Here is a 55460-nt window from a genome sequence, read left to right as displayed (position 1 = left end):
ACATTCGGGCCGGGCGAGGAGAGCTCCGGCGTATCATTGGTGACGGCGCCGACGATGCCGATCTTCTGGCCGCCGACATCGAGCACCAGCGAGGGCTTGATGCGATCGCCGAGCTTTGAGACGGCACTCGCCTTGACGTTCGCGGTCACGACGGGAAATTGCACCTTGTCGAGGAAGGTCGCAAGCCCATCCTCGCTGTCGTCGAATTCATGATTGCCGACGGTCATGGCGTCGAACTTCATCAGATTCAAAAATTCGGCTTCGGCCGCGCCCTTGTAGGTGGTGTAAAAGAGCGAGCCCTGGAAATTGTCGCCGGCATTCAGGAGAAGGACATTCTTGCCCGACAGCGCCTGGCGGCGCTGGTCGATCGCAGTCTTCAGGCGGGCGGCGCCGCCGAAGCATTCCTTCTTCCCTTCCTCCTCGGCCGAGCAGGTGGAATCGAATTTGTTGATCGACTCGATGCGTGAATGGAAATCGTTGATGTGAAGAATATTGAGTTCGTAATCGGCAAAGGCGGCGCCCGCGCTCAGCGCCAGCATGGACGCGGTCAAAAGACCGAAGCTGAAAGACTTCGTCATCCCTGTTCTCCTGATTGAGGCGAAAGATCCCCCTGATCCACGCCAATCCCTTCCAAAGTCCGCCGGGTCGGTTTCCCGGCGAGCAGATGTTCCATCAGACGATTCACAACCGCAAGGGAAAGCTGGATCAGAAGGGATTCTTTCCAAGAGGACCGGCACAAAAAAGCGGCCTCTTAAGCGGGCGTCATCGCCTTCGACATGAGACCAGCATCAGCAGGACAAGGTGACCAGAAAGAGATTCGCACGGTAACCAGCACAAGACCGTCAGCGCATCCGCTCTTTTCAGCCGCGGCGGGAAAGTGTGAATTGTGCACCGGAATCCGAAGTGCAGTTGAGCTGGGTAGGATTGACGAGGGCGCAATTAACCTTGGACTGTGTCTTGCGCACCAGCGAGGTCATGTTGATCTCGACCAGTGTCGGCGAGGTATTGATATAGGTGCCGGAAGCAAGAAGCTGGTTGCTATCGGTCGTGCGGGTGGTGAAGGTACCGCCCTGGAACGTGGAGACGATGCCGTTCGGATCGCTCCAGCTGCCTTCAACGCCGTTGGCGGCGGGCGTGGCTGCAACCGGCAATGGCCGTGGCTCCGGCGAAACGCAGGAGGCAAGAGCGGCCGCTGCACCGACAAGAACGAGACCAGTTCTGATTTTCATAAGGCTTCTCCCGGCGAATCGGCGTGGCGGTCACCCGCCAAGTTCGGGCAAAACATGGCGTGCGTCTGCCATGATGGCAAGGCTTGGAGCAGTGGGGACGGCATTTATACAGCCAGCGTTACAAAAATGCCCGCCTCGCGGCGGGCATCTTCAAAGTTGCACCGACAATGTCAGCGAACGAGGATGTTCCTGAACTGCCAGGGATCCTTGGTGTCGATATCCTCAGGAAACAGACCGGGACGGCCGTCTAGTGGCGTCCAGTCGGTATAGTGGCCTTCGACCGGGCCGAGATAGGGCATCTGCACGTCGAGGCAGCGCTTGTAGTCAATCTCGTCGGCTTCGACGATGCCGGCCTTCGGGTTTTCCAGCGCCCAGACCATGCCGGCGAGAACGGCGGAGGTCACCTGTAGGCCGGTGGCGTTCTGGTAAGGCGCGATGCGGCGGGTTTCTTCCAGCGACAGGCGGGAACCATACCAGTAGGCATTCTTCTCATGACCGTAAAGCAGGACGCCGAGTTCGTCGATGCCGTCCTCGAGCTCCTCCTCGTCGAGAACGTGGTGGACCGGCTGCGGGGTGCCGCCGTTGCCGAACATCTCATGCAGCGAGAGCACGGCGTCGTTGGCGGGATGGTAGGCATAATGGCAGGTCGGACGGAAGGTGACTTCGCCGTCCTTGTCGCGGACCGTGAAGTAATCGGCGATCGAGATCGACTCGTTGTGGGTGACGAGGAAGCCGTATTGCGGGCCGGGGGTCGGGCACCAGGTGCGCACGCGGGTGTTGGCGCCCGGCTGCTCCAGGTAGATCGCCGCCTTGTTGCCCTTCTTGTGCTTCTTGGCATTCTTCGGCATCCACTGCTCGTGCGTGCCCCAGCCGAGTTCGGCCGGCTGCATACCTTCGGAGATGAAGCCTTCGACGGACCAGGTGTTCCAGAAGACGTTGAGCGGCTTCGGATGTTTTGTGCGCTGGGTGTCGCGCTCGGCGATGTGGACGCCCTTGACGCCGACTTTCTTCATCAGTTTGGCCCAGCCTTCGCGATCGTGCTGGTCCGGTTCCTCGAATTTAACACCGGTATCATTGGCGAGGTTGACGAGCGCCTGCTTGACGAACCAGGAGACCATGCCCGGATTGGCGCCGCAGGTGGAGACGGCGGTGGCGCCGCCGGGGTTTTTCGCCTTTTCCTTGCGCACCGTCTCGCGCAGCGCATAGTTGGTGCGGTCGGCATTGCTCATGCCCTTGTCGAAATAGAAGCCAAGCCAGGGCTCGACGACCGTATCGATATAAAGAACATCGAGCTTGCGGCACAGCTTGATGATGTCGAGCGAGGAGGTGTCGACCGAGAGGTTGACGCAGAAGCCCTGGCCTTCGCCTTTCGTCAGCAGGGGCTTCAGCAGCTCCTTGTAATTGTCCTTGGTAACATATTCCTTGATGTGGCGAACGCCATGTTTCTTCAGGATCTCCATGTCGGAGGGTTCTTCACGCGGGTCGATGACGACCATCCGGCTCTTGTCGAATTTGAAGTGGCGCTCGATCAGGGGCAGGGTGCCGCGGCCGATGGAGCCAAAGCCGATCATCACGATCGGACCGGTAATTTCGGCATATACCGGATAGTTCTGTTCCGTCATTCTTTTCTCCTGTGGAAGGGGACGAAGGCGCTCAGCCTGAAGAATTCTTGTGAGATTGCCGCAGAAATTGCGAAGTGACCGGCTCTAATCACAAAACGCCGTCACAATAAAGAGCGTTGACGGGGAAAGGCCAAATATCGGCGCGACAAGATGCCCTGACCGAAAATCACCGCTTCAGGATTTCCAATCCTTCGACCGTCGTCGTTATCGCAAGTTCGGTGATTTCGTATTCGGCGACCCCGTGGACGGTGAAGGGGTCGGCGGCGACATAGGCTTCGATTGTGGCACGGTCGCCGATGGCGAGGATCGCGCCGCCGGTACGCGGCACCTTACGGCCGGAGGCGAGGAACCAGCCCTTGGCGTAACCGTCCTTCACCCAGGCCATGTGCGGCTCCATGTGCCTGTCGGCTTCGTCGCTGGATTTAACGTAGGTGAGGGAGAGAATGAACATGGTCAATTCCTCAGGAGGTTTGCGCGGATCAGGCCGCGCAGCGAGTTGCCGACATAGAGCGTGCCGGCATCGAGATCAGCGAGGCTCAAGCGGCCGACGCGGGCCTTGCGCGCGCAGATGAGTTCGGTGCGCAGCACGCCGGCGAGCAGGCCGCAGGAGATCGGCGGAGTGCGTAAAATGCCGCTTCCGTCGTCGAGAAAGATGGAGGTGATGGTTCCCTCGCAGACCTCGTCGCGTTCGTTCAAGAGGATGACTTCGTCGGCTTCCGCCTGAGCATATTCGGAGCGCGCGGTTTCGTAGACGGCGCGTCGCGTGGTTTTGACCCGCAGCAGCCGGTCGGCGGAATCGAGGCGCGTTGCGGCGAGGCGGGTGGTCCAGACGGTATCAGGCGCCAACGGGACGAAGGCCGCGCTCTTCACCTCGATGCGGCCTTGTGCGTCGAAGGTCATGCGGATGCGCAGCGGGCCCTTTGCCTCACTGACGACTTTATCGAGCTTCGCCGCTGCGCCGAGCGGTTGCGGAAAGCCGAGGCGGCGGGCGGAGCGGGAAAGCCGGGCGAGATGCAGGCGCAGGCGGATGAAGCCTTCCCCAGGCTGCCAGCGCAGTGTCTCGATCAGCGAGAAATCGGTCATCGCGCGATCCACTGGTCGCCGACGGCGAAGCGCGCCTTGAGCAGGCATTCCTCATATTCCGCCTCGGCGGTGGAATCGAAGACGATGCCGCCGCCGACATTGAAGACCGCCCTGCCGCCGCCAAAAAGCGTGACGGTGCGGATGGCGACGGCAAAACGCATGGCGCCGGTCGGCGAGATCATGCCGATCGCACCGCAATAGGCGTCGCGGGGATCATCCTCGAGTGCGTGCAGGATCTCCATCGCCCGTATCTTGGGCGCGCCGGTGATCGAGCCGCAGGGAAAGAGGGCGGCAAAGATATCGCGGATCGAAAGGCCGGGGCGAAGTCTTGCCTGCACATGGCTGACCATCTGGTGGACGGTCGGATAGGTCTCGATCTCGAAGAGCTTCGGAACGGTGAGCGTGCCGACCTCGGTGATGCGGGAGATATCGTTGCGCAGCAGATCGACGATCATGCGGTTTTCGGCCTGGGTCTTGATATCTGCCCGCATGGCCGCGATGATTTCGGCATCTTCGGCGGCGGTAGCGCCGCGTTTTGCCGTGCCTTTCATCGGATGAGTTTCGATCCAACCTTGCTCATCGGTGCGGAAGAAAAGTTCGGGTGAACGCGACAGGATGATCGGGCCGCCGAGATCGATCAGTGCACCGTATTTCACAGGCTGGCGTTCGATCAGCGACCAGAAGGCGGCACGAGGATCGCCGCTCCAGCGGGCTTTGACCGGCATGGTGAGGTTTGCCTGATAGGCGTCGCCGAGCCTCAGGTGCTGGTGAAGGCGGTTGAAATGCTCTTTATAGATAGGGAAATCCCAGGCGGCCTTCGGTGCGGTGAGGAATTCCTCGTTTTCGAGACGCTGTTTCGGCTGGGCGAGCGGGTGTGTGTCCGGCTGCGGAGCATCGAATACGCCAAAACAGAGGAGCGGCGTTTCGCGACCTTCTCCGGCGAAGGCAGCGAGTTTTTCTTCGAAGAGATATCCGGCCTCGTAGGCCATGTAGCCCGCAAGCCATTTGCCCTCGGCCTTGGCCTCTTCCATGCGGACAAGGCCGGCGAAGAATTCGCTGCGCGTCCGAGCGACGATGATCTCAGCCGGCTTGGCGAAAAGCATCACCTCGTCGGTCGTGTCGTCGCGAAAAAGGATATAGGGTTGGTCGGCCACGCGACACTTTCAATTTGTTCTGCTCTCCATTGCTCGAGGTGAGATGGGGAGGGTGAGATACTTCCCTCTTCTCCCCATGGGGAGAAGATACCCGAAGGGCAGATGAGGGGGCGGAGCGACGTCCTGAGCAGATGCGAAGGACAGCTTCTGCTATGTCGCCCCCTCATCCGCCTGCCGGCACCTTCTCCCCCGAGGGGAGAAGAGACTCATTGCTGCCTCTCCGCTCCTGGCGACGAGAATTCACCCCTTGTCTAACGCTTCCAACTCATCAATCAGCCCTTCGATCATCGACAGGCCCTGGCTCCAGAACGACGGATCGGTGGCGTCGAGGCCGAAAGGCTTCAAGAGTTCGGAATGATGCTTGGTGCCGCCGGCCTTGAGCAGTTCGAAATACTTCTCCTGGAAGCCCTTCTCCGCCTTCTGGTAGACGGCGTAGAGCGAATTGACCAGGCAATCGCCGAAGGCATAGGCGTAGACATAGAAGGGCGAGTGGATGAAGTGGGGGATATAGGCCCAATAGGTCTCGTAGCCCTCTGAAATATTGATCGCCGGCCCGAGGCTTTCCGACTGGACGGAGAGCCAGAGTTCGCCGATGTCGTCGGCGGTGAGTTCGCCTGCCTTGCGGGCGGTGTGCAGCTTGCGCTCGAATTCGTAGAAGGCGATCTGGCGCACGACCGTGTTGATCATGTCCTCGACCTTCTGGGCAAGCATCGCCTTGCGCTCGCGCCTGTCGGTCGTCTTTTCCAGGAGCGCGCGGAAGGTCAGCATCTCGCCGAAGACCGACGCGGTTTCGGCCAGCGTCAACGGCGTCTGGCACATCAACGCGCCTTGCGCGCTGGCGAGAACCTGATGGACACCGTGGCCGAGTTCATGGGCAAGCGTCATGACGTCGCGTGGCTTGCCCATATAATTGACGAGCACGTAAGGGTGTGCCGAGGGAACCGTCGGATGAGCGAAGGCGCCAGGCGCCTTGCCGGGGCGAACCGGGGCATCGATCCATTGCTCGTCGAAGAAACGCCTGGCGATATCGGCCATCTCGGGGGCGAAATTGCCGTAAGCCGATAGCACCGTGTCCTTCGCGTCGGACCAGGAGATCACGGCGCTCGACGTTTCCGGAAGGGGCGCGTTGCGGTCCCAGAAATTCATCTGCTCCATGCCGAGCCATTTCGCCTTCATTCTATAATAGCGGTGCGAAAGGCGGGGATAGGCTTCGCGGACGGCTGCGGCCAAGGCGTCGACAACCTCTCGCTCGACGCGGTTTGCCAAATGCCTGGAGTCGGCGATATCCTCGAAGCCGCGCCAGCGGTCGGAGATATCCTTGTCCTTGGCAAGCGTATTGGTGATCAGCGTGAAGATGCGGATATTCGCCTTGAAGGTTTCGGCGAGCGCCATGGCCGCTTTGCGGCGCACTTCCGGATCCTTCTCCTGCAGCATGTTCAGCGCCACCTCGAGCGGCACTTTCTCGCCATCGATCTCATAGCGAAGCTCCGCCATGGTTTCATCGAAGAGGCGATTGAAGGCGGAGGCCGATGTCATCGACTTCTCAAGGAAGAGCTGCTCCAGCCTGTCATCGAGCTGATAGGGCTTATCTTTGCGCAGGTCGATCAGCCAGGGGCGATAATGGCCGGCATCGGGGTCATTGGCCATGCAGGCGTCGATCACGGCGTCATCGATCCGGTTCAGCTCGAGCGCGAAGAACAGGAGATGGCCCGAGAATTCGGTGATTTTGGCCTGGACGTCGCCGTAGAGCTTGCCGTTTGCCGGATTGGTGGTGTCGGAAAAATAAGTGAGGGCGGCAAAGGAGCCGAGGCGGCCCATGATGTCGTCAAGCGCCTCATATTCCTTCAGCGCCGCGCCGATGCCTTCGGTGCCAGTCTTCGCCGCTGCTTCGGCGAGTTTGCCCTTCCACTTTTCTTCGAAAGCGATCGCGGCCTTGCCGGCCTTTTCCATGTCGGCGACGAAGGCGGTGGACGTGACGGAGGGATAAAGATCCTGCAACTTCCAAACCGGCAGGTCGCCGAGCGCCGGATCGGCCGCCGCCCCGGCTGGCGTTGCTGGCGAGAAAAAAAACCCGGCGTGCAGGGGCTCGATTTTCATGGGCGCAATTCCTCTCCACTTTATGACAGGTCTGCTTGAATAAGCGCGAGAAGGCCCCGCATCAAGGGTCTTTCGGCGCATAAAAGGCCTCGCTTCGGCACGAAATCGGGTCTTCGCAATCGTTAAAATGCAATTATTTCTCAAAACTGGATGTTCAAGCCTTTCTGCCAGAGTGCGCTTCATGGTTTCGCATGAAGTGGAGCGACAATGACCGGTTACAATGAGCTCAAGGGAGCAGGGCAAATCCTCGTGGTCGAGGACGACCCGGTGCAACGCCGTCTGCTCAAGAACGCAATCGAGCGTCACGGCCATGTCGTGCACCAGGCCGAAAACGGCCGCATCGGCCTGGAAATGGTCAAACGCGACAGCGGCCTTTTCAATGTCATCGTGCTCGATCTGATGATGCCCGAGATGACCGGCCTCGAGTTTCTCGATGCGCTTCACGAATTCGGCACGCAGATCCCGGTCATCGTCCAGACGGGCCAAGGCGGCATCGAGACCGTGGTGCAGGCGATGCGTGCCGGCGCCTTCGATTTCGTCGTCAAGCCGGTGTCGCCCGAACGCATCGCCACCTCGATCTCCAACGCGATGAAGCTAGACCAGCGCGAGGTGAAGGCGCGGGCCGGACGCCGGTCCCGCTCGGGCTCCGTCGGCTTCGACGACATTGTTTCGGCCAGCCCGGCGATGATCCGCGTCATCGATCTGGCCCAGCGGGCGGCGCAATCGAACATCCCGGTCGTGCTCGAAGGCGAATCCGGCGTCGGCAAGGAGTTGGTGGCCCGCGCTATCCAGTCCGGCGGCGACCGCTCGAACAAGCCTTTCGTCACCGTCAATTGCGGCGCGATCCCGCACAACCTCGTCGAAAGCATCCTCTTCGGCCACGAGAAGGGCGCGTTTACCGGCGCGACCGAACGTCACATCGGCAAATTCATGGAAGCCGATGGCGGCACCATCTTCCTCGACGAGATCGGCGACCTGCCGCTCGAGGTGCAGGTGAAACTCCTGCGGGCCGTGCAGCAGGGCGAGATCGAGACGGTCGGCGCGCGCACCGCGCACAAGGTCAATGTCCGGCTGATCTCCGCGACCAACAAGGATCTGATCGAAGAGGTCAAGAGCGGGCATTTCCGCGAGGACCTCTATTATCGCCTCAACGTCTTCCCGATTACCATTCCGGCTCTGCGCAAGCGCAAGGAAGACATCCCGCATCTGGTGCGCGTCTTTACCGACCGCTTCTCCAGCGAGCAGAAGAGCGGCCGCCGCATGACCGTGAATTCAGGCGCGTTGGCACTGCTGACCGCCTATGATTGGCCGGGCAACATCCGCCAGCTCGAAAATGCGATCTTCCGTGCGGTCGTTCTCGCCGAAGGGCCGGAGCTGACGGAGGCGGATTTCCCGCAAATCGCCGCCCAGCTTCCAGAATATGAAGTGGTGGACCACCTGGCGCTCGTTGCCGACAATACCGGCCTCGACCCTGATGAAGCCTATGGCGAGGAATACCAGGCGCCGATGCCAAGTGAGGTGCATCACCGACTGTCGGAGACTTCTGAAAACGCCATTGCCAGTGTCAATCCCTCCGGAGATGTGCGCAAACTTGCCGACGTTGAGGAGGAGCTCATCCGATTCGCGCTCAAATTCTATCGTGGGCAGATGAGTCAAGTGGCGCGCAAACTTGGCATCGGCCGGTCCACACTTTATCGCAAGCTAAAAGATTACGGCATAGATCCCGATAATCCCCAGAAAGATGCGGCTTAGGCCTTATTTATTAAGACTCGGGCAACCACGATTTGTTACTGATCATAAACCACTTGTTAGTGGCTCGTTCACTATGTAAAGAAAAGGTTGATCATGTGTGGCATTTTTGCCATCGTGTGACCGCATTTGACAGTCATCTGGGACAGTACGGGACATTGTCTGTCTGACGGGGATCGAGTTGCCGAATCTGAATGGGAATTCCAAGCCTTCGCGCTTGAGCTGGCGTTCTTTGTGCGCCGACATTTGCGGAAAGGCAGTGAGGACGGCGGCGGCCGCCCTTCTTGCGCTTGCGGTTTCCTCGCCGGTATTGGTCGGTACGCCTTCCCAAGCAGCGGGCGAAACCCGCAGCCTCAAGCTCTATTTCATCCATACCGGCGAAAAGGCCGTCATCACCTACAAGCGTAACGGCAAGTTCGACCCGAAGGGTCTGGAGCAGCTGAACCGGTTCCTGCGCGACTGGCGCAAGAACCAGCCGACCAAGATGGATCCGCGCCTGTTCGACCTGATCTGGGAAGTCTACCGCCAGAGCGGTTCGCGGGACTACATCAACGTCGTCTGCGGTTTCCGTTCGCCGGCAACCAACGAGATGCTGCGCGGCCGCTCGCGCAATTCCGGCGTCGCCGAAAAAAGCCAACACATGCTCGGCAAGGCGATGGACTTCTTCATTCCCGACGTCAAGCTTGCGACGCTCAGGGCCATCGGCATGAAGATGCAGATCGGCGGCGTCGGCTTTTATCCGAAATCCGGTTCGCCCTTCGTGCACATGGATGTCGGCGGCGTTCGCGCCTGGCCGCGTATGAGCCGCGACGAGCTTGTCCGGCTTTTTCCGAACGGCAACACCATTCATATCCCGGCTGACGGCAAGCCGCTGCCCGGTTATCAGCAAGCGATGGCCGACTACAAGCGCCGCGTCAGCGGCACGCAGATCGAGATCGCCAGTGCTTCTGAATCGGCGCCGAAGCATAAGACGCTGTTTGAGGCGCTGTTTGGCGGCGGGGCTGACGAACAGGAAGATGATTCCGACGATTCGGCTCCCGTTGCTGTCGCCAAGGCGACGCCGCCGAAGGCGGAGCCTGCTCCTGCCGAGCCGCAGCAGGCCGAAGTCGCAGCCCTGAATGCGCCGGTGCCGCAGGTTCGCCCGGCTTTCAGCAACCAGCCGGCCGGCAGTGAAATGGCCAGCGCACTGGTGGCGCCCTCTTCGGGTAACGCCGCGCAGCAGGCCCTCGTCGCGGCGCTTCCGGCCGATCAGGCCCAGCCACAGCAATTCGCCGATCTCAGCGCCTACAGCATTCCCGTTCCCTCGCTTCTCGGTCAGCGCCGCGCGCCGGGTGACGCCGAAGTCGCGTCGATCGATCCGAACATGCAGAACGGAATGCCAGTTCCCACTCCGGTCGAGCGCCCTGCCGTTGCTGAAAATCTGCTTGCTGCGGCGGATGCCGATCCCGAAGCGGAGGCAGACGAGGCCGATCAGGATGGCGGCCTGTCTCCTGCCATCGCCGCCGCGCTCGAGCAGCAGAACAAGGATACGCAAAGCCAGGTCGCCTCGCATGAGCCTCAAATGAGCGTGGAGCAGGCAATCGCCGCCGCGATGCCACAAAAGGCGCCCGCCGAAAAGCCGTCATTGCAGCTCGCTGCCTTGGCGCCGGCGACGAAGTCGGCAAGCTTCGGCGATGCTTTCGACGCCCCGGCTGCCGAGAGCCCCGCGCCGCAGCCCCTCCCGGTCAAGGGCGGCCGTCCGACGCAGAAGGAAGCCGCCGCAGCCGATGCCAGCCGCGCGACGGTGCGTACCGAGCCGAAGCTGACGCAGAAGATGATCTCGCAGTGGGCGCTGACCAATGCCCGTCTCGAAATGGCGTCCAAACAGGTCAAGGCGCCGCGCTTCGTCAGCCAGACGATGCGCGCCCAACCGACCGCTGTCTATGCCGAGGGCTTCAACGTCAAGACCGCCTCAGTCGACCCGGCCCGTTTCAGCGGCAACGCCGTCAACTTCATGGAAGTGCGTAAGTTCAATACGAACTGAGCTTGCTGATCGCGTCAGACCGAAAACCGCCGGAGCGATCCGGCGGTTTTCTTCTGACTATTCGATCGGCTGGACAGTTGGAGTGCCAGCAAGATCCGGCGCAAAAGAAAAGCCGCCGGAAGGTCCGACGGCTTTTATCGAAGCAGCGACGTCGGCGAATCAGCCTTCCGGCGGCGCTTCGATCATGCCGAGCGCGTGCAGATAGGTGTCGAGGATGGCTTCCTCCTCCATGCGCTCCTGCTCGTCCTTCTTGCGCAGCGCCACGACCTTCTTCAGGATCTTGGTATCGAAGCCCATTCCCTTGGCTTCGCCATAGACGTCCTTGATGTCGTCGGCGATTGTCTTCTTTTCTTCTTCCAGCCGTTCAATGCGCTCGATGAAAGCGCGAAGCTGATCGCGGGCGACGCCATGAGCATCAGACATCGTGTTCTCCTGATTTTTCGGTGATCAATTCGGGATGCACGTGACTGCCGCGAAGCGGCGTCACGGTCAAGCCTGTTAAAGGCCAAGCGGACTATTTGTGTGGCTTGTTCAGGTCAAATGCCGCCTTTTGCACAGGCGAGGCCTCCTTCTGATGGAGGTTCTTCCAATCCTCGTAGGGCATGCCGTAGATCATCTCACGCGATTCGTCGCGGGTGACCGGAACACCTTCGGCCTCGGCGGCCTCGCGGTACCAGTTCGAAAGGCAGTTGCGGCAGAAACCGGCCAGGTTCATCAGATCGATGTTCTGGACGTCGCTGCGGTCACGAAGATGCGCGACCAGACGGCGGAAGGCGGCGGCTTCGAATTCGGTCTGTTGTTCCTTGCTGAGCGTAGTCATCTCGCTCTCCTTTCATTCCGTGGGCCTCAATAGGGGCCGGTGCGCGACGGATGGACGTCGTATTCGTGCAGGGCCGGATCCGCATTCATCGCTGCAAAAATCGGCGCCAGGCGCTCGGCCCATGCCGATATGCCGGCTTCATCCGCGATCAAATCCTGACGCACTTCGAGCAGGGCATGTGGGATTCCTGTCACCATACAATGGCGGTACATGGTATCGCCCTTCAAAGCGCCGTCATAGGGTTCGTTGTCGCCGACGACGAGATCGGGATCGGCGCGCAGCTTGTCGAGCAGCGGGCCGACGGCGCGCCGGTCGCTGTCCCAAAGAACGGCGGCGTGCCAAGGTCGGGGAATGCTCTTCCATGCCGGCGTGAAAGAATGCAGCGATAGCACCAGCGGTGCCTTGCCTGTGCTATTCGCCACCGCGTCGATCATGCCTGCCACGGCCTCGTGGTAGGGGCGATGAAAGGCTTCGATCCGGTAAATCCACTCCTGCGGCGTGATCGGGTGATTGCCTGGGATGACGGCGCCGTCCGAGATCTTCATGATCAGCGTCGGATCGTCTTCTCCGCGGTTCGGGTCGATCAGCAGCCGCGAGAAGCCGCCGAGCACGGCTGGTATGCCGAGCCTCGCTGAAAGCTGTCGCGTCAGGCCTTCGATGCCGATGTCATAGGCGATGTGGCGGGCGAAGGCAGACTCCGGCAGGCCGAGCCTTTCATACCGGGCGGGAAGGCGGTTCATTGCGTGATCGGCGAGGATCACCATGCCTTTGTCATGTTTTCCGGGTAGAATTTCGAAGGATTGGAAGTCGTCCATGAAGGAATTGCCGTTGCTCATTGCCCAGTCGCGCCCAGTGATTGCATGAGCCCGCGACCGGTTCAAGCGCGACGGGCGGCGACAGCGGATATGAACCTTTGCGGACCGTTATGAAAGGGAATATAATCGATTAGCATTGCGTTGACTTTCGGATGGCGGCGGCGCAAGAAGGCACGGATATGAATAACCGTGGAGCTATTTGGGAGCCGTGTTGATTCAAGCCGCGCCAAGTTTCCTCACGCGGTCCGGACCGCTGGTCCGACTCGCCCTGTTTGCTCTTGCAGCCGCCATGCCCTTCTTCATCGCAGATGCCGCACGCGCCGATTTTCGCGTGTGCAACGGAACGCAAAATCTGGTTGGGGTAGCGATCGGATACAGAGCCAAAGACGGCTGGATCACGGAGGGCTGGTGGCAGGTGCCGGCAACGACTTGCGCCACGCTGATCGAGGGAGAATTGCAGTCGCGTTATTATTACCTCTACGCAGAGGACGCCGCCCGGGGAGGACGGTGGACGGGGGACGTGCAGATGTGCGTGGCGGAAAACGAATTCAAGATCTCGGGCGTGCAGGATTGTTATGCCCGGGGCTACCAGAAGATGGGATTCAAGGAATATGACACGGGCCGCCAGGGCAGCTGGATGGTTCAACTCTCCGACACCCCAGGGACGCAAGAAAGTCAGAATTGATGAAGCGCAATCGCAAAATTAAAATCCTCGCCACCCTCGGGCCCGCCTCCGCCGAGGAATCGATGATCGAGAAGCTGCACCAGGCCGGTGCCGATGTCTTCCGCATCAATATGAGCCATGCGAGCCACGACCTGATGCGAACGCTCATCCAGCGCATCCGCTCGGTCGAGGCGCGTTCAGGCCGGCCGATCGGCATTCTCGCCGACCTGCAGGGACCGAAGCTGCGCGTCGGTAAGTTTGTCGACAGCAAGGTCGATCTGAAACCCGGCCAGACCTTCACGCTCGACAACAATGAAGCGCTCGGCGATGCCACACGCGTCTACCTGCCGCATCCCGAGATCCTGGAATCGGTGCAGCCTGGCCACCGTCTGCTGATCGATGACGGCAAGCTCTGCCTGCGCGCCGACAAGTGCGACGGGAAGAGCATCGTCACGACGGTGATCTCCGGCACGCGCATTTCCGACCGCAAGGGTGTCAGCCTTCCCGACACGTTGCTCGGCGTCGGTGCGCTGACAGACAAGGACCGGTCCGATCTCGACGCCGTGCTCGCCACCGACGATGTCGACTGGGTGGCGCTTTCCTTCGTCCAGCGTCCAGACGACCTTGCCGAAGTGCGCAAGATCGCCCGCGGCCGCGTCGGCCTGATGTCGAAGATCGAAAAACCGCAGGCTCTCGAGCGCATCGAGGAGATCATCGAGCTTTCCGACGCTCTGATGGTCGCCCGCGGCGATCTCGGCGTCGAAATGCCGCTCGAATCGGTTCCAGGCATTCAGAAGCAGCTGATCCGTGCCTGCCGCCGTTCGGGCAAGCCGGTTGTCGTCGCCACGCAGATGCTGGAATCGATGATTTCAGCGCCGGTGCCGACACGCGCCGAAGTATCAGACGTCGCGACCGCCGTCTTCGAAGGCGCCGATGCCGTCATGCTCTCGGCCGAATCGGCCTCGGGCGACTATCCGGTCGAAGCCGTTTCGACCATGGCCTCGATTGCCACGGCCATTGAGCGCGAGCCGCATTATCCCGGCATCATCTATGCTCAGCGCGCCCAGCCGGAAGCAACCGGCGCCGATGCGATCTCGCTTGCCGCCCGTCAAATCGCCGAAACGCTGAAGCTGTCGGCGATCGTCTGCTACACCTCGTCGGGCACGACGGGTCTCCGCGCCTCGCGCGAGCGCCCGCAGGTGCCGATCCTGGCATTGTCGCCGATCATCAAGACGGCGCGCCGGCTTGCCATCGTCTGGGGCCTTCATTGCGTCGTCACCCATGACGCGACCGATCTCGACGACATGGTCAACCGCGCCTGCCGCATTGTCGCCGATGAAGGTTTCGGCAAGCCGGGCGACCGCATCATCATCTCGGCCGGCGTGCCGCTCGGCACGCCGGGCGCCACCAACATGCTGCGCATCGCCTATATCGGTTCGGACGGCCAGAGCGGCGTCTGATCCGATCGCATCTGTGATTAAGCCTGCTGCATAAAAGGGCGGCAGGCTTTTTTTTCGTTCATGTGACCAGGCATTGCCAAGGGATGCGGCGCATGCAAGTCTCGATCCTCGGGTTTGGAGGGATCATCATGGATATCGTCACTCTTTTGGCTTTCGCGGCCGTTTCCTTCGTCGGTATCGCCACACCAGGACCGACAGTGCTGCTGGCGTTGACAAATGGTTCTCGGCATGGGCTGCGCCGCGCGGTCGCCGGCATGGTTGGCGCGGTTCTTTCGGATTTCGTCCTGATCGGCGCCGTGGCTGTCGGACTCGGCACGCTGCTTGCGGCATCGGAATTCTGGTTCTCGATGCTGAAATGGGCGGGTGCCGTCTATCTCACCTTTCTCGGCATCATGCTCTTGCGCTCGAAGGGCACGATCGACGCGGCGCTGAAACCCGATGAGGCGGCCGCGAGATCGACCTTTTCGATCGGGCTCAAGAGTTTCATGGTCGCGGCGACGAACCCGAAGGGATATCTCTTCTTCTCCGCCTTTCTGCCGCAGTTCATCGAGCCCACCCAGCCGCAGACGGCGCAGTATTTGCTGCTCGCCCTTGTCTTCGCTGTGCTCGATTTCATGATCATGTTCGGTTACGCTTTCTTCGGCTCGCAGGCGGTCCGTTTCCTGAAAACGTCAGGCGCCTTATGGCTGGAACGCGCATGCGGCGGCGCGCTGCTCGCCCTTGCGGGATCGCTTGCCTTTTACCGTCGGGCCACCGCCTAAACTCATCGGGCCAAGGACATATGGCCGACGCGGTAGGTTTGTGCGTCATCTCCGATCTCGGGAGGCTCCCGCCACAAGCTGAAGCGTATGCGGGTCCATGTCGTCGGTTCGAAGCCGGAGACGGAGGCGAGTGCGCCTGCCGCCAGATCGGCTTCGGCCTCTGCGATTTCGGCCCGCCGGAGATCGGCAAGCGGTGCATGGGCTTCAGTCTGCAGAATATTGCGGGTTGCGAAGGCGGCAGCGGCGATATCGGGCGAGATTTGCGCCTCCCATACGATCCAGGTCTTCACCTGCGGCCAGCCGAAGGCACTGGTGAGCGCCTGGAAACCCGTGCCGCAGAGGAAGTCGCCTGCCCGTTCCGGCCTCCGCCAGAGGTAGAAGGGCGCATACAGGTTGTCGCGGCTGCCGAATTCGCCGATGCGGGCGCTGAGATAGGCTTTGAAGCCGAGATTGGGGAAGCCGTCGAGCAACGGCCCCTTGTCGCGGATGCGGCGGTCGATGATCGACATGTCGTAATCGGCCGGCAGGGTAAAGCTGTATTGCATAGCGATCATGGCCGTGCCTCCACTGGATCCAGCCATTCGACAAAGCTGCCATTTTCCGCCGGCTGGATGCTGATATAGGTGAACGGGCTGTCAGCGGCGGCGCCATGCCAGTGGCGTTCGCCGGGCGCAAACCAGACCGCATCGCCGGCACGCAATTCCTCAACCGAGCCGCCCTCGTTCTGTGCCAGGCCCTGTCCCGCAAGGACATAGAGCAACTGCCCCTTGGGATGGGTGTGCCAGCGGGTGATGGTGCCCGGATCGAGCGTGGCACGCATCGCGGTATTTTCGCCGTCGGTGCCTTCGAGCAGCATCTCAACCCAGAAGGGCGCGGTTGCCACGCCTTCGGGCGAGCGGGTCACCTTACCAGGTCGCCTGACGGTCATCGATTTCGGGTTCGAAGCGCTCATTGCCGGCCTCCGGCTATCTGCAGCCGCCAGTCCGGATCGGTCATTTGGGCGATTCCGTTGCCGAAGGACCAGTCCTCGGGCGCGCTGGTGCTGACGACGATCATCAGATCTTGCGGCCGAAGGCCCGGCGATTGGGTCAGCAGCTCGGCGACCCGCCGATACAGCGCTGCTTTCATCTCACCCGTTCGCGGCCGGCCGATCGTGACCGAGATATAGACGAAATCGTCCGAGCGAGGGCCGGCAAGATAGCTGCGGTCGAAGATCAGTTCATTCTCATCATGCTGATGGATGGCCTGGAAGCGGTCGTTTTCGGGCACGTCGAAGGTCTCGACCAGTGCGCGCTGGACGTTGTCGGCAAGCGCTGCGAGATATTCCTGTGACTTGCCTTTGCGAAGAGAAATGCGAACGAAGGGCATTGGGATCTCCATGGTTCGGGCCGTCCGGCGGCCTTGACAACAGCATCATCGCAGCACAGTATGATGCTGAAAATCAGAATTTTATGGATCAAATATCCCAAAATTTGGAACAATACGATGCGGCGGACGATCTTCGATCTCGATGTGCTGCGGACCTTTTCGACCGGCATGGAGCTCGGCAATTTCGCCAAGGCGGCGGAAAAGCTTGGGCGTTCGACGTCAGCGGTCAGCGCGCAGCTGAAGAAGCTGGAGGAACAGGCGGGCACCCCAATCTTCCGCAAGGCGGGCCGGGGGCTGGCGCTGACCGATGCCGGCGAAACAATGCTCGGTTACGCCAGACGGCTGCTGGAGCTCAACGATGAGGCGGCGGCGGCCGTGCACAGCGTCGAGCTGGAAGGCTGGGTGCGGCTCGGCCTTCAAGAGGATTTCGGCGAGACCCTGTTGCCCGAGGTGCTCGGCCGTTTCGCTCGCGCCCATCCAAAGGTACGCATCGAGGCTCGAGTGGTGCGCAATGCCGAACTGCTCGATCGGGTCACCTCAGGCAAGCTCGACCTGGCGTTGGCCTGGAGCGATGGGACGTTGACGGCACATTGTGAGGCGATCGGCGAGGTGCCGATGTGTTGGATCGGGCCTGCAGAAGGGCAGCCCGTCTGGCATGCTGCGAGTGGCGAGCCAATGCCGCTTGCCTCGCTGGAGGCGCCGTGCCTGTTGCGCAATGCGGCGACCCGGGCGCTTGACGAGGCTGACATTTCCTGGCGGCTCGCCTTTGTCAGCCCCAGTCTTGGCGGCCTCTGGGCCGCGACGGCGGCGGGCCTCGGTTTTACCATCCGTACCCCGGTCGGCCTGCCGGCAAAGGTCCGGACGCTTCAGCCGGAGGCCGTCGGCCTGCCTAGTTTGCCGAAGCTCGGGCTGGTCCTGCATCGGGCCGAGGCCGAACTACAACCGGCCGCGGCCCGGCTTGCCGAGCTCGTGCAACAGTCGGTGCGGGGCGCCCTGCCAGCGAGTAATGGCCTGATATCTCATTGACCCGTGCGAAGGGCGCTTCATGGCGCAGCCCGGCCTTGCACGTTCTGAGCCTCTTCGGCTCGAACAGGAGGACGGCGTCTATTCGCCGGTCGAGACCGCGATCCGCCGGCCGCTTCACCTGTCGTAGCGAGAAGGGGCACCGGTGGTCGCCGGCTGGGTACTCACATCTGCCGTTCCAGCTGGGCGTTGCGACGGATCGCCTGCGGCGGCTGACCGAAGGCGCGCAAAAAGGCGCGGCGCATGCGTTCGCGATCGGCAAAGCCAGTTTCGTCGGCAACCACGTCGATCGAATGGCGGCTTTGCTCCATCATCAGCCTGGCGGCTTCGAGCCTCAAGTTCTCGACGGCCTTGGCCGGCGATTGGCCCGTTTCCGCGCGGAAGGCGCGGCTGAACTGGCGGGGGCTGAGATGAGCGGCTTCCGCCAGTTCTTCCACCGAAAGCTGAGATTTCAAATTGCTGCGTGCAAAGTCCAGCGCCTTCTGAATGCGGTCCGATTTCGGTTCCAGCTCCAGTAGCGCGGAAAATTGCGACTGACCGCCGGCGCGGCGGTGATAGACGACGAGCATCCGCGCAATAGCGCGGGCGACTTCGATGCCGTGGTCCTTCTCAACCATCGCCAGCGCAAGGTCGATCCCGGCGGTCATGCCGGCGGATGTCCAGACCGAACCGTCGATGATGAAGATGCGATCCTCTTCCACCCTGATCTTCGGATAACGCGCCTTCATCTCGCGGGCGAGGCACCAATGCGTCGTCGCGCGGCGACCGTCGAGAATACCGGCTTCGGCGAGGAAGAAGGCGCCGGTGCAGATCGAAGCGACGCGGCGGGAGGCACCTAGTGCGGCGCGAATGAAGGCGCTTTCGCCAGGCTTCGGCAAGATGAGGTCAGGTGCGCCGACGACGACCAGCGTGTCGAAGACCGGATCGCCGAAAGGCTCGGTCTCGACCGACATGCCGAGCGAGGTGCGCAATGTTCCGCCCGCTTCGGAGATGTAGGTGATGTCATAAGCCTTCCGGCCGAGTTCGAGATTGGTGAACTCGAAGACTGAGACAGCGGCCAGGCTCATGATCTGAAAGCCGGGATAGAGCAGGAAAGCGACGTGCTGAATGGCTGAACCTCCTGTGTCTTAAAAGGTGGTGTATATGACATTCAGGACTTTGGCAATTCGACGTATCGTTCTCTTCAAGCGCGGGGCAAGGGCCAGCGCAACAAAGGAGATGGAGCATGTCACAGGAACATAAGGGTACGGCGCTCGTTACCGGCGCATCCTCGGGCATCGGCGCGATTTATGCGCATCGGCTGGCGCAGCAGGGTTACGATCTGATCATCGTCGCCCGCAATGGGGAGCGGCTGAAGGCGCTGGCAAGCCGGCTAACGACGGAGACCGGCAGGACTGTGGAGATCCTCGTCGCCGATCTGGGAAGCAAGGTGGACTTAGCGCGCGTCGAGGGCGTGCTGAAGCAAGACCGGAGCATCACCCTTCTCGTCAACAATGCCGGCTTTGGGGGAACAGCGCCGCTGCTTTCTGCCGATGTAGACAAAATGCAGGAAATGATCGAACTCAATGTGACAGCGCTGATGCGGCTAACGTATGCCGCCGTTCCCGGTTTCGTCTCGCGCGGCGGCGGCACGATCATTAACATCGCTTCGATCGTCGCAATCGCGCCGGAACTGTTGAACGGCGTCTATGGCGGCACGAAAGCCTTCGTGCTTGCCTTCAGCCAATCGCTGAAACATGAGCTGGCGGAGAAGAACGTCCGTATCCAGGTCGTGCTGCCCGGCGCCACCGCGACCGAATTCTGGGGCATCGCCGGCACGCCCGTCGAGCACCTGCCCAATGAGATCGTGATGTCGGCGGAAGATATGGTCGATGCCTCGCTCGCGGGCCTCAAGCAAGAGGAGTTCGCAACCATTCCCGCGCTTGAGGACGCCGGCCTGCTGGCCGCCTACGAACAGGCGCGCCAGGCATTGATGCCGAACCTTTCGCGTACCGCGCCGGCCCAACGTTACACGGCGGCTTGATCAAGCCGCCGGTCTGTCTCAGCCGAAGCGTTCCAACGCCATAGCGATGATATTGGCATCGACATTGCCGCCGGAGGTGACGGCAACGACGGTATCGCTTTCCAGCGCCTCGCCGTGGAAGAGGGCAGCAGCCAGCGCCACGGCACCGCCCGGCTCGACGACAATCTTCAATCTGACGAAGGCCAGCACCATGGCGCGCAGCGCCTCGTCGTCGGTGACGACGATGCCGGCGCCGGCGAGGCGCTTCAAGATCGGGAAGGTGATCTTGCCCGGCTCCGGTGTGATGATCGCATCGCAGATCGAACCCGACATGGAGGCGTTGCGTTCGATCCTGCCGGAGGCGAGCGAGCGGGTGGTATCGTCGAAGTCCCTGGGCTCGCAGGGACGGACGCGAAAGCCGGGGGCGCTGGCTTCGAGGGCGAGCGCGATGCCTGACGTCAGTCCGCCGCCGCCGCAGGGAACGAGCACCTCGGCTTCCGTTATACCTTCTTCTGCCGCCTGTTCGGAGATTTCGAGACCAGTCGTGCCCTGACCGGCGATGACAAGCGGTTCGTCGAAAGGTTTGATCAGCGTCAGGCCGCGCTCGGCGGAGAGCCGGGCGCCGATTTCGTCGCGATCCTCGTTGGCGCGGTCGTAGAGTACGACTTCGGCGCCAAAGGCGCGGGTATTGGCGATCTTCAGCTTCGGCGCATCGCTCGGCATGATGATGACCGCGGGCACGCCGTGCAGCTTGGCGGCAAGCGCGACACCCTGCGCATGATTGCCCGAGGAGAAGGCAATGACGCCGCGCGCGCGTACCGCCGGGTCGAGCCCGGAGACGGCAGACCAGCCGCCGCGAAACTTGAAGGAACCCGAATGCTGCAGACATTCCGCCTTCACGAACAGGCGCCGGCCGGCGATCTCGTCCAGGAAGGGGGAGGAGAGAAGCGGCGTGCGGCGCGCGCGACCGCGCAGTCGAGCGCGGGCGGCAACAATCATTTCAATGCTGACCATTCGAGAATCGTCCTGCTTGCGGCGTCGCTCATGCATAGGACGGGGCAAACGGTTTGTGAACGGTGACTTTGTCACCGTGACATGAATGACCATTGCGCCTATGCTTGGTGGCTTGCCGACCGTCAATAGCCGCCCGCCGAGCCTTCTGTCGCGCGGGCGTCCATGGCGCCGTTGTAACGAGCGCCGCCGCCCTTTTCGATTGCGGCAAGGCTTTTGCCGCCGACGAGGATGCCAGCGGCCTGGCCCCAGAGCGGCGCGCCGTTGCCGCCGTCGAAGCTATAGCCCATTGCCGCAAGCGTCTTTTCCGTATCCGGCGAGAGCGCATAGGGCTCGAGATAGACCTTGTCGGGCTGCCATTGGTGATGAAACCGCGGTGCGTTGACCGCCTGGCTGATATCCATGCCGAAATCGACGACATTCAAAATCGCCTCCAGCGTGATTGTTATGATGCGCGAACCGCCGGGGCTGCCGATCACCATGAAGGGCTTGCCGTCGCGGGTGACGATCGTCGGGCTCATCGAGGAGAGCGGCGTCTTCTTCGGAGCGATGGCGTTGGCTTCGCCCTGAACGAGGCCATAAAGGTTCGGCACACCCGGCTTGGAGGTGAAATCGTCCATCTCGTTGTTGAGCAGAATACCGGTGCCGGGTGCCACGACCGCTGCGCCGAAGGAGCCGTTCAGTGTATAGGTGACGGCAACCGCATTGCCCTCGTCGTCAATGATCGAATAGTGGGTCGTCTCGTTGCTTTCCTTGCCGCCGAGCGGTTCCAGGTTGGCCGAAGTCCCGGCCTTGTAGGGATCGATCTTTGCTGCGATCTCCTTGGCGTAGCTCTTGTCGAGCAGCTTTTCGACCGGATTGTCGACGAAATCGGGATCGCCGAGGGCCGCGTTGCGGTCGACATAGGCGTAGCGCATCGCCTCGACCATCACATGCACGGTTTCAGCCGAGGCGTAGCCGAGATAGGAGAGCGGATAACCTTCGAGGACGTTGAGGATCTCGCATATGATCACGCCGCCGGAAGACGGTGGCGGCGAGGAGATGATGTCATAGCCGCGGTAATTGCACTCGATCGGCTTCAGCTCGCGCACGGCATATTGCTCGAAGTCCCCCTTGGCGAGGATGCCGCCCTTGGCCTGGCTCGCTTTTACGATCGCCTCGGCGGGGGCAGCCTTATAGAAGGCGTCCGGTCCTTTTTCCGAAATGGCCGCCAGGACTGCAGCGAGATCCGGCTGCGCAAGCTTTTCGCCGGAGCCATAGGGCTTGCCGTCCGGTTTCAGGAAAATCTTCGCCGCCGTCTCGTCCTTGGCAAGACGCTTGGCGCTGCCGGCAAGGATCGCCGCGTCACCCTGTTCCAGCGTGTAGCCCTCCTTGGCGAAGCGGAGCGCCGGCCCGATAAGATCCTGGCGTGAGCGGGTGCCGTATTTCTCGCGAGCCGTCTCGAAACCCATGACGGAGCCCGGAACGCCGACGGCGAGATAGCCATCAAGGCTGGCCCGCGGCACGATATCGCCCTTAGTATCGAGATACATTGTCTTTGTCGCGGCGAGCGGCGCGCGCTCGCGGAAATCGAGGAAAGCCTTGGTGCCGTCTTTCAGGCGGATGGTCATGAAGCCGCCGCCGCCGAGATTGCCGGCCGAGGGATAGACGACCGCCAGTGCATAACCCACGGCGACCGCTGCATCGACGGCGTTGCCGCCGCTCTTCAGCACCTCGACGCCGACATCGGTCGCCAGATGCTGGGCGGTGACGACCATCCCGTGTTCGGCCTCGACCGGTGCGGGCGAGGCCGCGAAGGCCGTCGTCATAGTGAGCGACAATGCCGATATGACGGAGATCGTCCCGATATGCAGGCGGCCCATGATTTCCCCTCCTATGGACAACAACGGAAAGACATATGGGGCTGCTGCGGCCCGCGGCAATGCGAGGGGCAGGCTTTATCCCGGATCCTGATCCAGCAGTTTGGCGAGTTTGCTGTTGGTATCGTTGTCATCGAGCGGCGTGTAGACGATGAGCTTCATCTCGGGCCGGTTCGTCAGCGCCAGGCCGGTGTGTTCGAAGGACATGCGGCCCATGACCGGATGATCGATGCGCTTGATGCCGGATAGCGCGCTGATCACCTCGTGGCGCTGCCACCAACTGCGGAACTCGTCACTTGCCTGCATGAGCAGTGCAATCAGCCGCTCGAAATCCGGATCACCGGCATAACGAGCGCTGTCGGCCCGGAACATCGCGAGGGAGACGCGGGCAACCGATTCCCAATCAACGAGCAGCCGGCGATGTGCAGGGTCGACGAAGAGACGATGCATGATGTTGCGCTCGTCGCGCTCAAGCGTGTCATAGCCACCGAAGAGCACATCGGTGGCGCGGTTCCAGGCGAGCACATCCCATCGGCGGCCGAGCACATAGGCCGGTTGATGGGTCAGATTGGCGAGCACGCGCTGCAGCGGCTCGTCGACGTGTTCGGGTGTTGTCGACATCGCCTGTACCGCCTGGCGATTATTGAGGGTGAAGAGGTGCCGGCGCTCGGCGTCATCGAGGCGGAGGGCATCGGCAAGGGCGTTTAGCACCTGTGGGGAGGGGCGGACGTTGCGGGCCTGCTCCAGCCATGTGTACCAGGTGGTGCCGACGCCTGCGAGCATGGCGAGTTCCTCGCGCCTCAGGCCTGGAGTGCGTCGGCGGATGCCTTCCGGTAAGCCGACGTCAGATGGCGCCAGCCGCTCGCGGCGTGAACGCAGGAAGGCCGCGAATTCGCGGCGGCGGGCTTCGAAGACGTCGGTTTTCTGATCCATGGGTCCGATCATATCAGTATCGATACCAGGATAAAATTGGAACTGTTTGCCGTTTTCATTGGGCGCATGGTGCCAAAGTCGCAGGTGATCCCCGCCTGCGGATCAATGAGTTCAAGGAGCATCATCATGACTTTGCAGCATGTGGTCATCATCGGCGGTTCATCCGGCATCGGCCTTGCCACAGCAAACTTACTTTTGAAACAGGGATACGCGGTCACCATCGCAGGCCGCGACGGCGAAAAACTCGCGGCCGCACAAGCTTCGCTAGTCGGCGATCTGCGCACCGTCGTACTCGATGCGACGGAGTCTTCAAGCCTAGCAAGAGTTTTTGCCGGCATTGGCGCCTTCGGCCATCTCGTGCTGGCGATGGGCAGCGGCCATGGCGCAGGTCCCTTCGCAACGCTCGATATGGCGGATCTGCTCGCCGGATTTCAGACCAAACTCATTCCGCATGCGGCTGCGGCACAGGCGGCACTACCCTTCCTGCAACCGGGCGGCAGCATCACCTTCGTCTCTGCGGTCAGCGCCCAAGCGGCGATGCCCGGCACGGCAGGGCTTGCCGCCATCAATGCCGGAATTGAGGCGATGGTACCGGTACTAGCCGTCGAGCTGAAGCCGCTGCGCGTCAACGGAGTCTCACCCGGGGTCGTCGATACGCCCTGGTGGCATTTCCTGCCATTCGAGCAGCGCAGCAGCGTCTTCGCGGATTTCGCCGGCCGCACGCCGGTCGGCCGTGTCGGCAGGCCGGAGGATATCGCGCAGGCGATCGCATTCCTGATCGAAAGCGGCTTCATGAGCGGTCATGTCGTCACCTGCGACGGCGGTGTGCGGCTCGGCGCCTGAGGGAGGTTGCGAGCGCCCCGCCGAACATCTTGCCAGCGGGACGTTCGAGTCCCGAGATGTCGCGCACCATGCCGGGCGCCTGATCAGAGACCACGGAGTTTCCGCCGCTCGGTCGCGTGATGGGGCGGCGAGCCTCTCTTCGGCTCTGCGGGCGGCCGACTGGAGGTCGCGCGGCTCGCCGGCGATCTTTTCCATGGCGGCTATGGCGACGTCGGTGGCGAGATAATCCGGCTTATGACCGACGCCGCGGACCGTGACGAGTTCGGAGCCTGCTATATCGCGGGCAAGGCCACGCGAATGCAGGTGTTCCCAGACGATCTCGTCGCGGTCGCCTGTGATGATGACGGTCGGCGCGGTGATCTGCGAATAGAGCGGCGACTGCTCCTTCACATAGGCGAGCAGTCTTTTGAAATCGGCCGCATTGTTGTGGAAGGTGCGCGGCCGCAGCACGAGCGACGGGCCGGTTTTTTCGATGTAGTCGGCAGGGCGTGGATTGGGACGGAAGACATTCAGCGTGCCGCGCTCCAGCCGGCTCAGTCCAAGCGGAACGACGACGGCGTGGTTGAAGAGCCAACCGATGACCGGCACGGTCGCCACATGATAATACCAGTCGATGCCGCCGGGCCACGGATGGGTGGCCGGCGCGAGGAAGAGCAGGCCGGCGGTCTTATCCGGGTGGCGCAGGCCGAAGGCGGCGGTGATCGCGCCGCCGAAGGAATGGCCGACGATGATCGCCTTCTCGATGCCGCGCTTTTCCATCAGTCGGGCGATTGCATCGGCCTGGCCCGAGGGTAGGGCGTTCTCAGGGCCGCCGCGCTCCGAATAGCCGTGACCGGGACGATCGACGAACAGCATTTCCGCCCGGCCTTCGAGCAGTGCGCGAAAAGCGACGATCTGATCGAGCAGATTGCCGCTGGCGCCGTGAATGAAGACGAGCGCCGGAAGGTCCGCATTTTCGGGACGCTCGACATGGACGGCGTTCATGCGGTAGCCGCCGACATCCGTTAACTCGCCTATATTCGGATAGGTCTGTTCGAATTGCCGCGCCTTGTAAGAGGAGTAGCCGATGGCGGCGGCGAGCGGGGCGAGAAAAGCGGAAACTTCGGCAAGCATGATCTTAACGGCGACGATCGATGGATTTTGCGGGGGACGATCGTGTCAAACTCCCTCGACAGTTCTAAAATTGCGCGCTCTGGGCGCAGGTCAAGCTCGGCGAGCCTGCTTCAGGTTCGATTGCCGGCCAGTTTTTCCGCAAGCATGTTGACCTGCTCCTGCGCGGTGCGATCGGCGGGATAGATATCGAGGAACCGTTCCCAGGCCTTCAGGGTCAATTGATCATTGCCGGAATTGTTGAGGATCGCGGCCATGCCGGAGAGCGCGCCGAAATGGCGCGGCTCGATATCCAGCACATGCTCGATGTCGGACATCGACTTGCGGTAATTGCCCATGACGAAATTCAGCGTGGCGCGGCGATTCCAGCTCTCGGCGTAATCGGGCTTGAGGGCAATCGCCTCGTCGAGGAAATCGAGAGCGGCGGGATTGCGTTTTTCCTCGATCGCCTTGTCGGCCCAGTGCATCAGCAGGTTCACGGTCGCACTGCCGGAATCATTCCACTCCAGACGAATTTCATTGGCGATGCTGCTGGCCTTATCAGGATCACGCTCGCGCTTCAGCTGACTGAAGAGCTGATCAAGACGCTGCTTCGGCGAACTAGTGGCATCCCTCCGCTCGACGATGACGTTCTTTTCCGCCGCGGCGACCGGAAACGGGGAGGTGGAGAGGATGAAGGCGAGCGGCAGCACCGCTGACGTCAAAGCAAAAAAGCGCATGGCGGACATATTAGTCCGCCAGCGCCGAAGATCAAACAAATTAGCCGTGATCACCGCAGCGACCCTCGGATGTCCGTTGCCGCACTCTGAGCGGCGCACGATCCGGATTCGCGCAATCAGCCCTGACGAGCCTTGTAGCGCGGGTTCAGCTTGTTGATGATGTAAATGCGGCCCTTGCGACGAACCAGACGGTTGTCACGGTGGCGTGCCTTGAGCGACTTGAGCGAATTCTTGATCTTCATTTTTCTGATCCGCGATCTCTATGGGGGAATTCACATTCGCCCGTAACTTTAACAATCAAAAGCGCGCCGTCGGGGCGCGCTCTTTAGGTGGGGGTGCAGATACCTCGTCACCTCCAGCGTGTCAACCACGTGACGGTGTTTTTCCCAAGCCGCACGGCCGTTTTCTCATCCCGAAACCGGCAATTTCGGCGCCAATGTCGTGACATGACCCATCTTGCGGCCGGGGCGCCACTCGCTCTTGCCATAGAGGTGAACCAGCGTGTCGGGACGCTGCAGCCAGTCGCGGACGGCAAGGATATCGTCACCGACCAAATTCTGCATGACGCAGTCGGAGTGCCGCTCGCCATTGCCGAGCGGCAGGCCGGCGACAGCGCGGATATGCTGCTCGAACTGGCTGACGACGCAGGCGGCTTCCGTCCAATGACCGGAATTGTGGACGCGCGGCGCCATCTCGTTGGCGACCAAGCCGCCATCGGCGAGCACGAAGAATTCGATGCCGATCACGCCGACATAGTTCAACGCGGCGAGAATCTTTTCGGCCGATTGACGAGCGGTCTCCGCAGTCGTCGCCGAGATTGCGGCCGGAACGGTCGAGGTGTGGAGGATGCCGTTGCGGTGGACATTCTCGGCGGGATCGAAGCAGACGACCGTCCCATCCGCGGCACGCGCGGCGATGATCGAGACCTCTCGCTCGAAGGCGACGAAGCTTTCGAGGATGAGCGGCACGGCCCCGAGCGCGGCATAGGCGCCGTCAGGATTGTCGGCGGGCGAGCGGAAAACCTTCTGCCCCTTGCCGTCATAACCGAGACGGCGGGTCTTCAGCACGCCTTGGCCGCCGAAATCTTTCAGTGCGGTTTCGAGATCGGCCTGGCTGTCGACTGCATGAAAGCGAGCGGTTGATATGCCGCAGCCGTTGAGGAAGCGTTTTTCGACGAGCCGATCCTGGGCGGCCTCGAGCGCCTTGGCAGGCGGATAGACGGCGATGCTTGCCGAGAGCGCTTCGGCGGCTGCGACGGGCACATTCTCGAATTCGTAGGTGACGACGTCGCAGGCGTCTGCCAGTTCGGCCAGCGCCGCGGGATCGTCATAGGCGGCGACGATGTGCCGGTTCGCCAGTTGGGCGGCGGGGCAGTCGAGCTGCGGCTCGAGGATGACAGTGCGGAAATTCAATCTGGCGGCGGCGATGGCCAGCATGCGGCCGAGCTGGCCGCCGCCGACAATGCCGATCGTTCCTATGGTCATTGGTCGTCCATTGGATATTCGGCGACGGCAGCACTCTGGCGCTCGCGCCATTCGTCGAGCCTGTCGGCAATCTCTTCGTCGGAAAGGGCCAGCACGGCAGCGGCGAGAAGAGCGGCGTTGACCGCACCCGCCTTGCCGATGGCTAGGGTCCCAACCGGAATGCCGGCCGGCATCTGCACGATGGAAAGAAGGCTGTCCTGGCCGGACATGGTCTTCGACTGAACCGGGACGCCGAAGACCGGCAGCGGCGTCATCGATGCGGTCATGCCCGGCAGATGCGCCGCACCGCCGGCGCCCGCGATGATGACCTTGAAACCTTCCGCACGTGCGCCCTTGGCGAAATTCATCATTCGCTCGGGCGTACGGTGCGCTGAGATGATGCGCGCATCATAAGCGATTTCCAGCGCTTCCAGCGTGTCGGCCGCGTTCTTCATGGTCTCCCAATCGGATTGGCTGCCCATGATGATGGCGACGAGTGGTCTATCTGTCATCCTGCGACCGTTCCTTTCAGGCAATGATATCGGGAACGATCTGGTCTTCCAGCTTGGAGAGCTTGTCCTTGATGACGAGCTTCTTCTTCTTCATGCGCTGGATTCGCAGAGCGTCGCATCCGGTCTCGATCATGGCGTTGATCGCAGCGTCGAAATCCTCGTGCTCCTGGCGCAGACGCGCCACCATGAGCCTGATTTCCGCCTGTTCCTGATCGGCCATATGCATTCCCCGTTATCGTCCTCGGACCTTGTCCGATCTGCCGATGATTTCCGCAAGCTCCTATCACCAAATACGGGTAACGGCTAGTTAGTCTTGATCATGAATTTGCCATCTCTTCTTCATCTTTTGGCCTTCGACAAGCCGTCAAAAATATGTCACAGTCCGCCCCGTTGACACCTTGATCCCCGACGATGATGGTCGGGGAGGGTAAGAGGAAGGAAGGGTCAAATGACAGTTGAAGCTCATCTTGAATCACTCCAGAAAAAGCACGTAGCACTCGAGGAGGAGTTGCACGCGCTCAGAACAGCTCCCTCTATCTCCGATACCGAAATTGCCGAATGCAAGCGCCGCAAGCTGCGCATCAAGGACGAGATTCAGCGTCTCAAGTCATCCGTCCATTAATCCTCCCAGGAGATCGCCGGTCGATCATCTTGCGTTAGAAGAGGTAAATCCATCCATTCCGCCTAAAATCAGCAAGATCCGGTGATCTCATACCAGATTTGCGCCAGTCCGATGCTTGAGGCATTGCGGCTGGCGCTTTCACGAGGGCATATTCGAGTAGTTTCATGTGATCGCAGCGTGTCCCACGGCGGGGTCGGCATCAGGCCCAGAACTGATCCAGCCATAAATTGAGCTTGTCGAAGCCTCGGTTGTTGACCGTGTAAATGCGCTTCGTGCCTTCCGAGGTCACCGAGACCAGATTGCTGTCGAGCAGCGCCTTTAGGTGTTGCGAGACCGCCGGGCGGCTGATCGGCAGCCCTTCGGCGAGCTCGTTGACCGTCCTTGGAGCGCGACGCAATTCCTCCAGCAGAAACCGCCGGTTCGGATCAGCAATCGCAGAGAAAGGGTCCGTGTTCGACATGCTGGAAAAGCTACGTCAAACCGGCCCTTCCGGCAAGGAAATTGTGCATTGCAGCGTAGCGTGGCCCTTGTCAGCCGCTAAGGCCCTCGCGTGCGATCAGAAAGGCGGCGATCAGGGCCATGGCATACATGAAAGGATAGAAGATCTCCGGCTTCATGCGCCGCACGCACCAGGCGCCGGCAAGGGTAGCGAGTGGCGCGAAGGGCAGCAGCGTCGCCGAAGTCGCAAGATTCTGCGTGTCGAGCTGGCCGAGCGCGAAATAGGGGACCAGCTTGATGGCGTTGAGGATCGCGAAGAAACGCACGCTGGTGCCGGTATATTCGCGTGGCTGAAGTTTGAGCGGCAAAGCATAGATCTGGAAGGGGGCGCCGCCTGCATGGGCGACGAAGCTGCCGTAGCCGGAGAAGGCGCCCCAGAGGCCGGCGGCCACCGGCCGCTGGCCGCGCGGCGGAACCACCTTGCCGGCACCCGGGCCGAAATTGTTCCAGAAATAACGCAGGCAGAAGAGGATGGTCACCGCGCCGATGACGATGCGAAGGACGTTGCCGGGAACGAGCGCCGAGGTCGCCCAGCCGAGGGCAATGCCGAAAATTGCGCCCGGCAGCATGATCCTCAGCGTCGCCCAATCGCCATGCCTGCGCCAGATGACGAGCGAGATCATGTCCATGAAGACCAGGATCGGCAGCAGGATCGCCGCGGCTTCGAGCGGCGAGACGACCAGGGCGAGAAATGGCAGGCCGATCAGCGACAAAGCGTCGCCCATGCCGCCTTTTGCTAGGCCGACAAGCAGAACCGCGGGCACGGCGGCGTAGTAGAATGACAAGTCTTGCGGCATGCTTTCGACGTCCTCCTCTTGCAAGCCTCCTCTAACGGAACTACTCACACAAAACGAGTGCGGATCCGTCCTTTCGAGAAGGAATTCGCAGGAAACGGAAAGACCTCATGACCGAAGCCGAAAACCGCTGCCGCCTGGTGCTCATCGTCCCCGATATCGCCAACGCCGATGAACAGGCAAAGATCGTCGCCGATGCGCTGAAGGGCGGCGATGTCGCCTCCGTCATCGTGCCGCAATACGGGCTCGACGACGGCGCCTTCCAGAAACATGCCGAAAAGCTGGTGCCGGTGATCCAGGATGCGGGGGCCGCCGCGCTGATTGCAGGCGACAGCCGCGTGGCGGGACGGGCGAAGGCGGATGGCCTGCATATTACCGACAACCCCCAGGCACTGTCGGAGGCGATCGACAAACACGCTCCGAAGCTGATCGTCGGCGGCGGCAATGCCAGCGACCGGCACAATGCGCTGGAGATCGGCGAAGTCAGGCCGGATTATATCTTCTTCGGCAAGCTCGACGGGGATATCAAGCCGGAGGCGCATCCCAAGAACCTTGCGCTCGGCGAATGGTGGGCCTCAATGATCGAAATCCCCTGCATCGTCATGGGCGGCACCGATCCGGCGTCGGCTCTTGCCGTCGCTGAGACCGGAGCAGAGTTCGTGGCGCTGCGGCTGGCGGTATTCGGGGAGCCCGGCCGAGCGCCGTCCATCGTTGCCGAGATCAATGCTCTGCTCGACGAAAAAGCGCCACGGTTTGAGGATTGAAATCCCGCTCATGCCGATCCTGCCCGCCCGCCCTTTGAAATATCTGCTTGCCAGCATGGTCGCCCTCACTGCGGGCGGGTCTGATATCGCCGTGGCGCAGGCACCGGACAGCGTCATCAGCCAGCCAGGCACCGCGCCGGCGTCAAGCTTTCGCACCGACCGGCTCCCCAACGGGGATGTGAAGCCCTCGGATGGCGTCGGCGTTTTCGACCGCATGGGCGCGAAGTTGCCCGACCTTCCGCCGGAGAAGGACTACAAAGGGCCGATTGACGAGGCGTACGGCGCCTTTCAGCGCGGTTACTATCTGACCGCGATGGACAAGGCGCTGCCGCGCGCCCAACTCGGCGATCCGGCGGCGCAGACGCTGATTGGCGAAATCCTCTCGCAGGGTCTCGGCGTCAAGAAGGACGTGAAGAACGCCGCCTTCTGGTATGGCAAGGCGGCCGAAGGCGGCGATCCTGCGGCGATGTTCAAATATGCCCTGATGCTGATGGAAGGCCAGGGTGTGCCGCGCGACAAGGCCAAAGCCGACGACTATATGCGCAAGGCCGCCGAAGCCGGCAATCCTTCAGCCGAATTCAACTGGGCGCAGATCCTCGTCGCCGACAATCCCGGCGAAAAGGGGCTGAAGCTCGCGCTGCCGTTCTACGAGAAATCAGCCGAGCAGGGCATTGCCGATTCGCAATATGCCGTGGCGCAGATCTATGGAACGCTGAAGGACCTGCCGCAGGAAAAGAAGCAGCTCGCCCGCGAGTGGATGGCGCGCGCAGCGCGAGCCGGCTTCGACACGGCCCAGCTCGATCTCGGCATCTGGCTCGTCAACGGCGTCGGTGGCCCGAAGGATTACGTCAAGGGTTTCGAATGGCTGAAACTTGCCGCCAATGGCGGCAATGTCGTTGCGCAGAACAAGCTCGCCCATCTCTACATCAACGCCATCGGCACGCCGCCGAACCCGATCGAGGCGGCGAAATGGTATGTGCTGTCGCGACGTGCGGGGCTTGCCGATCCGGCGCTGGAGGATTTTTATCTCGGCATCGAGGACGATCAGCAGAAGGCGGCTATAGATGCCGCCAACAAATTCCGGCGGCGATAGCCGCCGCGGTTTTATGCTCTAGAAAAGCGCGTCGGCGAAAAGATCCTCGTCGTTTTCGGCTTTAGCGGTCTCGGCAAGCGCTGAAATACTCTCCTCGCTTGCCGGGATGATGTCGCGATGAATGTTGCGCTCCTGGACCATCGTATAGAGCTTGAAAATCTTGCGGTCGAGCGGTGCGATGACCTCCGCGAGATCGGAGATATCGGCGACATCGGGGCCGGCGACACCTTCGAGCGCATCGGCGCAGCGGGCAAGGACATCGCCGAGTTCGTGCTGGAAGTCGAGCTTGCCGATCAGCAGGCCGATCTTGGCGGCGACCTCGCGGCCGTTCTCGGCGAGCACCTTCAGCTCGTTTTCCATGACATTGGCCGCGGAACGGATGTTGCCAACGGCCGAGGTCAGGCTCTCGCCCAGTCCGCCGGCGGTGGCCGTGGTGGGAGCCACGCGCCCGGCGGCGGCTTCGAGCGCCGGCAGGCCGTTGACGATGGCGTCGGCGGATTCATCGAGTTTGCCGGCGAAGATGCGCAGCTCGGCGGTGACGACGTTGATCGATTTGCCTTCCTCGCCAAGCCGGCTGCAGCGCAGATTGGTGTTCAAGGCCATGTAATGGATGTCGGTCCTGACGACGCGAATGTTGACGATGGCTTCGGAAAGCTTGGCGGCCGTGCCGATTGTCGTATGGCTTACCTGGTCAGCCTGCCGGCTTGCCGTGTCGACCTGCTTGACGATCTCGTGGGCGGCAGAAACGCTGGATTCCAGTGAGCGCATGAAATTGCCGCCGGCTTCGCCGCTTTCGGTGCCCATTTGATCGCGCAGCTTGAGGATTTCCCGCATGTCGTGGTCGAAACTCGCAATCGTCTTGACGACGTTCTCCGAATCCCGCTGGAAATTGACGCACATGTCGCTCATCTGCGCCGCTGTCAGATGGTGAACGACATTCTGGAGACGCTGGCGCGCACCGGCGTCGAGCCCGGCGCCATCTTCGCCGGCGAGGAAATCTTCAAGCAGCGAAAAGGTTGCCTGTACATGTTCGATACGCTGACGTGTGATATCGCCGATTTGCAGGGCTGATAGAGTCGAGCTGACCTTGCTCTGGACGCCGCGTGCGATCGCGCCGACCTCGCGGGCGAGGATGCCGAGATTTTTCCGGTGTTCGGCGATCTTGGCGGCATCGTCGCGCAGGGCTCCGGCGACGGCCGGAACGGTATCGGCGTAGCTCCTGGAGACGTTAGCCCCGAAGGAGGCGGCGAGTTTGACCTCTTTTTCGAGGCTGTCGAGATGGGCGGCGAAGCGATTCACCTCATCGGTGCCCGAATAGATACGTTCCAAAATCTCCTGCGCAAAGCCGGCGAATTCGGCAAGGCCGGCGCCGGTGATCTTTACAGTCACGGCAAAGGTTCTGAGATAACGCATCGTCTCCTGCATATCGGCGACGTGCTTGCGCAGTTCCCTGCCGGTTTGCGCCAGCGAGATGAGCGCCTGCTGGCGATTTTCTTCGGTGACCGGCAATGCAGTCAGGCTTTCCACCGTGGCGCGGAGATCGGCGCTGGTATCGCTCGCCTCCTTGTCATCGAGTGCCTTTGCGACACTTTCGAGCGAATTCAGCAGGCGGTTGAGGACATCCATCACCGACAGCAGCACCGACCCGCCCTCGAGAAAACGCTCCTCGACTTGGCTGCGGGCGGATTCCAGGATCCGACTGATCTCCCGCCCCGATGTGTAGGCTGCAGCGTTGGATGTTACCAGAGCGTGTGCCACATTTATACCTTTTCTTAAAAGCAGGCCATTTTGACTCTATTTCTACGGGCAGGATGGAAATGTCCGGTAAACGCGCCAGACTCGCCTGCGTTGTGATTAATGAAAGGTGTGAGACAAGGCTTTCGGTGCGACGCATGCCAAGTGAGATCATTTAAGGTTTTGTTCTCATTCTATTATTTCTAAGCTTAGAGAGAAGGATACAACTTATTCTCGATAAGAATTAGGAGTCGCGGAATGCGCTTCGCGTCGGTTTTCTACAACCTCTGTTTACGCTGCATTAACGCTGTCGTGAGAGTCCTCTTAGGGTCGAAAGTATTTCTCGGGCCCAGGAGGCTGCATTGGATACTCAGAGTCAATATTGTGAATCTATAACTTTGCCAGATGTGCTAAACATTCGGCACGCGGCTGAATTACACACCAAGATCAATGACGCATTTCGTAGTAAAGATACCATCCTCTTTAGCATTCCTGCTGATGCTGAAGCTGATCTGAGTTTCATCCAACTTATGGAAGCGGCCCGCCGTCAAGCAAAAGCCGCCGGAAAGACGCTCAACCTTTCTTCTCCCGCCAGTGGCTCCGTGTTGAACGTACTTGAGCGTTCCGGTTTCATCGAATCCTTCGATCATGAAGACTTAAAGTTTTGGTTGCATAAAGAGGTGACATTATGAGTGCCAACATCCTGACGGTAGACGATTCCGCCAGCATCCGCCTGACCACAAAGGTCACGCTGACCAATGCCGGCTACAGCGTCACCGAAGCGGTCAACGGGGCGGAAGGCCTCATTGCGGCCAAGGGCAGCAGCTTCGATCTGATCGTGACGGATCTCAACATGCCTGTCATGGACGGGCTGACGATGATCGAGGAACTGCGCAAGCTGCCGGCGCAGGCCGGTGTTCCGATTATCTTTCTAACGACGGAATCTGACGCCGACCTCAAGGCACGTGCCAAGGCTGCCGGCGCGACCGGCTGGCTGACCAAGCCGTTCGATCCGGAAAATCTCGTTAAGATCGTGAAGAAGGTTCTCGGAAGATGAGTACGCTCGACCCCGTCGCCGTATTCCGCACGGAGGCTGCCGAATGCCTCGAAGCGATCGAGACCGGCCTTCTCGACCTCACGCACCAACTCGACAATAGGGATCTCGTCGACGCGGTATTCCGCGGGCTTCACACGCTCAAGGGATCGGGCGCGATGTTCGGTTTCGAGGCGCTGGCCGCCTTCACCCATCATTGCGAAACGGCCTTCGACCGCGTTCGAAAGGGCGAAGTCGCGGCCACCAGCGAACTCGTCGCCGCCGTTCTCGCCGCCCAGGACCATATGCGTGCCCTCGTCGATCAGCCCGACGCCGATCATGGCGACACCGGGCACAAGCTTCTGGCACAGCTGCAGGCCGCCGTCGGCGCAAAGGCTGCGGCGCCAGCGACCGTCGCAGCGCCCGTGCGGGAGGCGTCGACGAAAAAGACAAGGAACAGCTGGCGCATCCGCTTCAGCCTGCCGGCCAATTCGATGGCCAACGGCACCAATCCGCTCGGCCTGCTGGACGAACTGCGCGATCTCGGCGAATGCACCGTGCGCGCCGACACTTCGGCCATTCCGCCCCTCGATGGGCTCACGCCGACGGAACTCTATATTTCCTGGGATGTGACGCTGATGAGCGAGCAGGACCGTTCAGCGATCGACGACGTCTTCATCTTCGTGCTCGACGACATGGAACTCAGCGTCGAGGAGATCGACGGCACGGTAGCGGCAACGGCCGCTCCGGCTGAAACAATGCCGGTGCCTGCCGCTGCCGCCTCAGCACCACCACCGCCTGTCCCGGCGGCCGCCGTGCCGGAATTTCGTCCCGTCGAAGCGGTTCCCGTCAAGCGTGAGGCACCCGCCGCCAGCCAGGCGAAGGCTGCCGAGAACGTGCGCGTTCCGGCAGAGCGCCTGGACGAACTGATGGACCGCGTCGGTGAGCTCGTGATCGCGCAATCGCGCCTCAGCCAGCTCGCGAGCGCCAGCACCGATATCGCACTGCGCTCCGTCTCGGAAGAAATCGAACGTCTGTCCGGCGAATTGCGCGACACGATGATGGTGCTGCGCATGGTGCCGGTTGCGACTCTCTTTTCCCGTTTTCGCCGCCTCGTCCACGATCTTGCCCGCGAGACCGGCAAGGTGATCGAGTTGGTGACGGAAGGCGAGAGCACCGAGGTCGATAAAACGGTGATCGAACGGCTGGCCGATCCGCTGGTGCACCTGGTGCGCAACTCGATCGATCACGGCCTCGAAGTGCCCGCCGACCGCCTTGCCGCCGGCAAGGCCAAGGCCGGCACGGTAACACTTTCGGCCCGTCAGGCCGGTGGCGAGGTGATTATCTCGATCAAGGACGACGGCCGCGGCATCAACCGTGAACGGGTCCGCGCCAAGGCGGAATCCTCCGGCCTCATCCATCCGGGCCAGCCGCTTTCTGACCCCGAGCTCTTGCAACTGATCTTTGCTCCCGGGTTTTCGACGGCGGCGGCGATCACCAATCTGTCCGGCCGCGGCGTCGGCATGGACGTGGTCAAGAAGACGGTCGAAGAGCTTCGCGGCGCGATCGATATCGTCAGTGTGCCCGGACAGGGTTCGGAAGTGTCACTGCGCATTCCGCTGACGCTTGCCATTATCGACGGTCTGTTGGTGCGTGTCGGTACCGGCCGTTACGTCATCCCGCTTTCGGCCGTCGAGGAATGCCTCGAGCTGTCGCTCGAGGAGGATCTGCGCTCGCGCGGCCGCAGCTTCATCTCGCTACGCGACAGCTTGGTGCCGTTCCTGCGCCTGCGGGATCTTTTCCGCACCGGCACGAAGCCCGACGTGCACCAGAAGGTCGTCGTCATCTCGACCGGCACTGAGCGCGTGGGCCTCGTCGTCGACCAGATCATCGGCGACCATCAGACTGTCATCAAGTCGATGTCGAAACTGCACAACGACGTGGCGACCTTTTCCGGCGCCACCATTCTAGGCGACGGCAGCGTCGCCCTCATTCTCGACGTCGGGCACCTGGTTGCCGCGGGTCAGCAACAGGAGGCGCAATTGCGGGTGGCAGGATGAGTGCAGCAGCAACAGCCGAACGTTTCGACAATCATTGGAGCTATGCCGAGGAAGTCGAGGTCCTGACCTTCGATCTCAACGGCGAGACTTTTGCGCTGGAGGCGGTCATCGTCCAGGAAATCCTGGATCTGCTTCCGGAGACGGCGGTGCCGGGCAGCCAGCCCTTCGTCGCCAGCGTCATCAACTTCCGCGGCAAGGTCATTCCGCTCGCCGACCTGCGTCTCGCTTTCGGGATGGAGGCGACGGAGGCGACGATCGACAGCCGCTTCATCGTCATTGAGATCGATCTGCAGGGCGAGCCGACGCTCGTCGGCCTCAGAACCGATAAGGTGAACGAGGTGACGACGCTCGCAAAGACCGCGGGCGAGGCGCCACCGAGCGTCGGCATGCGCTGGCGGGCCGACTACATCAACTGCCTGGTGAAGAGGGGTGGAGAGTTCATCATTCTCCCCAATCTGCAGGCGATTTTTTCATCGCGACATGACGCAGTTGGGGCCGTCAGTTGACGGCACGTAATCCAAGAGGGGTTGGGACGATGAGACTGACAATCAAGACGAAACTGGTGACGGCGTTCACCTTTATTATTCTCATGTTATTGGGCACTGCCGCTTATGGCATTTTCAGCCTTGGATCACTGAACGATACCATCGGCAATCTTCTTGCCGGCCCGGCAGCCCGCCTCGACCTTGCGCAGCAGATCAACATCGCGCAACTCGAAGCCATCCGCCAACAGAAGAACCTGCTCACCGCCCGTACTTCCGAAGAAAGTGCCCGTGCGACCGACAAGGGCAACGCGGCTCGTAAGGATTTCAGCGATGCCTTCAACCAGGTTCTGGCGCTTGCCACGGAAGAAGGCAAGGCGCGTTGGGCGCGTATTGCCGAGCTTTCCAAGGCCTTCAACGCAGCCGACGACCAGATCCGCGACTATCTGAAGGCCGGCAATGCGGACGGTGCCAACACTATCTCCATCACGACGGCGCGTGCCGCCGCCAACGATATTGACTCGACACTCGCGGAAATTCTTGCGCTTGAGAAGCAGCGCATGAAGACCGCCGACGCCGATGCCGACGCGCAGTATGCGACCACACGCATGACGATGATTGCCGTCGCTGCCTTTGCACTGCTGGTTGCCGCGATCACGGCCTTCTGGATCGCCAGCACGATCAGCAAAGGCCTCGGCCGCGCCAACACCGTGGTTCGCGAAGTGTCCGAAGGCGACCTGACGAAAATGGCCGATATCACCAGCCATGACGAAATCGGCGAGCTTCTGGGCAATGTCAACATCATGATCGAACGCCTGCGGGGCGTCGTCGCCGATGCGCTGTCGGCCGCGGAGAACGTCTCGTCCGGCAGCCAGCAGCTTTCGGCGAGCTCCGAACAGGTGTCGCAGGGCGCCACGGAGCAGGCCGCGTCCGCCGAGGAGGCCTCCGCTTCGATGGAGCAGATGGCCGCCAACATCAAGCAGAATGCCGACAACGCCGCCCAGACCGAAAAGATCGCCCGCCAGTCGGCCAGGGACGCCGAAGCCAGCGGCGAAGCGGTAACGCGCGCTGTCGACGCCATGCGCACGATCGCCCAGAAGATCGGTATCGTGCAGGAGATCGCTCGTCAGACCGATCTGCTGGCCCTCAATGCCGCAGTCGAAGCCGCACGCGCCGGCGAACACGGTAAAGGTTTTGCCGTGGTCGCCTCGGAAGTGCGCAAGCTTGCCGAACGCAGCCAGTCGGCGGCGGCCGAAATCAGCTCGATGTCCGGCGATACCGTCAAGGCCGCCGCTGATGCCGGTGAGATGCTAGGCCGCCTGGTGCCCGACATCCGCAAGACGGCGGAACTCGTTTCCGAGATCAGCGCCGCCTGCCGTGAGCAGGATATCGGTGCGTCGCAGATCAACGAAGCGATCCAGCAGCTCGACAAGGTAACGCAGCAGAACGCCGGCGCCTCCGAACAGATGTCGGCAACCTCCGAAGAGCTCGCTTCGCAGGCGGAAGAACTGCAGACGTCGATCGCCTTCTTCAAGGTCGATACGACCGGCAGCACGCGGCTCGGCGCCCAGAAGATGCCGGCGAGCGGCTCAGCCAAGGTGATCAAGGCCCCGGCGCGCAAGCCTGCGTCGCAGGCCCAAAGCCAGCGCCGCGGTCAGACGGTTTCGGCTCAGCAGCAGCGTCTCAAGGGCTTTGCTCTCGATATGTCGATGGGCGGTCCGGACGCCAGTGACGACGATTTTCGGGAAAGCGCGTAGGCGCTTCCCGGGGACGCGCATAGCGTTCCGCCGGCGAGGCAGCTGAGCGCCTCCGCCCTCATCGGAAATCTCGGGCCGCTCCGGTGGCCCGAGGCGGAATATCCCCAACGCGTGTAGGCGTTGGCGCTGCGACGATAGATGTCCGGCTGCCGGGAAGTGAATGCAGTCGCTTTCCCTCTTTCAGACACGTCACTCTGAAGTTCGGCGTTCCCGGATCGGAACGTCTCTCTATTCAATCGTTTTGGCGCATAAAATGGGGTATCACATGCGTTTCACTATCAAACTGAAATTAGGTCTCGCTTTCGGGATCATGACGCTGCTGCTGATCGGCATTGCGGTTTATGGAAGCTTCAGCCTCGGCACATTGAACGAGGCGAGCAGCAACATGATCAACGGCCCAATGCGCCGGCTGGAACTGGCGCTGAACGCCAACATCGCCGAAGTTAACGCCATTCGGGCTCAGAAGAACGCTCTGCTTTCCACCGATCCGGACGCGGCCGCCGGTTTCTACAAAGAGGCTGATCAGAATCTGCAGGCCATGTTCGACGCTGTCGACGCCGGCTTGGCCATCGCCTCTTCGGAAGGGAAGCCGCATTGGGAGAAGCTGCGGAGCGTTGGCGGGAAATTCCGCGAGAAGTCCGCCGAGCTGCAGCAACTCGATGTCAGGGGTGACAAGGCAGGCGCCCTGGCGCTTTCACTTGGCGATCTCCGGGCGATGACCGGCGACATGGTCGGTGCGATCGCAGCCCTCACCGAGATCCAGCGTAAAGGCATGCAAGCGACCGATCAGTCGAACAGCGATCTTTACAATTCCACCAAGCTCATCCTCACCACAGCATCCGGGCTCGCCGTGCTTGTGGCGCTCGGCGCCGCATTGTGGATCACGCTCGGCATCAACAATGGTCTGAGAAAGATCACGAGCGTCGCAAACGCCGTGGCAATCGGCGATCTCAATCAGAAAGTCGACGTCAGGACCAATGACGAGATCAAGGACCTCATCGAGACGGTCAACACCATGACCGCCAATCTGCGCGCGACCGCCGCCCTTGCCGACCAGATCGCCACGGGCGATCTGACCACCGATGCCAAGCCTCTCTCGGACAAGGACTCGCTCGGGATTGCGATGCAGAGCATGATCGCCAATCTGAGGACCACGGCGGGGATTGCCAACCAGATCGCCAATGGCGATCTCACCGTGTCTCCGAAGCCACTTTCCGACAAGGATGCGCTGGGCCTTGCGCTGGAGCAGATGGTCGAGCGGTTGCGCGGTGTGGTCGCGGACGCGATTTCGGCCGCCGAGAACGTCTCCTCTGGCAGCCAGCAGCTCTCATCGAGTTCCGAGCAGGTGTCGCAGGGCGCTACCGAGCAGGCGGCTTCGGCCGAAGAAGCTTCCGCCTCGATGGAGGAGATGGCTTCCAACATCAAGCAGAATGCCGACAATGCCGCCCAGACCGAGAAAATCGCGCGGCAGTCGGCCAAGGACGCGGAAGCCAGCGGCGAAGCCGTCGCCCGAGCGGTTGATGCCATGCGCACGATCGCCCAGAAGATCGGCATCGTGCAGGAGATCGCCCGTCAGACCGACCTCTTGGCTCTCAACGCTGCCGTCGAAGCCGCACGCGCCGGCGAGCATGGTAAAGGTTTTGCCGTAGTGGCCTCGGAAGTGCGCAAGCTTGCCGAACGCAGCCAGTCGGCCGCTGCCGAAATCAGCGCCATGTCAGGCGACACAGTGACAGCCGCCCAGGAAGCCGGCGAAATGCTGGGGCGCCTGGTGCCTGATATCCGCAAGACGGCGGAACTCGTTTCCGAGATCAGTGCCGCCTGCCGTGAGCAGGATATCGGTGCAGCCCAGATCAATGAGGCGATCCAGCAGCTCGACAAGGTGACGCAGCAGAACGCCGGCGCCTCCGAACAGATGTCGGCAACGTCCGAAGAGCTCGCTTCGCAGGCGGAAGAACTGCAGACCTCGATCGCCTTCTTCAAGGTCGATATAGCGGGTGGGCGCCGCGATCGCACACAGGGCGCCAAGATGACGGTTCGTAGCCCGGCCCCTGCCGCTCGCAGGCCGGCGGCCAAGAAGCCGGCCGCCGACAGCGTTGCAGGCCAGCAGGCCCGCGTGAAGGGCTTTGCCCTCGACCTGTCGATGGGCGGCCCTGACGCCGGCGACGACGATTTCAGGGAGAGCGCATGACGCTTCCCAGAGAATAGGCGGCTTTCCCTTGCAACTATCGTGGGCCAGCCAGCACGGCCCGCGACGCAATTCCGGCGCCCCGGGGGCGTCGCCACGGAAGTCCGCCAATTCTTCTTACCTGTCTTCGCCTGCCGGACTTTCTTTGCTGCATGACGCCGCGCGCCCGGTCCACATCATTGCTTCGCTCTCAGAGAGGAATATTGAGATGCGTATTACGATCAAACTCAAACTCGCAGCCGCATTTGGTGTCGTCATACTATTGCTGGTGGGTAGCGCGATTTATGGCATCATCAGTCTCAGTTCGCTGAACGACGCTGTCGGCAGCCTTATCTCCGGTCCTGCAAAAAGCCTCGAACTGGCTCTGGAGGCCAAGACGGCCGAGCTCAATGCGGTTCGCTGGCAGAAGAATGCCCTTCTGGAAATGAATCCCGAAACAGCGGTCAAGAACTATCAGAACTCGGCAAAGAGCGCGGATGATATGCTCGCCTTCGCTACAAGCGGTCAACAGCTCGCAACCACCGAGGGCAAACCTAACTGGGATAGGCTGATCGAGCTGGCCAAGCGCTTCAGCGAAGGTTCCGCCAGAGTTGCCGCAAGCCAAGAAAGCGGTGACAGGGCAGGGGCCGCAGCGCTTTCGTCAGGAGAGGTTCGCGCTGTCGTCGTGGAACTGGAAGAGGTGTTCGAGGCGCTTGTTTCGCTGCAGCAAAAGGCCATGATACAGGCTGATAACGAGACTGAAGTCCTCTATGGCTCTACCAAGAACATGCTTATCGTCATTGCGGTTGGCGCGTCAGTTATCGCTTTCGCGGCTGCATTGTGGATAGGCCTCGGCGTCAACAGCGGCCTGCGCAAGATCATGGACGTTGCCAATGCCGTCGCCATCGGCGACCTAAACCAGAAGGTGGAGATCAAGAGTAATGACGAGATCAGGGATCTCGTGAATACAATCAATGTCATGACCGATAATCTTCGAGCCACCGCCGACATCGCTACTCAAATCGCCGGCGGCGACCTGAGGGTCTCGCCGAAGCCGCTGTCGGAGAAGGATACACTGGGCATAGCGCTGGAACAGATGGTCGAACGGCTGCGCGGCGTCGTCGCCGATGCGATCTCGGCCGCCGAGAACGTCTCGGCCGGCAGCCAGGAACTTTCGGCAAGCTCCGAACAGGTGTCACAGGGTGCCAGCGAACAGGCAGCCTCCGCCGAAGAGGCTTCCGCCTCAATGGAGGAGATGGCCGCCAATATCAAGCAGAATGCCGACAATGCTGCCCAGACAGAAAAGATCGCTCGCCAGTCGGCCAAGGATGCGGAAATGAGCGGCGAAGCCGTTTCGCGCGCGGTGCAGGCGATGCGGACCATCGCCGACAAGATCAGCATCGTCCAGGAAATCGCCCGCCAGACCGACCTGCTGGCGCTGAACGCCGCCGTCGAAGCGGCGCGCGCCGGCGAACATGGCAAGGGCTTTGCGGTCGTCGCCTCCGAGGTGCGCAAGCTTGCTGAGCGCAGCCAGTCGGCGGCGGCCGAAATCAGCTCTATGTCGGGCGATACCGTTAAGGCTGCCCAGGAAGCCGGCGACATGCTCGGCCGCCTGGTGCCCGACATTCGTAAGACGGCCGAACTCGTGGCCGAGATCAGCGCCGCCTGCCGCGAGCAGGACGTCGGTGCGGCCCAGATCAATGAAGCGATCCAGCAGCTCGACAAGGTGACGCAGCAGAATGCCGGTGCCTCCGAGCAGATGTCTGCGACCTCCGAAGAACTTGCCTCCCAGGCCGAGGAACTGCAGGCCTCGATTGCCTTCTTCAACGTCGATGCGGCCGGCAACCGCCAGTCCCGCACGCCGGCCGCCAGAATGACGGTCCGCAGTCCGGCTCAGGGCTCCGCCCGCAAGCCTGCCGCCAAGAAACCGGCCAACAGCGTTGCCGGTCAACAGGCGCGGGTGAAAGGTTTCGCTCTCGATCTCTCCATGGGCGGCCCCGATGATGGGGACGCTGAATTCAAGGAAAGCGCATGATCATGGCTACCACATCTCTGGAAGCGCAATTCGTGACCTTCAGCCTCGGCGACGAGATTTTCGCCGTGCCGGTTGAGGTCGTACGTGAAATCCTCGACTATGCGGAAGCCTTCAAGATTCCGAACGGTCCCGACTATCTGCTCGGCCTGCGCAACGTGCGCGGGCAAGGCGTGCCGACCATCGATCTTCGCTTGAAGCTTGGCATGACCAAGACCGTGCCGACGCCGCACACGCGGGTGCTGGTGCTCGACGTGCCGATGGAAAGCCGGCTCCTGACTCTGGGCCTCGTCGCCGACCGCGTCTTCGAGGTCACTCCGTTCCGGCGCGACCAGATCGAGGCGGCGCCCGACATCGGCGTGCGCTGGCATTCGGATTATATCGCCGGCGTCGTTCGCCGTGAAAACGGCTTCGTTGTCATCATCGATCTTGCACGACTCCTGTCGCGCGAGGACGCCTCGGCACTGCAATCGGCAGCCTGACGCCGCATCAAATCGGAGTTCTGCGTTCTATGAGTATCGCAGCTGTGGAAACCCAATTGCCGGGCGACCGGATCAGCAAGCGCAATTTCGACAAGCTTGCCCAGTTCATCTACGACTATAGCGGCATCAAGATGCCGCCGACCAAGCTGACGATGCTCGAGGGGCGGCTGAGGCGCCGCCTTCGCGCGACCAACCATTCGACCTTCGACGATTATTGCGATTTTCTGTTCAATCACGATGGGCTTGCACAGGAAACCGTCTACCTCATCGACGTGGTGACGACCAACAAGACCGACTTCTTCCGGGAAGCCAAGCATTTTGAATATATGCAGACCGTGGCGCTGCCGGCGATCGCCAATAGCGGTGTGCGCACCATCCGCACCTGGAGCTCGGCCTGCTCGACGGGAGCCGAACCCTATACGATCGCAATGGTGCTGGCGGAATTCGCGGAAGGCCGCAGGGATGTTTCCTATAGCGTGCTTGCCACCGATCTTTCCACCGACGTGCTGCAGACGGCGCGTCAGGGCATCTATCCGGAAGACCTGATTGCGCCCGTGCCGCGCGACCTGCAGCGCAAATATGTGCTGGTCGCCAAGCAGTCTGGCCGCAAGGAGGTGCGCATAAGCCCGAAGCTGCGCAGCAGAGTGGGGTTTGCACGGATGAACCTGATGGACGACAAGTATCCGGTTGGCGACTTGATGAACGTCATCTTCTGCCGCAACGTGCTGATCTACTTCGACAAGCAGACCCAGGCGGGCGTGCTCAGCCGCCTCTGCGATTGCCTGGCGAAGGGCGGCTATCTGTTCATCGGTCATTCCGAATCGATCACCGGCTTCGACCTGCCGCTGAAGCAGGTCTCGAATACGGTGTTTCAGCGTATCTAGAGGCATTCATGCGCAAGAAAATCCGGGTTCTCATCATCGACGATTCCGCCAGCGTCCGGCAGACGCTGGCTCATGTGCTGGAGCAGGATCCTGATATCGAGATCATGGCAGTGGCGTCCGATCCTTTCGTGGCGGCGCGGAGGCTGCAGGAGGAGATTCCCGACGTCATCACGCTCGACGTGGAGATGCCGCGCATGGACGGCATCACCTTCCTGCGCAAACTGATGTCGCAGCGGCCGATCCCGGTCGTGATGTGTTCGTCGCTGACGGAAGCGGGCTCGGAAACGCTGATCCAGGCGCTGGAGGCGGGCGCCGTCGACGTCATTCTGAAATCGAAGATCGGCGCCGCCGACGGTCTTGCTGATGATGCGATGCGCATTCGCGAAGTCGTCAAGAGCGCCTCGCACGCGCGACTTTCCATCGCGCGCCGTGCCGCCGGAACCATTCGTTCCGCTTCCGCCGAGGGACCGGCCAGGAAGCTGACGGCCGATGCCATGCTGCCGCCGCCAACGGGCCGCGCCATGGCGAAGACGACGGAGATGGTCGTCTGCGTCGGCGCCTCCACCGGCGGAACCGAAGCGTTGCGCGAATTCCTGGAGGAGCTGCCGGCCAATGCGCCCGGCATGGTGATCGTCCAGCATATGCCGGAGAAATTCACAGCCGCCTTCGCCAAGCGCCTGAACGGGCTCTGCGAGATCGAGGTCAAGGAGGCCGTCGATGGCGATCCGGTGCTGCGCGGCCATGTGCTGATCGCGCCCGGTGACAAGCACACGCTGCTCGAACGCCAGGGTGCGCGCTATTATGTGAGCGTGAAGACCGGGCCGCTGGTCTCCCGCCACCGGCCTTCCGTCGACGTGCTCTTCCGTTCGGCGGCGCGCTCGGCTGGCTCGAACGCCATGGGGATCATCATGACGGGTATGGGCGACGACGGTGCGCGCGGCATGCTGGAGATGCATGAAGCCGGCGCCTATACCGTGGCGCAGGACGAGGCGAGTTCGGTTGTCTTCGGCATGCCGAAGGAGGCGATTGCAAAAGGCGGCGTCGACCGCATTCTGCCGCTCGATCAGATCGCCCGCGAAGTCCTGATAACGCAGCAGAAGTTCTGAGGCCGGTTCTGGATCCGATGGCAAATAAGGCCATGCTTTTCCGGCCTGCGGGCAGCCATGCGTGCCTCCCCTTGAAATTTCCGCGATTTTGTGGTCTTGAGGCCGCCAATCTTTGCTAGCGCTGCCTGTCATACATGTTCAGGGACATTTCCCGCCCCTGGCAGCGCGCGTCCCGTATCAGTCCCAAGGAAATGCGCCGATGGCCCGTTCAGCTCTTCTCAATGTCATGGTTCAGGCTGCTCTCAAGGCAGGAAAATCGCTGGGGCGTGATTTCGGCGAAGTGCAGAACCTGCAGGTTTCGGTGAAGGGACCGGGCGATTTCGTTTCCGCCGCCGACCGCAAGGCCGAGAAGATCGTCAGGGAAGAGCTGATGAAGGCGCGTCCGACCTATGGCTTCCTCGGCGAGGAAAGCGAAGAGATCAAGGGCACCGACGGCGCGCATCGCTGGATCGTCGACCCGCTCGACGGCACGACGAACTTCCTGCATGGCATCCCGGCCTTCGCTGTCTCGATTGCGCTCGAGCGCAATGGCGAGATCGTTGCCGCCGTCGTCTTCAATCCGGCGACCGACGAACTTTATACTGCCGAGCGCGGCGGCGGCGCTTTCCTCAACGACCGGCGCCTGCGCGTCGCTGCGCGCCGCGTGCTGTCGGATTGCGTCATCGGTTGCGGTGTGCCCGCGCTCGGCAAGCGCAATCACGGCAAGTTCCTGGTCGAACTGCGCCACGTGATGGGCGAAGTGGCCGGCATCCGCCGCCTGGGCGCACCGACCCTCGATCTCGCCCATGTCGCCGCCGGACGTTTCGACGGCTTCTGGGAGGCGGAGCTTGCGCCCTGGGACATGGCAGCCGGTATCCTGCTCATCCGCGAAGCCGGCGGCTTCGCCACCGACTGGGATGGCGGAACGGCCATTCTGGAGGGCGGCGCGATCGTCGCCGGCAACGAACATGTCCATAAGGCGCTGATCGAGGTCATCAAGCGGCCGATTCCCGCCAAGTGAGCGCATAAAAATCCGGCTGTTGTAAAGTCACGGTTTTCGCCACGGCATACTTCAATTCGGCACAATGTTGCTCTAGTCTCCGCCAGCAATGAGTTCGGAGGCTGCTGGACCTATGGAAAATGTGAATGTGGCGGAGATCGGCTCCACCGAAAAGACGGCCGGCGGTTATACCTACAGGCTCTCGAGCCCCATGCCCTTCCTTTGGACGATGCTGCTTTTCCTCGTCATTGTCGGGTTCATTGCCGCGATCCTCTTTCGGCAGACGCAAACCGCCTTCATGCACAATCCGGGCCTCAACGGCCTGATCCTCGGCGTTCTCGCAGTCGGAATCGTCCTTGTTTTCAATCACGTGCTGGCGCTTCGCCCCGAAGTGCGCTGGTTCAACTCCTTCCGCGCTGCCGGCAGCGCGGATAAGGTCAACCGTAACCCGCGGCTGCTTGCGCCGATGCGGGCGCTGATCGGCAGCCGCAAGAGCTCGCTGGCGCTGTCGACGACGGCGCTGCGTTCGATTTTGGATTCGATCGCCACCCGCCTCGACGAATCGCGTGACGTTTCGCGCTACCTGATCGGCCTCCTGGTATTCCTCGGCCTGCTCGGCACGTTCTGGGGTCTCATCGGCACAATCGGCTCGATCAGCGCCGTCATCCAGTCGCTCGATCCCGGCTCGAACGGCACGGGAGACGTGCTCTCGGCGCTGAAGGAGGGACTTTCCATGCCGCTTTCCGGCATGGGGCAGGCCTTCTCGTCGTCGCTGCTCGGCCTCTCCGGTTCGCTCATTCTCGGCTTCCTCGACCTGCAGGCCGGGCGCGCGCAGAATCGCTTCTATACGGAGTTGGAAAACTGGCTCTCCTCGGTCACCGATGTCGGCTCCGATCTTGCGCCGGCGCTCGACGCCGTTGCCGGGTCTTCCTCGGACGACATGCGCGCACTTTCCGAGTATCTGCGCAAGGTCTCCGAAGAAGGCGGTGTCGGCAACCAGCGCTCTGTCGCTGCCATGGCAAGCCTTGCCGAAGGCATTCAGGGTCTGGTCAAGAATATGCGCAACGAGCAGCAGATGCTGCGTGACTGGATCGAGGCGCAGCAGGACGAGGCGAAAGCCATGCGCCGGACGCTCGACCGGCTGGCCGAGCGCATCGGCCTGCAGGAGCGGGGCGGCGAGCGGTCCGAGCGGCTGCGCGAGCGCACGAGCCATGCAGAAAAGAGCGAGGGCAAGTAAGCCATGGCACTTGCCCGCAACCGCCGCCGCGAACGCACGGTGGATTACTGGCCGGGCTTCGTCGATGCGTTGTCGACGCTGCTCATTTCGATCATGTTCCTGCTGACCGTCTTCGTCGTCGGGCAGTTCATCCTAAGCCGCGAAATCACCGGGCGCGACGAGGTGCTCAATCGGCTCAATAGCCAAATCAACGAGCTGACGCAGCTTCTGGCGCTCGAAAAGGGTAGCAATCAGGATCTCCAGGATTCTGTCGCCAACCTGCAGGCTTCGCTCGCGACTGCCGAAGGGGAACGCTCACGGCTTCAGGCGCTGCTGAACGCCGGCTCGGGCGGCCAGGATGCGGCTCAGAAGCGGATCGGCGCCATGACGCAGGAGCTCGACGAGCAGAAGCAGGTGAGCGAACGGGCGCTGAGCCAGGTCGAACTCTTGAACCAGCAGATCGCCGCACTCCGCAGCCAGATCGCCGCGGTCGAAGCGGCGCTGCAGGCATCCGAGGAGAAGGACCGGGTCTCGCAGACCAAGATCGCCGATCTCGGCAGTCGCCTCAACGTGGCGCTGGCGGCGCGCGTGCAGGAACTGAATCGCTACCGCTCCGACTTCTTCGGTCGCCTGCGTGAAATCCTTTCGGATCGCGAGAACATTCGTATCGTCGGCGATCGGTTTGTCTTCCAGTCCGAAGTGCTGTTTCCCTCGGGCAGCGCCGATCTCAACCCTGAAGGGCAGGGGGAGATGGCGAAGCTTGCCGCGGCGTTGCTCGACCTCGCCAAAGAAATTCCGCCGGAGATCAACTGGGTTTTGCGCGTTGACGGCCATACCGACAATGTGCCGCTTGCGGGAACGGGCCGCTATCGCGACAATTGGGAGCTTTCCTCGGCACGCGCGATTTCGGTCGTCAAATTCCTGATCGGCCAGGGTGTGCCGGCGGACCGGCTCGTTGCCGCGGGCTTCGGCGAATTTCAGCCGATCGCACCCGGCGATGCCCCGGACGCCCGTTCCACGAACCGCCGCATCGAGCTGAAGCTCACCGAGAAATGATCAGCCTGATGTCGTCCGCCGCGCTTCGGCGAGCCGATCGACGAGAAAGGTTCGGACAGAGGGGCTGTCGCTGAGGCCAATCGCCGTCATGTAGGCATCGGCCGCGGCCGCATCGTCGCCCGTTCGTGCCAGAAGAAAGGCACGTACGGCCCAGTAGGGCTGATAGGCAGCGATCGCGCGCGGATCGATCCTGTCGAGCAGGGTCAGGCCTTCGGCGGGGCTTAAAGCCCGGCCGATCACCGCCGCTTGGGCGACGCGCGCGCCGAGTGTCGGCTTCATCGTCAGCAACGCGGCATAGAGCGTCGTCAGCGCCTGCCAGTCGGTCACTCCCGAAAGGCGGCGCGCCGCATGCACCGATTGAATCGCCGCCTGGCACTGATAGGGGCCGAAACGGTTGAAGCTTCCGGCCTTGCGCAGCAGCGCGTCCGCCTCCGCGATCATGGTGGCGTCCCAGCCGGCCGGATCCTGCTCGTCCAGCGGCACATAACGCCCGTTGCCGTCGCGCCGGGCGCTACGGCGGGCTTCGCAGTGAAGCATCAGCGAGAGAAGGCCGATCGCTTCCGGCTCATCCGGAAGTACCGTCAGAAGCGCCCGGCCGAGCCAGATCGCTTCGCCGGCAAGCGAATGGTGCGCTTCCTCGCCATCGAGACCATCCCATCCGAGGCCGTAGGCGGCGTAGACCGCCGAAAGCACGGCGGCAAGCCGCCCAGGCAGCGCGGGCCGAGGTGGTATGGTGAAGGGAATGCCGGCATCACGGATCTTCACCTTGGCCCGCACCAGCCGCTGGCTCATCGCTTCCGCTGAAACGACGAAGGCCCGGGCGATGGTTCTGGCTTCGATGCCGAGAATCGCTTGCAGCATCAGCGCCGTATGCACGGAGCTGTCGATGGCAGGATGGGTGCAGGCGAAGAGTAGCTTCAGCCGTTCATCGGGAAAGACGGAATTGCCGGCCTCGTTCATTCGTGCCTCCGCTTCCTCGAGGGCGAGTGATATCGTCGTTTGTGCGTTGGCCTCGACGGTGCGGTGCCGGGCCGCCTGCATCAAATTGCGGCGGGCGGCCACCAGCAGCCAGGCTTCCGGATTGGCGGGAATGCCGCACTCCGCCCAGACGTGCAGGGCCGAAGCCAGCGCTTCCGACAATGCGTCTTCTGCCGCCGGCACGTCGCGCGAGCGGGCGGCGAGAAAGGCGATCAGCCTGCCATAGGACTGTCGCGCCACTTGTTCGGCGGCGCGTCCGGCATCGGGCGGCATTGCCGCCTCACATCTGCAGGCGCGGGCGCACCTCGACCGAACCCTTGTCGGAGATAGGAATACGGGTAGCCCATTCGAGCGCGGTGTCGATGTCCGGGACCTCGATCAGATAGAAGCCGCCGAGCTGCTCCTTGCCTTCCGGATAGGGACCGTCCTGAACATCGTGATCCTCGCCCTTGCGGCGTATGACCGTGCCGGTCTCGGGGGCTGTCAGCCCCGCGCCGCCGGTCATGATCCCGGCCTGGACAAGCGCCTGGGTGTAAGCAACCCAGCCGTCGCGATAGGCCGGATCGCTACGGCGGGCGAAATCCTCCGGCGCTTCGCGAATGATGAGGGCATATTGCATGGAAAACTCCTGATATCGTTGTTGGCGTTGATCCAGACCGCCGGCGAAAGCCGTCGAGCTTGGTGGAGCGGCTAGCCGTTCCGAGACAATGAGGCGCGATCGCCGGTCGTTTCGACATGGCTTTGAAAAAATATTTGAAAAAGAAAAATCGCGCCGGGAATCACAAACAGGCGAGCCGGTCTCTAAGACACCAGCGCCGCTCGAGGGCGCAAAAAAGCAGGGCGGCATTGATGCCGCCCGTGCCATGCCGCTCAGCCTTCGGCCTTCGTCTGGTCGACGATCTCGGCGCCGGAGGTATTCTTCTTGATGGACTCGATGGCATTCAGGGCGGACGCCTTCGCCTTGTAGCCCTCGGAGCTGAACATGGTTTCCCCGTTCGATGCCTTGAAGCGGAAACGGAATTCGCCTGATTTATCCTTGTAGACTTCGAATTTATACATGGATGTCTCCCGAAACGCTGAATTGCACCATCAGCGTCGAGGAGGCTAGATCAAAATGCCGAGCTTTTCCACTGCCTTAATGAGGATTGAGTTCAACCTGGTGCTAATCAGCGCTGCGGAAGATACCGGGCAAATGTCCTCGCATCATTCCATCTGGATGTTTGCGCCCTTGACGACCGGCCCCCATTTGGCGAGCTCAGCCTTCACGTGGGCGGAAAGTTCCTCGGGCGTCGAGCCGACGATGGTGGCGCTGAATTCCTTCATGCGTGCGGCAACGGCCGGGTCTTTGAGCGCCTTGTTCGCCGAGGCGTTGAGGCGCGTCACCACCTCGCCCGGCGTGTTGGCTGGGGCAAAAAGCGCGTTCCAGGTATAGGTCTCGTAGCCCGGTATGCCCGACTCGGCGATCGTGGGCACATCGGGGAAGGAGGGCGCGCGCTCGGCGGTGGTCACCGCCAGCGCCCTCAGCGTGCCCGCCTTGATGTGGCTGGAGGAGGAGGGCAGGTTGTCGAACATGATCGGCACCTGGTTGCCGATGACATCGTTCAATGCCGGACCGGCGCCCTTATAGGGGATATGCTGCATGCTGACGCCGGCCATTGACTTGAAGAGTTCGCCGGAGAGATGCAGCGGCGTGCCGTTGCCGGACGAGGCGTAACTGTATCTATCGGGCTCGGCTTTCAGCAGCGCGACCAGTTCCTGCACCGTTTTTGCCGGCAATTCCGGATTGACGACCAGCACGTTCGGCACGACGACGAGCAGGGAGACCGGCGCGAAATCCTTCTCCGGGTCGTAGGGCGTCGATTTGAGGATCAGCGGATTGAGGGCGTGGGTCGCAACGGTGCCCATCAGAATGGTGTAGCCATCAGGCTCGGCGCGGGCGACGTTGCCGGCCCCGAGATTGCCGCCGGCACCGGCGACATTCTGGACGATGACCTGCTGGCCGAGATCCTCGGACATCTTCTGCGCGACGATACGGGCGACGACATCGGTCGAGCCGCCGGCTGCAAAGGGCACGACCATGGTGATCGGACGATCGGGAAAATCTGCAGCAACAGCAGAGCTGCTGAACCCCAGCATTGCAGTCAGGCCAAGAATGAGCGCGAGCCCCGTGCGTCGCGTCATGTCGGAAAGCGCCATTCCTATCTCCTCCCACGATTTCAACAGCAATCCCCACCCAGGGGCATGAAGAGGGTAGGGCAGGAGGCGGGAAAGACAACCGCAGGGAGGTGTGGTCGGCGTGAGACTTTAGTCGCTATCGGTGGAGAAGCGCGTACCCGTTATTTGGCAGGAGCGAGCACATCCTCATTGGCGGCGTCGAATTGCAGGCGCGCCAACCGGGCATAGATGCCGCCCTGGCGGATCAGGCTCTGATGCGTGCCTTCCTCGACGACGCGGCCCTTGTCCATGACGAGGATTCGGTCGGCCTTCAGCACCGTCGCCAGGCGATGGGCGATGACCAGTGTCGTGCGACCGTCAACCAAGCCGTCGAGCGCCTTCTGCACCAGCGTCTCGCTTTCGGCGTCAAGCGCTGAGGTCGCCTCGTCGAGCAGCAGCACGGGCGCGTTCTTCAGGATGGCGCGGGCAATGGCGATGCGCTGTCGCTGGCCGCCGGAGAGGGTGACGCCTCGTTCGCCGACCTCGGTCTCATAGCCGTTATCCAGCCGGGCGATGAATTCGTCGGCCTGGGCGGCAAGCGCTGCGGCGCGGACTTCCTCACGCGATGCACCAGGGCGGCCGAAAGCTATGTTATCATGGATCGATGCGGCGAAAATGGTGACGTCCTGCGGCACGATGGCGATGCGCTGGCGCAACTCGTCAGGTGTCGCCAGCCTCGCATCGACACCATCGATCGCCACGCTGCCCTGCTGCGGATCGTAGAAGCGCAAGAGCAGCGAAAAGACTGTGGTCTTGCCGGCGCCGGAGGGGCCGACAATCGCGACGGTTTCGCCCGGCGAGACAGCGAAGTCCAAGCCATGCAGGGCCGATCTGCCGGGGCGCGAGGGATAGGCGAAATGCACGTCGGAAAACTCGACGCGGCCGCGGCTGGGCGAAGGGAGAGCCTCGGGGTTGGCGGGGGCTGATATCGGCGACACCTCGTCGAGGAGTTCGGTCAGCCGGTCGGCGGCGCCGGCCGCCTGCGAGAGTTCGCCCCAGACCTCCGACAGCGCGCCGAGCGATCCCGCGGAGATGACGGCATAAAGCAGGAACTGGCCGAGCGTGCCGGCAGACAGCGTGCCGGCCAGCACGCTGTGGGCGCCGACCCAAAGCACGGCGACGACGCTGCCGAAGATCAGCGTGATGGCGATGCCGGTCAAGAGTGCGCGCGAGCGGATGGCGGCGCGGGCGGCCTCGTAGGCGGATTCGACGGCGCCGGCGTAACGTCTCGCTGCGGCGTCCTCGCCGTTGAAGGCCTGTACCGTACGGGTCGCGGCGATCGTCTCGTTGGCGAAGGCGGACGCTTCGGCAAGCGTGTCCTGAGCGGCGCGGGAACGCCTGCGCACCGAGCGGCCGAAGGCGACGAGCGGGAAGACGATCAGCGGGATCGCTCCGATGACGAGGCTCGACAGTTTCGGCGAAGTGACGACCATCATGCCCAAGGCGCCGAGACAGAGAATGAGATTCCTAAGCGCCACCGAGGCGGTGGCGCCGACGGCGGACTTGATCTGCGTCGTATCGGCGGTCAGCCGCGAGACGATCTCTCCGGACTGGTTGACGTCGAAGAAGGAGGGCGACAGCCGTGTCACATGGTTAAAGACGTCGCGGCGAAGATCGGCGACGATGCGTTCGCCTATGGTGATGACGAAATAATAACGCAACGCGCTCGCGATCGCGAGCACGACGGCCATGACCATCAGCATAGCGAAGTAGCTGTTGATGAAGCTGCCGTCGGATTGGGTGAAGCCGTGGTCGATCATGCGGCGCACGGCGAGCGGCAGCGCCAGCGAGGTCATGGCGGCGAGCGCCAGTGAAATCAGGGCGCCGGCCACCAGCCCGCGATAACGCATGACATAAGGCATCAGCCTGCCGAGTGGCCGCAGCGACCGCCTTCTGTTTTCCTCAGCCCGTGCCTGTTCTGCCAAATCGTCTCCGATCGCCTGCAGGACCCGCTGATGCGGCCTGTTGGCTCTTGTTATCCCGGCGTCCTTCATGTATAGGCACCGCATCCTAATGGGAAGCCGTAGCCATCACGACTGCGGCTTCATTTATTCAATCGGTTCGGTGGCCGCAACTGCATGCGGCAAATTGAACTCCGGTATCGCAGGAAGATTGTTATGAAGGCAGGCATCCATCCCGACTATCACATGATCAAGGTAGTCATGACCGATGGCACCGAATACGAAACCCGCTCGACCTGGGGTTCGGAAGGCGCTGTCATGAACCTCGAAATCGATTCCAAGTCGCATCCGGCCTGGACGGGCGGCAACCAGCAGCTCATGGACCGCGGCGGCCGCGTTTCCAAGTTCAACAAGCGTTTCGGCGGCCTCGGTCTCTAATCGCTTCTGCTTGACGACGTTTCGCAAGGAGCCCGGTTCTGCCGGGCTTTTTTGCGTTGGCGGAACGATGCGCAGCGGCAACAAAAAACCGGCCGCGCACTGCGCAGCCGGCCCAAATGGATTTAGCAGCTCTGGTCAGTTGTTGCCGAAGGCCGTCTGCAGCAGCGAAAGCTGCGCCTGGACGCTGTTCTGATTGTCATGAACGATCACGGCTTCGGCCGGACGATAGATTTCGCGATCCAGCAGCGCGATGCGGTTCTGCAGGCGCAGGGAGCGCTCGACGAGGTCTCGGAACGATTCCGGCAGATCGCCCCAGCCGGGTGCTGCGCGGTCGACGTTGAAACCGTCGAGGCGGACCTTGTTCTTCTCGGCCAGCACCTGGTCGCGCGACATCTCGCCATTGTTGACGGCGCGCTGCAACAGCAGCCACGAAGCCATCTGCATCAGGCGGGTGGTCAGCCGCATCGATTCCGCGGCGTAGAGGACGGATGCCATGCGCGGCAGAACCTTGGAGGCTGCGCGGCCTTGGCCGTCAAGATAGGCGGCGGTCTCTTCGACCAGCGACATGCCTTCGCCATAGAGTGCCTTGAACTGAGAGGATGCAGCCGCGCGGCCCGCAAAACTGATTGTGTTCAATCCAACTTCCGACATCGCAATAGTCCCTGTTGCACGCAGCTACTTATGGTCAGGTAACGCCGGGGTTGACGGAAAAGTTTCCGCGTCCGGTCTTTATGACTTTAAGATGGTATCATTAGCGGAAATGCGCAAGCCGTTTCTTAAGAAAGGGTTAATCTCCACAGTTTCATGGAAGTGCGCCGGCCGCAGCAAAAAGAAGAGCCGCAAAAGCGGCTCT

56 protein-coding genes and 2 pseudogenes (1 of these 58 running past the window's edge) are annotated in these 55460 nt (G+C 61.8%); 26 read left to right on the top strand and 32 right to left on the bottom strand.

Going from position 1 to position 55460, the window contains the following annotated elements; all coding sequences use genetic code 11:
- The 7 genes from NXC14_RS18690 to NXC14_RS18660 form a co-directional block, all read right to left on the bottom strand.
- On the bottom strand, window positions 1-578 hold the 5' portion of the coding sequence (locus tag NXC14_RS18690) for a 5'-nucleotidase C-terminal domain-containing protein (RefSeq protein ID WP_085779400.1). Its footprint begins 1420 nt before the window's first position; only the first 578 of its 1998 coding nucleotides appear in the window; its start codon is at window positions 576-578; its stop codon lies off the left edge, out of view.
- A 282-nt stretch (window positions 579-860) separates the two neighbouring features.
- Window positions 861-1229, bottom strand: a complete 369-nt coding sequence (gene omp10, locus NXC14_RS18685; protein WP_085779399.1) for an outer membrane lipoprotein Omp10 — start codon at window positions 1227-1229, stop codon at window positions 861-863.
- A 170-nt stretch (window positions 1230-1399) separates the two neighbouring features.
- Complete coding sequence (locus NXC14_RS18680; RefSeq protein ID WP_085779398.1) at window positions 1400-2851, bottom strand: homospermidine synthase; 1452 nt, start codon at window positions 2849-2851, stop codon at window positions 1400-1402.
- Between the two features lie 166 nt (window positions 2852-3017).
- A complete protein-coding gene (locus tag NXC14_RS18675; protein WP_085779397.1) occupies window positions 3018-3302 on the bottom strand; it encodes a YciI family protein in 285 nt (94 codons plus the stop codon).
- 2 nt (window positions 3303-3304) lie between these two features.
- Window positions 3305-3934, bottom strand: coding sequence for an aminotransferase class IV family protein (locus tag NXC14_RS18670; RefSeq protein WP_085779396.1), 630 nt, complete (start codon window positions 3932-3934; stop codon window positions 3305-3307).
- Entirely contained in the window at window positions 3931-5037 is a 1107-nt protein-coding gene (locus tag NXC14_RS18665; protein WP_245362166.1) for an aminodeoxychorismate synthase component I, read from the bottom strand. The genes NXC14_RS18670 and NXC14_RS18665 overlap by 4 nt, the downstream gene beginning before the upstream one ends.
- Window positions 5038-5328: 291 nt before the next feature.
- Window positions 5329-7185, bottom strand: a complete 1857-nt coding sequence (locus tag NXC14_RS18660; RefSeq protein WP_085779394.1) for a M3 family oligoendopeptidase — start codon at window positions 7183-7185, stop codon at window positions 5329-5331.
- 207 nt (window positions 7186-7392) lie between these two features.
- Between NXC14_RS18660 and NXC14_RS18655 the strand changes: the two genes are divergently transcribed.
- Both NXC14_RS18655 and NXC14_RS18650 read left to right on the top strand, forming a co-directional pair.
- Window positions 7393-8937: a sigma-54 dependent transcriptional regulator gene (locus tag NXC14_RS18655; RefSeq protein ID WP_085779393.1), complete on the top strand. Its 1545-nt coding sequence runs from the start codon at window positions 7393-7395 to the stop codon at window positions 8935-8937.
- Between the two features lie 178 nt (window positions 8938-9115).
- The gene (locus NXC14_RS18650; RefSeq protein ID WP_085779392.1) at window positions 9116-10957 is read left to right on the top strand and encodes a DUF882 domain-containing protein; all 1842 of its coding nucleotides are present in this window, start codon (window positions 9116-9118) and stop codon (window positions 10955-10957) included.
- A 159-nt stretch (window positions 10958-11116) separates the two neighbouring features.
- Here NXC14_RS18650 and NXC14_RS18645 read toward each other — a convergent pair whose 3' ends face one another.
- From NXC14_RS18645 to NXC14_RS18635, 3 genes are all read right to left on the bottom strand, one after another.
- Window positions 11117-11380 carry a DUF2312 domain-containing protein gene (locus NXC14_RS18645; RefSeq protein ID WP_008533181.1) on the bottom strand — a complete coding sequence of 88 codons (264 nt, stop codon included), beginning with the start codon at window positions 11378-11380 and terminating at the stop codon, window positions 11117-11119.
- 91 nt (window positions 11381-11471) lie between these two features.
- Window positions 11472-11777, bottom strand: a complete 306-nt coding sequence (locus NXC14_RS18640; RefSeq protein ID WP_085779391.1) for a DUF1244 domain-containing protein — start codon at window positions 11775-11777, stop codon at window positions 11472-11474.
- A 26-nt stretch (window positions 11778-11803) separates the two neighbouring features.
- The gene (locus NXC14_RS18635; RefSeq protein ID WP_085780190.1) at window positions 11804-12592 is read right to left on the bottom strand and encodes an N-formylglutamate amidohydrolase; all 789 of its coding nucleotides are present in this window, start codon (window positions 12590-12592) and stop codon (window positions 11804-11806) included.
- Window positions 12593-12791: 199 nt separating this feature from the next.
- On the opposite strand from NXC14_RS18635, the gene NXC14_RS18630 reads away from it, so the two are divergent.
- From NXC14_RS18630 to NXC14_RS18620, 3 genes are all read left to right on the top strand, one after another.
- Complete coding sequence (locus tag NXC14_RS18630; protein ID WP_011426762.1) at window positions 12792-13277, top strand: DUF1036 domain-containing protein; 486 nt, start codon at window positions 12792-12794, stop codon at window positions 13275-13277.
- Entirely contained in the window at window positions 13277-14716 is a 1440-nt protein-coding gene (gene pyk, locus NXC14_RS18625; protein ID WP_085779390.1) for a pyruvate kinase, read from the top strand. Before NXC14_RS18630 ends, pyk begins: the two co-directional genes overlap by 1 nt.
- Window positions 14717-14844: 128 nt before the next feature.
- Window positions 14845-15477 carry a LysE family translocator gene (locus NXC14_RS18620; protein ID WP_085779389.1) on the top strand — a complete coding sequence of 211 codons (633 nt, stop codon included), beginning with the start codon at window positions 14845-14847 and terminating at the stop codon, window positions 15475-15477.
- A 2-nt stretch (window positions 15478-15479) separates the two neighbouring features.
- Here the strand turns inward: NXC14_RS18620 and NXC14_RS18615 are convergent, their stop codons facing one another.
- Genes NXC14_RS18615 through NXC14_RS18605 form a run of 3 tightly spaced genes read right to left on the bottom strand, consistent with a single transcriptional unit; the run spans window position 15480 to window position 16845 of the window.
- Window positions 15480-16031 carry a DUF4865 family protein gene (locus tag NXC14_RS18615; RefSeq protein ID WP_085779388.1) on the bottom strand — a complete coding sequence of 184 codons (552 nt, stop codon included), beginning with the start codon at window positions 16029-16031 and terminating at the stop codon, window positions 15480-15482.
- Window positions 16028-16429 carry a cupin domain-containing protein gene (locus NXC14_RS18610; RefSeq protein ID WP_085779387.1) on the bottom strand — a complete coding sequence of 134 codons (402 nt, stop codon included), beginning with the start codon at window positions 16427-16429 and terminating at the stop codon, window positions 16028-16030. The genes NXC14_RS18615 and NXC14_RS18610 overlap by 4 nt, the downstream gene beginning before the upstream one ends.
- The gene (locus NXC14_RS18605) at window positions 16426-16845 is read right to left on the bottom strand and encodes a tautomerase family protein (protein WP_085779386.1); all 420 of its coding nucleotides are present in this window, start codon (window positions 16843-16845) and stop codon (window positions 16426-16428) included. The genes NXC14_RS18610 and NXC14_RS18605 overlap by 4 nt, the downstream gene beginning before the upstream one ends.
- Before the next feature lie 117 nt (window positions 16846-16962).
- Here NXC14_RS18605 and NXC14_RS18600 point away from each other — a divergent pair, with 117 nt between their 5' ends.
- The gene (locus tag NXC14_RS18600) at window positions 16963-17871 is read left to right on the top strand and encodes a LysR substrate-binding domain-containing protein (RefSeq protein ID WP_085780189.1); all 909 of its coding nucleotides are present in this window, start codon (window positions 16963-16965) and stop codon (window positions 17869-17871) included.
- A 7-nt stretch (window positions 17872-17878) separates the two neighbouring features.
- A pseudogene (locus tag NXC14_RS33430) lies at window positions 17879-17998 on the top strand (phytanoyl-CoA dioxygenase); the annotation flags it as partial.
- A gap of 34 nt (window positions 17999-18032) precedes the next feature.
- On the opposite strand, the gene NXC14_RS18595 reads toward NXC14_RS33430, so the two are convergent.
- Window positions 18033-18977: a GlxA family transcriptional regulator gene (locus NXC14_RS18595; RefSeq protein ID WP_085779385.1), complete on the bottom strand. Its 945-nt coding sequence runs from the start codon at window positions 18975-18977 to the stop codon at window positions 18033-18035.
- A 116-nt stretch (window positions 18978-19093) separates the two neighbouring features.
- Between NXC14_RS18595 and NXC14_RS18590 the strand changes: the two genes are divergently transcribed.
- Window positions 19094-19891 carry an SDR family oxidoreductase gene (locus NXC14_RS18590; protein WP_085779384.1) on the top strand — a complete coding sequence of 266 codons (798 nt, stop codon included), beginning with the start codon at window positions 19094-19096 and terminating at the stop codon, window positions 19889-19891.
- 18 nt (window positions 19892-19909) lie between these two features.
- Here NXC14_RS18590 and NXC14_RS18585 read toward each other — a convergent pair whose 3' ends face one another.
- The 3 genes from NXC14_RS18585 to NXC14_RS18575 form a co-directional block, all read right to left on the bottom strand.
- A complete protein-coding gene (locus NXC14_RS18585) occupies window positions 19910-20884 on the bottom strand; it encodes a threonine/serine dehydratase (protein ID WP_085779383.1) in 975 nt (324 codons plus the stop codon).
- Window positions 20885-21006: 122 nt separating this feature from the next.
- Window positions 21007-22743, bottom strand: coding sequence for a gamma-glutamyltransferase (gene ggt, locus NXC14_RS18580; RefSeq protein WP_085779382.1), 1737 nt, complete (start codon window positions 22741-22743; stop codon window positions 21007-21009).
- Between the two features lie 75 nt (window positions 22744-22818).
- Entirely contained in the window at window positions 22819-23685 is an 867-nt protein-coding gene (locus tag NXC14_RS18575) for a helix-turn-helix transcriptional regulator (RefSeq protein ID WP_085779381.1), read from the bottom strand.
- A gap of 114 nt (window positions 23686-23799) precedes the next feature.
- Here NXC14_RS18575 and NXC14_RS18570 point away from each other — a divergent pair, with 114 nt between their 5' ends.
- A complete protein-coding gene (locus NXC14_RS18570) occupies window positions 23800-24516 on the top strand; it encodes an SDR family oxidoreductase (RefSeq protein ID WP_085779380.1) in 717 nt (238 codons plus the stop codon).
- 108 nt (window positions 24517-24624) lie between these two features.
- On the opposite strand, the pseudogene NXC14_RS18565 reads toward NXC14_RS18570, so the two are convergent.
- The 6 genes and pseudogenes from NXC14_RS18565 to NXC14_RS18540 form a co-directional block, all read right to left on the bottom strand.
- A pseudogene (locus NXC14_RS18565) lies at window positions 24625-25629 on the bottom strand (alpha/beta hydrolase); the annotation flags it as partial.
- 110 nt (window positions 25630-25739) lie between these two features.
- Window positions 25740-26354, bottom strand: coding sequence for a hypothetical protein (locus NXC14_RS18560; RefSeq protein ID WP_085779379.1), 615 nt, complete (start codon window positions 26352-26354; stop codon window positions 25740-25742).
- Between the two features lie 107 nt (window positions 26355-26461).
- Window positions 26462-26587, bottom strand: a complete 126-nt coding sequence (ykgO, locus tag NXC14_RS18555; protein ID WP_003582204.1) for a type B 50S ribosomal protein L36 — start codon at window positions 26585-26587, stop codon at window positions 26462-26464.
- 165 nt (window positions 26588-26752) lie between these two features.
- Window positions 26753-27829 carry a 5-(carboxyamino)imidazole ribonucleotide synthase gene (locus NXC14_RS18550; RefSeq protein ID WP_085779378.1) on the bottom strand — a complete coding sequence of 359 codons (1077 nt, stop codon included), beginning with the start codon at window positions 27827-27829 and terminating at the stop codon, window positions 26753-26755.
- Window positions 27826-28320 (bottom strand): 5-(carboxyamino)imidazole ribonucleotide mutase, encoded by a 495-nt coding sequence (gene purE, locus NXC14_RS18545; protein WP_064811306.1) that lies wholly within the window; start codon window positions 28318-28320, stop codon window positions 27826-27828. The genes NXC14_RS18550 and purE overlap by 4 nt, the downstream gene beginning before the upstream one ends.
- Window positions 28321-28336: 16 nt before the next feature.
- The gene (locus NXC14_RS18540; protein ID WP_010028538.1) at window positions 28337-28540 is read right to left on the bottom strand and encodes a DUF465 domain-containing protein; all 204 of its coding nucleotides are present in this window, start codon (window positions 28538-28540) and stop codon (window positions 28337-28339) included.
- Between the two features lie 228 nt (window positions 28541-28768).
- On the opposite strand from NXC14_RS18540, the gene NXC14_RS18535 reads away from it, so the two are divergent.
- Complete coding sequence (locus tag NXC14_RS18535; protein ID WP_008533139.1) at window positions 28769-28942, top strand: DUF465 domain-containing protein; 174 nt, start codon at window positions 28769-28771, stop codon at window positions 28940-28942.
- Window positions 28943-29141: 199 nt separating this feature from the next.
- Here NXC14_RS18535 and NXC14_RS18530 read toward each other — a convergent pair whose 3' ends face one another.
- On the bottom strand, window positions 29142-29402 hold the full coding sequence (locus NXC14_RS18530; RefSeq protein ID WP_003542830.1) for a metalloregulator ArsR/SmtB family transcription factor: 261 nt from the start codon (window positions 29400-29402) through the stop codon (window positions 29142-29144).
- Window positions 29403-29472: 70 nt separating this feature from the next.
- Window positions 29473-30237, bottom strand: a complete 765-nt coding sequence (locus NXC14_RS18525) for a sulfite exporter TauE/SafE family protein (RefSeq protein ID WP_085779377.1) — start codon at window positions 30235-30237, stop codon at window positions 29473-29475.
- Window positions 30238-30344: 107 nt separating this feature from the next.
- Between NXC14_RS18525 and NXC14_RS18520 the strand changes: the two genes are divergently transcribed.
- Together NXC14_RS18520 and NXC14_RS18515 are read left to right on the top strand one after the other, a co-directional pair.
- A complete protein-coding gene (locus NXC14_RS18520; RefSeq protein WP_085779376.1) occupies window positions 30345-30998 on the top strand; it encodes a thiamine phosphate synthase in 654 nt (217 codons plus the stop codon).
- 10 nt (window positions 30999-31008) lie between these two features.
- A complete protein-coding gene (locus NXC14_RS18515; protein WP_085779375.1) occupies window positions 31009-32091 on the top strand; it encodes a tetratricopeptide repeat protein in 1083 nt (360 codons plus the stop codon).
- Between the two features lie 18 nt (window positions 32092-32109).
- Here NXC14_RS18515 and NXC14_RS18510 read toward each other — a convergent pair whose 3' ends face one another.
- On the bottom strand, window positions 32110-33849 hold the full coding sequence (locus NXC14_RS18510; RefSeq protein WP_085779374.1) for a chemotaxis protein: 1740 nt from the start codon (window positions 33847-33849) through the stop codon (window positions 32110-32112).
- A 338-nt stretch (window positions 33850-34187) separates the two neighbouring features.
- Here NXC14_RS18510 and NXC14_RS18505 point away from each other — a divergent pair, with 338 nt between their 5' ends.
- The 13 genes from NXC14_RS18505 to NXC14_RS18445 all read left to right on the top strand — a co-directional run bounded on the left by NXC14_RS18505 (window position 34188) and on the right by NXC14_RS18445 (window position 49076).
- Window positions 34188-34517 (top strand): STAS domain-containing protein, encoded by a 330-nt coding sequence (locus NXC14_RS18505; protein ID WP_085779373.1) that lies wholly within the window; start codon window positions 34188-34190, stop codon window positions 34515-34517.
- Entirely contained in the window at window positions 34514-34882 is a 369-nt protein-coding gene (locus tag NXC14_RS18500; protein ID WP_085779372.1) for a response regulator, read from the top strand. The genes NXC14_RS18505 and NXC14_RS18500 overlap by 4 nt, the downstream gene beginning before the upstream one ends.
- Complete coding sequence (locus NXC14_RS18495; protein ID WP_085779371.1) at window positions 34879-36918, top strand: chemotaxis protein CheA; 2040 nt, start codon at window positions 34879-34881, stop codon at window positions 36916-36918. Before NXC14_RS18500 ends, NXC14_RS18495 begins: the two co-directional genes overlap by 4 nt.
- Complete coding sequence (locus NXC14_RS18490) at window positions 36915-37424, top strand: chemotaxis protein CheW (protein ID WP_085779370.1); 510 nt, start codon at window positions 36915-36917, stop codon at window positions 37422-37424. Before NXC14_RS18495 ends, NXC14_RS18490 begins: the two co-directional genes overlap by 4 nt.
- 29 nt (window positions 37425-37453) lie before the next feature.
- On the top strand, window positions 37454-39157 hold the full coding sequence (locus NXC14_RS18485; RefSeq protein WP_085779369.1) for a methyl-accepting chemotaxis protein: 1704 nt from the start codon (window positions 37454-37456) through the stop codon (window positions 39155-39157).
- 265 nt (window positions 39158-39422) lie between these two features.
- On the top strand, window positions 39423-41345 hold the full coding sequence (locus NXC14_RS18480; protein ID WP_085779368.1) for a methyl-accepting chemotaxis protein: 1923 nt from the start codon (window positions 39423-39425) through the stop codon (window positions 41343-41345).
- Window positions 41346-41550: 205 nt separating this feature from the next.
- A complete protein-coding gene (locus NXC14_RS18475; protein ID WP_085779367.1) occupies window positions 41551-43356 on the top strand; it encodes a methyl-accepting chemotaxis protein in 1806 nt (601 codons plus the stop codon).
- Window positions 43353-43835, top strand: coding sequence for a chemotaxis protein CheW (locus tag NXC14_RS18470; protein ID WP_198175467.1), 483 nt, complete (start codon window positions 43353-43355; stop codon window positions 43833-43835). The genes NXC14_RS18475 and NXC14_RS18470 overlap by 4 nt, the downstream gene beginning before the upstream one ends.
- A 29-nt stretch (window positions 43836-43864) precedes the next feature.
- The gene (locus NXC14_RS18465; protein ID WP_085779366.1) at window positions 43865-44719 is read left to right on the top strand and encodes a CheR family methyltransferase; all 855 of its coding nucleotides are present in this window, start codon (window positions 43865-43867) and stop codon (window positions 44717-44719) included.
- A gap of 8 nt (window positions 44720-44727) precedes the next feature.
- On the top strand, window positions 44728-45825 hold the full coding sequence (locus NXC14_RS18460) for a chemotaxis response regulator protein-glutamate methylesterase (RefSeq protein WP_085779365.1): 1098 nt from the start codon (window positions 44728-44730) through the stop codon (window positions 45823-45825).
- Window positions 45826-46024: 199 nt separating this feature from the next.
- On the top strand, window positions 46025-46825 hold the full coding sequence (locus NXC14_RS18455; RefSeq protein ID WP_085779364.1) for an inositol monophosphatase family protein: 801 nt from the start codon (window positions 46025-46027) through the stop codon (window positions 46823-46825).
- A 112-nt stretch (window positions 46826-46937) separates the two neighbouring features.
- Complete coding sequence (locus tag NXC14_RS18450; RefSeq protein WP_085779363.1) at window positions 46938-48041, top strand: MotA/TolQ/ExbB proton channel family protein; 1104 nt, start codon at window positions 46938-46940, stop codon at window positions 48039-48041.
- Window positions 48042-48044: 3 nt separating this feature from the next.
- Complete coding sequence (locus NXC14_RS18445; protein WP_085779362.1) at window positions 48045-49076, top strand: peptidoglycan -binding protein; 1032 nt, start codon at window positions 48045-48047, stop codon at window positions 49074-49076.
- Here NXC14_RS18445 and NXC14_RS18440 read toward each other — a convergent pair whose 3' ends face one another.
- The 5 genes from NXC14_RS18440 to NXC14_RS18420 all read right to left on the bottom strand — a co-directional run bounded on the left by NXC14_RS18440 (window position 49077) and on the right by NXC14_RS18420 (window position 54193).
- Window positions 49077-50327: a DUF6596 domain-containing protein gene (locus NXC14_RS18440; RefSeq protein WP_085779361.1), complete on the bottom strand. Its 1251-nt coding sequence runs from the start codon at window positions 50325-50327 to the stop codon at window positions 49077-49079. It lies immediately after the preceding gene.
- 7 nt (window positions 50328-50334) lie between these two features.
- Window positions 50335-50673, bottom strand: a complete 339-nt coding sequence (locus NXC14_RS18435) for a YciI family protein (protein ID WP_085779360.1) — start codon at window positions 50671-50673, stop codon at window positions 50335-50337.
- 251 nt (window positions 50674-50924) lie between these two features.
- A complete protein-coding gene (locus NXC14_RS18430; protein ID WP_085779359.1) occupies window positions 50925-51113 on the bottom strand; it encodes a YegP family protein in 189 nt (62 codons plus the stop codon).
- 144 nt (window positions 51114-51257) lie between these two features.
- Window positions 51258-52250, bottom strand: a complete 993-nt coding sequence (locus tag NXC14_RS18425) for a tripartite tricarboxylate transporter substrate binding protein (protein ID WP_085779358.1) — start codon at window positions 52248-52250, stop codon at window positions 51258-51260.
- A 140-nt stretch (window positions 52251-52390) separates the two neighbouring features.
- On the bottom strand, window positions 52391-54193 hold the full coding sequence (locus tag NXC14_RS18420; RefSeq protein ID WP_085780187.1) for an ABC transporter transmembrane domain-containing protein: 1803 nt from the start codon (window positions 54191-54193) through the stop codon (window positions 52391-52393).
- Between the two features lie 192 nt (window positions 54194-54385).
- Here NXC14_RS18420 and rpmE point away from each other — a divergent pair, with 192 nt between their 5' ends.
- Window positions 54386-54607, top strand: a complete 222-nt coding sequence (rpmE, locus tag NXC14_RS18415) for a 50S ribosomal protein L31 (RefSeq protein ID WP_003566413.1) — start codon at window positions 54386-54388, stop codon at window positions 54605-54607.
- Between the two features lie 135 nt (window positions 54608-54742).
- Here the strand turns inward: rpmE and NXC14_RS18410 are convergent, their stop codons facing one another.
- A complete protein-coding gene (locus tag NXC14_RS18410) occupies window positions 54743-55258 on the bottom strand; it encodes a DUF1465 family protein (protein ID WP_085779357.1) in 516 nt (171 codons plus the stop codon).
- Window positions 55259-55460: the final 202 nt, after the last annotated feature.

The sequence above is a fragment of the Rhizobium sp. NXC14 genome, from assembly GCF_002117485.1.
In the GTDB taxonomy this organism is placed as follows: Bacteria; Pseudomonadota; Alphaproteobacteria; order Rhizobiales; family Rhizobiaceae; genus Rhizobium.
This window is presented reverse-complemented; position numbering and strand designations above follow the sequence as displayed.

What these genes read in the sequence shown, in the direction of transcription:
- omp10 (WP_085779399.1), bottom strand. Translation starts at nt 1,229, where the DNA reads ATGAAAATCAGAACTGGTCTCGTTCTTGTCGGTGCAGCGGCCGCTCTT.
- NXC14_RS18680 (WP_085779398.1), bottom strand. Translation starts at nt 2,851, where the DNA reads ATGACGGAACAGAACTATCCGGTATATGCCGAAATTACCGGTCCGATC.
- NXC14_RS18675 (WP_085779397.1), bottom strand. Translation starts at nt 3,302, where the DNA reads ATGTTCATTCTCTCCCTCACCTACGTTAAATCCAGCGACGAAGCCGAC.
- NXC14_RS18670 (WP_085779396.1), bottom strand. Translation starts at nt 3,934, where the DNA reads ATGACCGATTTCTCGCTGATCGAGACACTGCGCTGGCAGCCTGGGGAA.
- NXC14_RS18665 (WP_245362166.1), bottom strand. Translation starts at nt 5,037, where the DNA reads ATGCTTTTCGCCAAGCCGGCTGAGATCATCGTCGCTCGGACGCGCAGC.
- NXC14_RS18660 (WP_085779394.1), bottom strand. Translation starts at nt 7,185, where the DNA reads ATGAAAATCGAGCCCCTGCACGCCGGGTTTTTTTTCTCGCCAGCAACG.
- NXC14_RS18655 (WP_085779393.1), top strand. Translation starts at nt 7,393, where the DNA reads ATGACCGGTTACAATGAGCTCAAGGGAGCAGGGCAAATCCTCGTGGTC.
- NXC14_RS18645 (WP_008533181.1), bottom strand. Translation starts at nt 11,380, where the DNA reads ATGTCTGATGCTCATGGCGTCGCCCGCGATCAGCTTCGCGCTTTCATC.
- NXC14_RS18640 (WP_085779391.1), bottom strand. Translation starts at nt 11,777, where the DNA reads ATGACTACGCTCAGCAAGGAACAACAGACCGAATTCGAAGCCGCCGCC.
- NXC14_RS18635 (WP_085780190.1), bottom strand. Translation starts at nt 12,592, where the DNA reads ATGGACGACTTCCAATCCTTCGAAATTCTACCCGGAAAACATGACAAA.
- pyk (WP_085779390.1), top strand. Translation starts at nt 13,277, where the DNA reads ATGAAGCGCAATCGCAAAATTAAAATCCTCGCCACCCTCGGGCCCGCC.
- NXC14_RS18620 (WP_085779389.1), top strand. Translation starts at nt 14,845, where the DNA reads ATGGATATCGTCACTCTTTTGGCTTTCGCGGCCGTTTCCTTCGTCGGT.
- NXC14_RS18615 (WP_085779388.1), bottom strand. Translation starts at nt 16,031, where the DNA reads ATGATCGCTATGCAATACAGCTTTACCCTGCCGGCCGATTACGACATG.
- NXC14_RS18610 (WP_085779387.1), bottom strand. Translation starts at nt 16,429, where the DNA reads ATGAGCGCTTCGAACCCGAAATCGATGACCGTCAGGCGACCTGGTAAG.
- NXC14_RS18605 (WP_085779386.1), bottom strand. Translation starts at nt 16,845, where the DNA reads ATGCCCTTCGTTCGCATTTCTCTTCGCAAAGGCAAGTCACAGGAATAT.
- NXC14_RS18600 (WP_085780189.1), top strand. Translation starts at nt 16,963, where the DNA reads ATGCGGCGGACGATCTTCGATCTCGATGTGCTGCGGACCTTTTCGACC.
- NXC14_RS18590 (WP_085779384.1), top strand. Translation starts at nt 19,094, where the DNA reads ATGTCACAGGAACATAAGGGTACGGCGCTCGTTACCGGCGCATCCTCG.
- NXC14_RS18585 (WP_085779383.1), bottom strand. Translation starts at nt 20,884, where the DNA reads ATGGTCAGCATTGAAATGATTGTTGCCGCCCGCGCTCGACTGCGCGGT.
- ggt (WP_085779382.1), bottom strand. Translation starts at nt 22,743, where the DNA reads ATGGGCCGCCTGCATATCGGGACGATCTCCGTCATATCGGCATTGTCG.
- NXC14_RS18575 (WP_085779381.1), bottom strand. Translation starts at nt 23,685, where the DNA reads ATGATCGGACCCATGGATCAGAAAACCGACGTCTTCGAAGCCCGCCGC.
- NXC14_RS18570 (WP_085779380.1), top strand. Translation starts at nt 23,800, where the DNA reads ATGACTTTGCAGCATGTGGTCATCATCGGCGGTTCATCCGGCATCGGC.
- NXC14_RS18560 (WP_085779379.1), bottom strand. Translation starts at nt 26,354, where the DNA reads ATGTCCGCCATGCGCTTTTTTGCTTTGACGTCAGCGGTGCTGCCGCTC.
- ykgO (WP_003582204.1), bottom strand. Translation starts at nt 26,587, where the DNA reads ATGAAGATCAAGAATTCGCTCAAGTCGCTCAAGGCACGCCACCGTGAC.
- NXC14_RS18550 (WP_085779378.1), bottom strand. Translation starts at nt 27,829, where the DNA reads ATGACCATAGGAACGATCGGCATTGTCGGCGGCGGCCAGCTCGGCCGC.
- purE (WP_064811306.1), bottom strand. Translation starts at nt 28,320, where the DNA reads ATGACAGATAGACCACTCGTCGCCATCATCATGGGCAGCCAATCCGAT.
- NXC14_RS18540 (WP_010028538.1), bottom strand. Translation starts at nt 28,540, where the DNA reads ATGGCCGATCAGGAACAGGCGGAAATCAGGCTCATGGTGGCGCGTCTG.
- NXC14_RS18535 (WP_008533139.1), top strand. Translation starts at nt 28,769, where the DNA reads ATGACAGTTGAAGCTCATCTTGAATCACTCCAGAAAAAGCACGTAGCA.
- NXC14_RS18530 (WP_003542830.1), bottom strand. Translation starts at nt 29,402, where the DNA reads ATGTCGAACACGGACCCTTTCTCTGCGATTGCTGATCCGAACCGGCGG.
- NXC14_RS18525 (WP_085779377.1), bottom strand. Translation starts at nt 30,237, where the DNA reads ATGCCGCAAGACTTGTCATTCTACTACGCCGCCGTGCCCGCGGTTCTG.
- NXC14_RS18520 (WP_085779376.1), top strand. Translation starts at nt 30,345, where the DNA reads ATGACCGAAGCCGAAAACCGCTGCCGCCTGGTGCTCATCGTCCCCGAT.
- NXC14_RS18515 (WP_085779375.1), top strand. Translation starts at nt 31,009, where the DNA reads ATGCCGATCCTGCCCGCCCGCCCTTTGAAATATCTGCTTGCCAGCATG.
- NXC14_RS18500 (WP_085779372.1), top strand. Translation starts at nt 34,514, where the DNA reads ATGAGTGCCAACATCCTGACGGTAGACGATTCCGCCAGCATCCGCCTG.
- NXC14_RS18495 (WP_085779371.1), top strand. Translation starts at nt 34,879, where the DNA reads ATGAGTACGCTCGACCCCGTCGCCGTATTCCGCACGGAGGCTGCCGAA.
- NXC14_RS18490 (WP_085779370.1), top strand. Translation starts at nt 36,915, where the DNA reads ATGAGTGCAGCAGCAACAGCCGAACGTTTCGACAATCATTGGAGCTAT.
- NXC14_RS18485 (WP_085779369.1), top strand. Translation starts at nt 37,454, where the DNA reads ATGAGACTGACAATCAAGACGAAACTGGTGACGGCGTTCACCTTTATT.
- NXC14_RS18480 (WP_085779368.1), top strand. Translation starts at nt 39,423, where the DNA reads ATGCGTTTCACTATCAAACTGAAATTAGGTCTCGCTTTCGGGATCATG.
- NXC14_RS18475 (WP_085779367.1), top strand. Translation starts at nt 41,551, where the DNA reads ATGCGTATTACGATCAAACTCAAACTCGCAGCCGCATTTGGTGTCGTC.
- NXC14_RS18470 (WP_198175467.1), top strand. Translation starts at nt 43,353, where the DNA reads ATGATCATGGCTACCACATCTCTGGAAGCGCAATTCGTGACCTTCAGC.
- NXC14_RS18465 (WP_085779366.1), top strand. Translation starts at nt 43,865, where the DNA reads ATGAGTATCGCAGCTGTGGAAACCCAATTGCCGGGCGACCGGATCAGC.
- NXC14_RS18460 (WP_085779365.1), top strand. Translation starts at nt 44,728, where the DNA reads ATGCGCAAGAAAATCCGGGTTCTCATCATCGACGATTCCGCCAGCGTC.
- NXC14_RS18455 (WP_085779364.1), top strand. Translation starts at nt 46,025, where the DNA reads ATGGCCCGTTCAGCTCTTCTCAATGTCATGGTTCAGGCTGCTCTCAAG.
- NXC14_RS18450 (WP_085779363.1), top strand. Translation starts at nt 46,938, where the DNA reads ATGGAAAATGTGAATGTGGCGGAGATCGGCTCCACCGAAAAGACGGCC.
- NXC14_RS18445 (WP_085779362.1), top strand. Translation starts at nt 48,045, where the DNA reads ATGGCACTTGCCCGCAACCGCCGCCGCGAACGCACGGTGGATTACTGG.
- NXC14_RS18440 (WP_085779361.1), bottom strand. Translation starts at nt 50,327, where the DNA reads ATGCCGCCCGATGCCGGACGCGCCGCCGAACAAGTGGCGCGACAGTCC.
- NXC14_RS18435 (WP_085779360.1), bottom strand. Translation starts at nt 50,673, where the DNA reads ATGCAATATGCCCTCATCATTCGCGAAGCGCCGGAGGATTTCGCCCGC.
- NXC14_RS18430 (WP_085779359.1), bottom strand. Translation starts at nt 51,113, where the DNA reads ATGTATAAATTCGAAGTCTACAAGGATAAATCAGGCGAATTCCGTTTC.
- NXC14_RS18425 (WP_085779358.1), bottom strand. Translation starts at nt 52,250, where the DNA reads ATGGCGCTTTCCGACATGACGCGACGCACGGGGCTCGCGCTCATTCTT.
- rpmE (WP_003566413.1), top strand. Translation starts at nt 54,386, where the DNA reads ATGAAGGCAGGCATCCATCCCGACTATCACATGATCAAGGTAGTCATG.
- NXC14_RS18410 (WP_085779357.1), bottom strand. Translation starts at nt 55,258, where the DNA reads ATGTCGGAAGTTGGATTGAACACAATCAGTTTTGCGGGCCGCGCGGCT.